Raw genomic sequence first — 41,161 nt, forward strand, 5'->3', positions numbered from 1 at the left:
TGCTAAAGAAGCTATAAAAGGTGGATATAATGTAGGTAAAGAAACATTAAACACTGGTAAAGCTGTAGGTAAAGTTGTAAAAGATACTATTAAAAAATAGTATAAATGGTCACAATCTTATATATCAAATAAAAGGTGCATGTATCAATAGTACATGCACCTTTTATTTGATAATTTATTTCATTGGCATAATAAGTTATGTTTTATATGTAAGTTGGTAATCAAGTTTAGTTGTTCCAACTATAAAATTTTTAGAGTAATATTCATCATCATGACCATAACTATTATTTAGAACATTTTTATTTATAAAAGAAATAAAAGAAATAAATAATATTATAATGAATAATATTATAATAGGTTTATATTTTTTTAAAAAAGGATGTAATCCTTCAAATTTATCAACCTGCTTGTTTATTTTTAAAGACTTAAGCTTACTCTTTTTCTTTCTTTTAGAATAAGGAATGACCTTAGCGGAATTACCTAAGTTTTTATTATTAAGTGGATATTTTCTATTAGAATCATATCCAGAACTATCTTTTGGTTTAAATTCAATAGTATTATTAGTTTTGCTTTTCAACAGTATCCCCCTACCTTGTATAATATATTGTATATCTTTATCAAAATGGATATTTTAAATTTAAATAGATACTTCTTTAAGATAATAGTACTACTAATAAATAAAATATACAAGAAAAGGTATTATCTATAATATTACAAAAATTAGTATTTTTCTTGCATATTTTGATACTGAGTATCAAGAAATAAATTTTATGTAGAAAAAAATAAAAAAATGTAAAAGAAATATATTTTTTTATTGAAATCGAACGATTGTTTGATGTATAATAAGTTTGTAAGAACGATTGTTTGAAAATGGAAATTAAAAATAATTTATAAAATATCTTATAAAAAAGAATTAATTATAATTGGAATAAATTTAAAATATAAAAATATAATATAATATAACTAACTTAAAAGGAGTGGGAGCTTATGATAATCACATCTAGAAAAATACAAGATATAACTTTAGCAAACTTAAAAAATGGGGAAGTTACTCTAATGGAGTTAAATGAAATATATAAAAAGATGGGATTTGCATTTGTTGGTAGCCAAGGGAAGTTTACTAGAATAAAAAAGGAGATTAAACATTAATAAATGTGTAAATTAAATATAAAACTATTGATTAAAACCTAGCTTAGGTAAAATATAATACTAAGCTAGGTTTTTCTATTATAAATTAGTAATAGAGCCATTTTCAACATAAATATAGATTTTAATTATATAGTATAAAGTTAATAAAGTATATAAGGAGGACGTTATTATGAAGATAGTATCCTATAACATACATAAGGGGATGGATTCAAATAATAAAATAACTTTAGGCAAAATATCTAAGTATTTAAAAAATATAAATGCAGATGTTATTTGTTTGCAAGAAGTACTTTATCCTCAGTTTGCAAAATTAAAACTAGACCTAAAAATGGATGGTGTATTTGCTGCTAATGTAATTAGGCCTAGTATGATGTATGGTATATGTATATTTTCAAATAAAGAAATATATAATAATGAACACATTCTTCTAACTAGCAAAAACGAACAAAGAGGTTTTGTAAATGCAAACATACTTTCGGAATTTGGAAAGATGAATATTGTAAATACTCACTTAGGATTAGATAGATATGAAAGGCAAACACAAATAAATGAAATACTAAGTTATTTGTACAATAGAGAGGGTAAAAGTATTATATGCGGTGATTTTAATGAAAAAAATATAAGCTTAAGTAATTATAATGATATGGCTGTATTTACAGGTAAGTATGATATATGTACGTTCTTTAAAACTGAGGCTAGAATAGATTACATATTCATAGATAACTTAATAAAAATAGAAGATTATGTTATTGATAAGATTAAATTGTCAGATCATTATCCAATCATAGGGAAAATTTAAGGAAATTGTAACAATAAGGTTACATATGACACCAATATCTTGTTTAAAAAAAAATATTAAAATATAATCTACTTAGTCTTAAAAATGAGGTGGGGTAATGAGCAAAAAAGAAATTGAAAAAAAAGTGAGTAAAAAAACAAGCGATGAAAAGAGGAGGCCTAAAAAGGCAAAAAGATCAAAGAAAAATAATAAGTCAAAACATAAAAATTTGATAATATCATTAGCAGTAGTTGTTTTTATTTCAGGGTTTATGCTAGATCATTTTAACCAAACATATATATATAATAATAGTATAGCTAAAAATATTTCAATAGAAGGTGTGAACGTGTCAGAAATGACAAAAGAAGAAGCTATTGAAAGTGTTCATGAAAAAAATGCTCCTAAAAGTATAAATTTAGTGCATAATGGGCAAAAATATGAAATTTTAGCAAAAGATATAAATTTAAAATATAGTGTAGAAGAAGCTGTAGAAGAAGCTTTTAATTATACTAAAACGGACTCATATTTTGAAAATATAAAAAGATATTTTGATCTTAAGAAAAATAAAAAGAATTTAGAGATAAAGCCTTCTTATGATGAGGCACTTTTAAGCCAATCTATTGAAAAAATATCAAATAAAATAAACGTAGATATGATAAATGCAACGGTTAGCATATCTCATGGAGGAAGCATCAGTACTACTTCTTCTCAAACAGGAAAAGAACTGGATATAGCATCAACTAAAGAAAGTATTTATAATATGCTTGAAAGTAAAAAACATGGTGATATAGAGCTTAAAGTTAATACTAAGAAGCCACATGTTACAACTGAAGATGCAGAAAGTGTAAATGCATTACTTGGACAATACACTACTAAATTTGGTAATAGCCCAAATAGAGTTGCTAATATAAGTGTATCCGCTAGAAAAAGTAGTGATGTATTATTAATGCCAGGAGAAGAGTTTTCATACAATAATCTAACAGGAATGAGAACTAGATCAAATGGATATAAAGATGCACCAGTTATAGTAAATGGAGAGCTACAAGAAGGTCTTGGAGGAGGGGTTTGCCAAGTATCTACAACTTTATATAATGCAGTATTATACTCAGGGGTTAATATAACATCTGTTAGAAATCATTCATTATTATCAACATATGCACCAATAGGACAAGATGCCATGGTAAACGATGGTGGAACAGATTTTAGATTTAAAAATCCATATAAGCATCCTGTATATGTAAAAACTAGTGTGGGAAATGGAACAGTAACATCTAAAATATATGGAAATGTAAATGATAAGAAAAATATATCTATAAAAGTAGATGCATTTAAAGAAAACGGAAAAGATGCAGCTAAAACATACAGAGTATATAGAAATGGTGATGGTAAAGTTGTACAAACTGAATATATAGCAAAGAGCGTATATAAAAAGCCTAAGAAGTAATATATATTCAATTATTTACTATTTAAATATATATATAAAAGATATATAATAAATTCAAGTTTATTAAAAATATATAATAATTAAAGTAATTCTGACAAAAACCGTACATATAAAATATGTGCGGTTTTTTTATTAAACTAAGAAAATATAATATTGCAATATATGGAAAAAAATTACAATAATTGCTATAATTATTGTAGTGGAGTAAGAGGAAATGGGGGAGAACAAGTTGAATTTTATAGGCAATAGATATGAAATATTAAATTGTGCAGGAGAAATTGACCTTAACAAAATTTATAAAGCAAGAGATGCTTATGATAATAAAAAAGTACTTATAAAAGTAATAGAACATAATCCTAATATATGCGAAGATTTTGTATCGAATTTAATAGATGAAAGTACAATGATCAAGCAAATGCACTCACCCTATATATTAAAAATAATAGATGTTGGAATTCATTGTACAGAACTAACCACTTTATACTATATAGTTAGTGAATATAGTGAAGGAATCGGACTTGATAATTTAATATCTGGAAACTATCTACATTTAGAAGCAATTATAAATATATCAACACAAATATTAAAAGCGTTAGAGGTAACTAATACTAATAATGTATATCATGGGGATTTAAATCCAGGAAATATAATAGTAGATGAAATGTACAATGTTAAAATATTTGGATTTGGAACAACTAAAGCTAATAATGGAGTAAACTTAAGAGTGTGCAACGAAATTAGATATTTATGCCCTCATCAATTATGTGTAAATTATACAGATGAAGAAAGTGATTACTTTGCCTTAGGACTTATTTTATTTGAATCTATATTTAAAAAATTACCATTTGGAGAGGCTAATAATGATGAAAGTATGCTTAGACTTATAGATAAAGGTGTTGCATGGAATGAATTAAAAGCGATAAATGGAAACAATGAACTTATAGATGTTATAAAAAGACTTTTAAGTAGAGATAAAAAATACAATAATATTCAAGATATAATAATAGATTTAAGTTCTATAATGTATGAAAAGGCAGATATAGAAGAAGAAGTTAATGAAATAGAAGAGTTTAATGAAGTAGATACTAAAGATAAAAAAAGAAAAAGTACTAAATTATTATTAGCAGCTTCAATGGTTGCTCTTGTATCTGTAATGATACTTAGCGTTATATAAAAATATTAATAAAGAAAAATACTCATATTTCCATGAAATATGGGTATTTTAATATAAAGTTAAATTATGGTTGAAATATTTTTGTAAAAAAATTCTTGTATATTTTAAATTATAAAAATATAATAAAGAAGATTAAAATTATCAGCGAGGTGAGCTATATGAAAAATTTAAAAGAAGGACTAATTAGTTTAAAAGAAGAGCTATTAGGTCTATTAAACACAATGTTAGTATCAGAAAGAATAAATAGCCAAAGATGTGTTGCTAAAGATATTGATACAACAAAAACTATACTAAATCATAAAGATGAAAGTGAAGAATTCACTCAACAAGATTTAGACATAATAGGAAAAGAACTACAATCATTAACAAAAGAAATAAAAGGAATAGCAAATACAATATTAGTATCAGAGAGAATAAATAGCCAAAGATGTGTTGCTAAAGATATCGACACAACTAAGACAATACTAAATCATAAGAATGGAAGCGAAGAATTTACTGCAGAAGAAATTAAAGAACTAGCAGATGAAGCAAAAGGAATTATAAATACAATATTAGTATCAGAGAGAATAAATAGTCAAAGATGTGTTGCTAAAGATATTGACACAACTAAGACTATATTAAATCCTAAAGATGAAACTAAAGAAGTTAATAAAAAAGATATAGATAGTTTAATAAAAGAATTAAAAGATATAGTTAATATGATGTTAGTATCAGAAAGAGTTAACAGTCAAAGATGTGTTGCTAAAGATATAGATACAACAAAAACTATAATAGAAAATCATAAATAAAGACAAAAAGAGCTAATTTAAATTAAATTAGCTCTTTTTATATGTTGCTTTATGTAATTTTGTATACAAAAGAATGTTAAAAAATGGTATAATTTATAAGCAAATCAAATGAAATAAAGGGTGAAGTAATGAATAGAGGAATTAGGGGATTATTATTTATAATATTATTTACAACATTAATAACATTCCTAGGGGGTAAGGATGTATTAGCTATAAATAATGAAGAAAATAGAAATTTTGAAAGAATAACAATAGGAGATGGATTATCTCAAACCACTATAAAATCTATATTTCAAGACAGTAGAGGATATATGTGGCTTGGTACAAGTGATGGCTTAAATAAATATAATGGTCATAAATTCGAAGTATATAAATCTAAGAAAGATGAAGAAAATAGTCTTAGTGGAAACCAAATTACAGATATAGAAGAAGATTCAAAAGGAAATATTTGGGTTGCTACAACTAAGGGATTAAACAGAATAAACAATGACAAAAGTAGGAGCATAACTAATTACGTATACAAAAAAAATGGATGTAACATATCTGATAATCAAATAACAGATATATTAATATCTAAGAGTGGGGATATACTAGTAGCAACAGAAGATGGATTGAATAAATATGATGAAAAAAGTGATAATTTTATTAGATTGTATAGTTCTAATGATGAGAAAAATTCACTAAGTAACCAATTTATAAATTCTTTAGCCGAAGATGATAATGGATACTATTGGGTTGGAACTAAAAATGGCCTTAATAGAATAAATAAGGGCACTAATAAAGTAACTAAGTATTATGCAAATGATAAGGATGAAAACTCTATTAGTAGTAACTATATTTCGAAGGTTTATGTAGACGATTTGAATTTCTTATGGGTAGGTACTCACTATGGAGGATTAAATAAAATTGATTTAGATAGTAGTAAAGTAGAAAAATTCATTGCTACAGAAGAAAAAAACAGTATAGCAGGAAATTATATTAGAGATATACTAAGAGACCGTCGTGAAATGGTATGGATTGCAACTGATAATGGAATTAGTAGGCTTGATGAAAAAACTAATACTTTTACTACTTATAGATCAAAAGGATATGATAATAGTAGCTTATCTAGCAATGATGTTTTAAGTATATATGAATCTCAAGTAGGGACTATTTGGATTGGTACATGGTCAGGGGCAAGTTTATTTAACCCATATAATGAATTTAATCATTATAAAAATGACCCTCTTAATAAAAATTCTTTGAGTGAAAATATAATGTCTGGAATATACGAAGATAATGAAGGTTTATTATGGGTAGGAACAAATCATAGTGGTATTAATATACTTGATAGAAAAAATAATAAAGTAACTAGAATAAATGATAAGAGTGATATTTCTCTTAGTAATAATCTGATAAGAGAAATAACGGGTATAGATAATGAAGTTTGGATAGCAACTGAATATGGGTTAAATAAATTTGATAAAAATACAAATAAAATTACAGTGTATAAAGAGGAAGATGGATTATCTAATAATGATGTAAAAAGTTTATATATAGATAGCGAAGGTACCCTTTGGATTGGTACAGCTGATGGATTATGTACTTTTGATAGAAAAAATAAATTTACTGATTGCAGAGAATTATTAAAAAAAATCGGAATAAATAAAGTCTCAATTGTAGATATAATTGAAGATAAAGATAATAATATGTGGTTTGCAGGTGGTGTTAAGGGCGAATTAATAAAACTTAATAAGTCCACAGGAGAAATAAAAGATTATAATGTAACTAAAAGAATGAACCAAAGTAATGATACGGTATTGTCACTTAATATAGATAGTAAAGATAATATTTGGATAGGAACCGATTATGGGTTGATTAAATTTAACCACAAAAGTGAAAAATCTACTAGATATACAGAACTTAATGGGTTAGCTAATAATTTTGTGTATGGGATTATTTTAGATAAGTATGAAGATATATGGGTAAGTACTAATCATGGTATATCGAAATTTGATGTTTCTAAAGAAAAATTTATAAATTATGATAGAACTGATGGCCTTCAGTCTAATGAATTTAATCAATATTCATACTACAAAAATAAAGACGGTGAAATATTTTTCGGAGGAATAAATGGGCTGACAAGTTTTATACCAGAAATGCTAAGAGAAAAAAATTTTACACCAGATGTAACAATAGAAGATGTTATAAGTAAAGGTGAAAATTTATCAGTAGTAAAAGATATGAAGCTAAGCTATAAAAATAATCAATTGCAATTTAATTTCTTTGTGCCAGACTATAAAAATATAAATAAAATACAGTATGCATATAAGTTATCTGGATTAGATAAAGATTGGATATTTTCAGAAAATAGGAATATTGCAAGTTACACAAATTTAGACCCGGGTAAATATACTTTTGAAGTAGTTGGGAGAAATTCTAGTGGAAAATGGAGCAGTCCTTCGTCTATAAATATAGAAATAGAGAAACCATTATGGAGAACTCCTATTGCATATATGGGGTATATAGCTATTTCACTAGGTATAGTGTTTATAATCTGGAATAGAGTTAAAATATTAGATAGTTTGGTGAAACAAAGAACTATAGAGTTAAATAAAAAACTAGATGAGAATAAAGAACTTTATTCAAGATTATTAAAACAGGAAAAATATAAAAATAATTATTTTGTAAACTTATCCCATGAATTAAGAACGCCTTTGAATGTTATAGTTTCTATTCGAAACCTTATAGAAAATTTAAATAAAAAAGAAGAACATATACCAAAGGAAAAAATAAGTCATCATATGAAAATAATGGATAAGAACTGTAATAGGTTAATTAGTTTAATAGATAATATAATTTATGCATCTAAAATAGAATCAGGAAGTCATAAATTAAATATAAGACAACATGATATTGTTTACTTAGTAGAAGAGGTAGTTTTATCTATGAAAGATTATATTGAAGAAAAAGGAATAGAACTTATTATAGAACCAGAGGTAGAAGAACTTATTATAGAATGTGATGATTTAGAAATTGAAAGAACAATTATAAATCTTATATCAAATGCTGTTAAGTTTACAAAGTTTAATGGGAAAATAGAAGTTTATATATGGGATTTAGGAAAAAATGTGAGAATTTCAGTTAAAGATAATGGTATAGGTATAGACCCTAAATATCATAAATCAATTTTTGATAGATTTATGCAGGCTTATGAAGATACATCAGAAGAATATGGTGGAAATGGTCTAGGTTTAACTTTATCGAGACAAATAATAGAACTTCACAAGGGAAGAATATATGTAAAAAGTGAATTAGGGTTAGGTAGTGAATTTATAGTTATACTTCCTATAAAGCAGAGCAAAGAATTAAAATTAAAAATAGAAAATATATGAAAAATACTGTGAATTATTCACAGTATTTTTTTATTGCTTAATTTATTTATTTTAGGATAAAACGATAATTTTAAACATATAATGAAATAATTTAGTATACAGTATTAGGTATTTAGAAAAAAGAGGTGATTTATGAAAATAGAATGGATTAAAGAGTACAGCAATTGTTTAAATAGGTATATGGAATTTAAAGTATATGGTCATGCAGGTAAACCTATTTTAGTATTTCCTGCTCAAGATGGTAGGTACTATGATTTTGAAAATTTCAAGATGGTAGATTCTGTTTCTGATTTAATAGAAAAAGGAAGGGTTCAATTATTTTGTTGCGACAGTATAGATTTAGAATCATGGTCTGCAAGTGGAAAAGATCCACGTCATCGTATTTATATGCATGAACAATGGTTTTACTATATAGTAAATGAATTAGTACCAAGAATTTTTGAGATTAACCATTACTATAATGGATATTACTCAGATGGAATTATAACAACGGGATGTTCTCTAGGAGCTACACATGCAGTTAATTTTATGCTTAGAAGACCTGATATATTTAAAGGTACTATTGGCTTGAGTGGTTATTATGATTCTGATATTTTCTTTGGTGATTATTGTGATGATTTAGTTTATAATAATTCACCTATTAAGTACATTAATGGCATGAACCATAATCATAATTATATAGATATGTATAGAAAAAATAAGATGGTTTTATGCTGCGGTCAAGGGAATTGGGAAGAACCTATGATTTTAAGTATAAATAAAATGAAGCAGTTATTAGAAGATAAAAATATACCAGTATGGATTGATTTATGGGGAAGTGATGTTAATCATGATTGGAATTGGTGGAGAATTCAATTTAAATATTTTTTAAAACATATGATTTAATATCTTAAGCAAAGGATGTAAACTTTTTATTTAGGGGGAATTTAATATGAGTACTATAACTATTTCAAGGTCTATTGAAAATCTATTAAAAAATGAAAACAAATCGAAAAATTTAAATGTTGTATTTATATCACCTCATTTTCCGCTATACTTTCATAACTTTTGTAGACATTTAAAAGAAAAGGGAGCTAATGTGTTAGGAATTGGAGATGCTGATTATAATTCATTGGATAAAAGTACAAAAGATTCTTTAACAGAATATTATAAAGTCGGAAATTTAGAGAATTTTGAGGAAGTAAATAAAGCTTGTGAGTTTTTTAATTCAAAATATGGTGATATTGGGTGGATTGAATCTCAAAATGAATACTGGCTTGAAACTGAAGCTACCTTAAGAAGTAAATTTAATGTAGATACAGGCACTAAAATCGAGAAAATGGCTCCAATGAAATACAAATCAAAAATGAAGGAAGTATATAAAAAAGTAGGTATACCTGTTGCAAGGTATGAATTTGTTACAGAGTATGATAAAGCAATAGCTTTTACTAAGGATGTAGGATATCCAATTGTAGTAAAACCAGATAATGGTGTTGGTGCTACATCTACTTATAAGCTTAAAAATGATGAAGAGTTAGCATATTTTTTTGAAACTAAAGATAATAGTATTTTATATATTATGGAGGAATTTATTTGCGGTCATGTAGAAACTTTTGATGGTATAACTGACTCTGATAAAAATATTTTAATAGCTTCAAGTCATATTATGCTAAATTCTATTATGGACTGTGTAAATGAATTAAGCGATACAGCCTTTTATAGTCAACCCATTAAAGGGAGTGATATTGAAGAAATAGGAAAAAAAATAGTCAAAGGATTTGATACAAGAAGTCGTTTTTTTCACTTTGAATTTTTTAGGTTAGACGAAGATAAAAAAGGATTAGGTAAAAAAGGAGATTTAATTGGGCTAGAAGTTAATATGAGAGCCCCAGGAGCATATATGCCTGATATGATTAATTATACTTATGATGTAGATGTTTATTCGATTTGGGCAGATATGTTGGTAAATGATAAAACTTCAGTAGATATAGATAGAAAATACTTTGTAGGATATGCAAGCAGAAGAAATAGTATTAATTATAATTATTCGTTTGAAGATATTATAAATAAATATAAAGATGAAATATTATTAAATGTAGAAGTCCCAAAAGTTTTATCAGCTGCAATGGGAAATTATATTTTTTTATTTAGAAGCAAAGAGGAAAAGAGGCTAAAGGAAATTATGAAATTTATTCTAAGACGTAGCAATGGAGAAAGTTGGATATAATTTAAAGTAAGGTTCAGAATTTACTAGATTGATAAATCTAATTTGTTCTGAACTATTTTTTTAGTAAATATCAACAAAAATAATAAGCTTCATACTATATAGAAAGAAAGTGTAAGAAAAAGTATTTATTAGAAAATGGATTATTAAATAATTTTAAAGGTAAAGGATGTGTCATAATGGTAAATATTTTACTTAGTTTATATAATTTTGATGAAGATTGGTGTTTTGATACATTTAAGGAATTAATTAAGCCTAAACATAAAGTTTTAATAGTTCCATTTTCATATCATGAAGATTGGTTAAAAAATGAAAATGACTGGAATAATGCTTTTAATCCTAAAACCGGAACCCATTATAGAGAAATTATTTCACCTTTTTTATCGTATAAGATACCAGAAGATAATATAACTTGGGTAAATCAATTTATAGATGATAAAAATTGTGCAAAGGATAAGGTAAAAAATAGTGACATAATATTTTTTACTGGTGGATATCCTGACAAAATGATGAAGAGGTTAAAAGAATTTGATTTAATCGATGTTTTAGAAGATTATAAGGGAATTATGATTGGAAGTAGTGCTGGTGCTATGATTCAAATAAAAGAGTATCATATTACCAAAGATAATTATTATGAGGGATTTTCTTATAATAAAGGATTGAATATAATAAAAGACTTTGATATTGAAGTTCATTATGAAAATTCAGATATACAAAATATGAGTATAAGTAAGTGCTTAAACGAAAAACAAAAACGATTTATTCTATAGAGAATCAAGGTGGTATAATGGTTTCAAGTGGGACTGTAACTATGTTAGGTAAAGTTAAAAAATGGTCTTTAAATTAATTTTAAGCTTAAAATATATTAAAAATATATGAGTGTAACATAAATTATAAAAGATGAATAATTATATCTAAAAACACCTATTTTATGGTAAAAAAATAACAATAGGTGTTTTAAATTGTCTAAATATTAATTAATATAAATAAAAAACAATTAATATGTTGCACTAAATAAATTAATATGATACTCTATATAAAGTAATTAAATAATAACGATAAAAATATTTTAAAAAATAATATAGATAGTGTATTTGTTAGGAGGTAGACATGAAAAAAATATGTGTAATAGGTAGCCTTAATATGGATTTAGTAGTTAAAGTAGATACTATGCCTAAAGGTGGACAAACATTAATAGGAAGTAACTTCAAGGAAGTGCCTGGCGGAAAAGGTGCTAACCAAGCAGTTGCTATGGCAAGATTAGGAGCTAACGTATCTATGATAGGAAAAGTTGGAGATGATAGTTTCGGTCAAACAATGATAAATGCACTTAAAAACGATAATGTAGATACAAGATACATAAATATAGAAAAAGGACCTACTGGTGTAGCTCTTATAACGGTAGATAAAAATGCAGAGAACTCTATAGTGGTGGCTCCGGGATCTAACTATATGGTAGATGAGTCTTATATAGATGAAAATTTAGATGCTATTAAAAATAGTGATATAGTGGTTACTCAACTTGAAACACCACTTGAAACTATAAAGTATGCACTAAAAAAAGCAAAAGAACTTAATAAGTATACAATACTTAATCCAGCACCTGCTGTTAAATTAGAAGATGAATTAATAGAAAATGTTGATTTATTAACTCCTAATGAAACTGAACTCGAAATAATAAGTGGTATAGAAATAAACTCAGAAGATGATATATTAAAAGCTGCTAAGGTAATGATTGAAAAAGGTGTTAAAGAACTTATAGTAACACTAGGTTCAAAAGGAAGCTTATATATAAACAAAGAAAAATCAATATTTAAAAATGCATACAAAGTAGAAGCAGTAGATACAACTGCAGCAGGAGATAGTTACACAGGAGCGTTGTCAGTAGCATTTGCAAATGGTAAAAATGTTGAAGAAGCAATGGATTTTGCATCAAAAGTTGGAGCACTTAGTGTTATGAAAGAAGGAGCTCAAAGTTCACTTCCAACACTTAATGATGTATTAAACTTTAGGGGGTAGGAATATGAAGAGAACAAAACTTATAAATAGTGAATTATCATATACAATATCAAAAATGGGACACACTGACAGTTTAACAATAGGAGACTGTGGGCTTCCAATACCCGATAGTGTAAATAGAATAGATTTAGCATTAACACATGGGCTCCCATCATTTTTAGATACATTAGATGTAGTACTTGAAGAACTATGCGTTGAAGAAATAGTAATAGCTAGTGAAATAGAAGATAAAAACAATGCTATATACGAAGAAATACTAAAAAGATTTGAAAATATAAAAATAACTAAAGTAAGTCATGAAGAATTTAAAAATATGACAAAAGAGAGTAAGGCAGTAGTAAGAACTGGAGAATGTTCTCCGTATGCAAATATAATATTAAAATCAGGTGTAGTATTCTAGACAAAATTATTATGAACATTAAGAGGTAATAAAATGAATAAACCGATTCTGAAAATGAACAATATAGTTAAAGAGTTCCCAGGTGTAAAAGCTTTAGATGGTGTAAATTTAGAGTTATATGAAGGTCGTGTAATGGCACTTATGGGAGAAAATGGAGCAGGTAAATCTACACTTATGAAAATATTAAGTGGAGTTTACAAAAAAGATGGTGGACAAATATTCTATAAAGGAATAGAGACTGATATAAAAGGACCAAAAGATGCAGGTGAAAAAGGTATAGCTATAATACATCAAGAGCTTAACTTAGTCAAAGATTTAAGCATAGGTGAAAATATATTCTTAGGACGTGAACCTAAAAAAGGATTTAGAATAGATTTTAACAAGCTTCATGCTGATTCTGATAAATTACTTAAAAAGTTAAATGTAGAAATAAGCTCAAAAGAATTAGTAGAAAACTTAAGTATAGCACAAATGCAAATGATAGAAATAGCAAAGGCATTATCACTAGATGCAAAGATAATAATAATGGATGAGCCAACAGATGCTCTTACTGATAAAGAAACGAAGAGCTTATTTAATGTAATAAACGAGCTTAAAAATGAAGGTAAGGCAATAGTTTATATATCTCATAGATTAAAAGAAATATTTGAAATATGTGATGCTATAACTGTACTTAGAGATGGTAAGTACGTTGGATATGAAGAAGTATCAAATTTAGATGAAGATAAAATGATAGAGATGATGGTAGGAAGAAAACTTACAGATCAATTCCCAAGAGTAACGACAAAAATGGGAGAGACAGTACTAGAAGTTAAAAATCTTACTAATGAATATATAAACGATATAAGCTTTGAAGTTAAAGCTGGAGAGATTTTAGGAATATCAGGTTTAATGGGGGCAGGAAGAACGGAACTTGCTAAAACTATATATGGTCACTTTAAAAAGACTAGTGGTCAAATATATAAGTATGGAAAATTAATAGATAATAAAAGTGCTAAAGATGCACTTAAAAATAGAATAGCATATGTTTCTGAAGATAGAAAAGGAGACGGACTAATACTTGATTTATCAGTTAAAGAAAATATGTCTATATCATCATTAGATAGAGTATCATCTTTATTTAAAATAGATAAAAGTAAAGAACTTGAAAGAGTAAAAAGTTATATAGATAGAATGAGAATAAAAACTCCAAGCGAAAATCAATTAATAAGAAACTTAAGTGGAGGGAATCAACAAAAGATTGCAATAGCAAAAGCATTAATGACTCATCCCGATGTATTAATACTTGATGAACCTACTCGTGGGGTAGATGTTGGAGCTAAAAAAGAAATATATGATCTTATAAATGAATTTAAAGATAGTGGTAAAGCAGTAATCATGATAAGCTCTGAAATGCCAGAAATACTTGGACTTAGTGATAGAATAATGGTTTTAAGTCAAGGGGTAGTAACAGGAGAGTTTGATATAAAGACAGCGACTCAAGAATCAATATTAAAGTGTGCAGTAGAAGCTAAGGAGGCATAAAATTGACAGCTAAAGTAGAAAACCAAAAGAAAAAGAATGTAGATATGAAAGAAGTTTTAGTGAAATATAAAAGTTTAATAGGACTAGTACTATTAATAACAATAGTATCAATACTAAGTCCATCATTTTTAAGCAGTAAAAATATATTTAATATACTTAGACAAACTTCCGTAAATGCAATAATAGCAGCAGGTATGACATTTGTTATATTAACTGGAGGAATAGATCTTTCAGTAGGATCAATTCTTGCAATAAGTGGAGCGGTATGTGCAAGTCTACTTGCTTCAGGACAAAGTATAGTAGTAGCAACAATAGTAGCAATATTAGTAGGAGCTTTCGTTGGATTTTTAAATGGATTTGTAATAGCAAAAGGAAAATTACAACCTTTCATAGCAACATTAGCAACAATGACAATTTTAAGAGGTTTAACATTAGTATTTACAGATGGTAAACCAATAACTTTAGGAAGTAATGATTTAGCTATTAAATTTGGAAATATAGGTGGAGGTATGATATTTGGCATACCAACTCCAGCAATAATAATGTTAGTAGTATTTGCAGTTTGTGCATATGTCCTTAAAAGTACTAAAATGGGAAGATACACTTATGCATTAGGTTCAAATGAAGAAGCAACAAAGTTATCAGGACTTAATACTGATAAAATAAAAATATGGGTATACACTGTAAGTGGAATACTTGCTTCAATAGCTGGTATCATAATAACGTCAAGGTTATATTCAGCACAACCAACGGCAGGAACAGGATATGAATTAGATGCAATAGCAGCAGTAGTTCTTGGAGGAACAAAGTTAGCTGGTGGTAAAGGTAAAATAAGTGGAACTATAATAGGGGCATTAATAATCGGAGTATTAAGTAATGCACTTAACATATTAGACGTATCATCATATTATCAAATGATGGTTAAAGGTATAGTTATATTAATAGCAGTACTTTTAGACAGAAAAAATAACTAGGAGGAAATGAAAATGAAAAAGTTTCTTTCTATAATAATGGCACTAGTGTTAAGTTGTTTTGCATTAGTAGGGTGTAGGCAAGTAGATAATGGGGCTAAAAAAATTGGACTTATAGTATCAACATTAAATAATCCGTTTTTCGTAGATTTAAGAGATGGAGTTATAAAAAAAGCTAAAGAGTTAGGGTATGAGGTAGTAGTACTTGATTCACAAAATGACCCAGCTAAAGAAGTATCTAACATGGAAGATATAAGCGTTAAAAACGTAGATGTAGTACTTTTAAATCCTGTTGATTCAGATTCAGCAGTAGCATCAGTTATGATTGCAAATAATTCAGATTTACCAGTTGTAACAGTAGATAGAGCAGCAAATGGTGGTGAAGTAGTATCTCATATAGCATCAGATAACGTGGCTGGTGGAGATATGGCAGCTAAGTTCTTAATAGAAAAACTTGGTGGACAAGGCAACATAGTTGAACTTGAAGGTATAGCAGGATCTTCTGCAACTAGAGATAGAGGTAAGGGATTTGAAGATGGTATTAAGGAAAGTAAATTTAATTTAGTAGCAAAACAAAGCGCAGACTTTGATAGAACTAAAGGACTTTCAGTTATGGAAAATATTATACAATCGAAATCAGATATATCTGCAGTATTTGCACAAAATGATGAAATGGCATTAGGTGCTCAAAAAGCATTAGAAGGTGCAGGTATGAAAGATGTATTAGTAGTTGGATTTGATGCAACAGAGGATGCTGTTGATGCAGTTAAAAAAGGTAAAATGGCAGCGACAGTAGCACAGCAGCCAATCTTAATCGGTGAAACAGCAGTTGAAGCAGTTCATAAATTATTATCTGGAGAAGGTATAAGTAAGGATATTCCAGTAGAGCTTAAACTAATAACTAAATAATGAATTTAAATTCTATATAAATAGTAAAGTGTAATTAAAAAATAACGACTGTTGTAAAATGACAGTCGTTATTTTTTAATTACAAGGAGATTGTGTGAATTAAAAAAAACTAGATAACACAACAAGTTAAGTAATTTTGGCATAGATTGAAATTATTGTGATAAACATAAAAATAATATATAATTAAAGTGTGAAAATGTTTTATTTTATAATAAATATCGAAAATTAATAAATTCATAGGTTAAATTGGGTTTTATATTTTGAAAATTTGAAGAGAAAATAAGCTTATTGGAATTAGATTAAATAATATAAATTAATAGCTATATTTATGACAACTAATTAAATGTGTTTTAGTTGATTGTAAAGTAAATTTACTAGACTTATTTATATAGGAGGTGAAATATGAGGTGGTTTAATGAATTTGATATATTAATAGAGTATATAGGGATGTTTGTATTTTGGTATCCGTTTTTAATGTCTTTATTTTGGATTGCAGGAGCTTTAATGTTTTATTTATTTAGAGAAAGAAATTATGAAAATGATTTTACTGAATATAATTGGCCTAAAATTAGCATTTTGGTACCTTGTTATAATGAAGAAGAAACGATAGAAGAGACGGTTGATTGCTTATCTCAGCTTTCATATCCAGAATTTGAAATAATTGCAGTAAATGATGGAAGTAATGATAGTACAGGTGAGATCCTTATGGAGTTAGTAGAGGAATATAGTATGCTTAGAGTAATTAATTGTCATGAGAATAGGGGGAAGGCAAATGCACTTCATATGGCAGCTCATGCATCAACATCAGAGTATCTTATTTGTATTGACTCAGATGCTATTTTAAGTGATGAGGCTCCATATTATTTAATACACCATTTCCTAAAAAAAGGAGAACGTTTAGGTGCAGTTACAGGGAACCCGAGAATTCGTAATCGTGATACACTTTTATCTAAAATGCAAATTGTAGAATATTCGTCTATAATAGGTTCGATTAAAAGAACTCAAAGAATAATAGGTAAGGTTATGACAGTGTCAGGTGTTATTGTGGCTTTTCGTAAGAAAGCTTTAATGGACGTAGGATTATGGGATAGAGATATGATAACAGAAGATATTGCCGTTTCTTGGAAATTGCAAAAAAGATTTTGGGATATTCGCTATGAGCCACGTGCATTATGTTGGATGCTTGTTCCGGAAACTATATCTGGCATTTGGAAGCAACGTGTTCGTTGGGCGCAAGGGTCTCAAGAAGTTCTTATTAGACACTGGGATATATTTACGGATTGGAGACAAAGAAGAATTTGGATTATTTATATAGAACAAATTATAAGTATAATTTGGGCAATTGCATGGATACTTGTTACTTTATATTTAATATTTACTGCTAACAGTATAAATGAGTTATTTATATGGGCTACATTTAATTCATTTGCATTAATAATGTTAAGTCATATTCAATTAATAATTTCTTTATGGAATGATTCACGATATGATGATATAAAGAAATATTATTTATGGGCTTCTTGGTATCCTGCAATTTATTGGGTATTAAATACTTTTGTGGTTGTATCTGCAATTCCAAAGGCAATTAGTTCAAGAATAAGAGGGGGGTATGCTACATGGAGTTCTCCAGACCGAGGGAATCGAAGAAGTTTATAGTAGGTGAAGATGATTTTATTATAAAATCTCATCAAAGTTTTATTAAAAAGATAGTATGTACTGTATTTACATCTTTAATGTGGGTATATTCATTTGTTATATTTTATTTTTTTATAAGTGCTTTATTTGATGAGAACAATCATTTTATTGGAGTTGTAAAAACTGCTTTAAAAGTTACTAATTATGATATTATTAAATTCATAAAAACGTCGATAATAATCTTTATAATTTCTTTTTTTATTTTATTTTGCTGGAGGTTATACAATAAGATTAGATTTGGAAAGTTAAATAGAAGAAGTGCACCAAGTACAACATCAGATGAAGAAATGCTGAATTTAAACTTAATTGATTTAGAAACTTATGAAATACTTCAACGTGAAGAAATTATTGTATTTGAGAAAAACCCAATTAAGGAATTAGAAGGAGGCGAGATATATCTGGAGAAAAATAATTAGTAAACTATTAATTATATTGGTAATGTTACTTATTTTTTAAAAGTTTTAAATTTATTATTTGCAGAAGATGAAAAAGATATAATTGGAGAAATTAAAGGTGATAATATGTGTGTAGCACTAAATTATCATCGTATTAGACCTAAAACTATGTGGAATAAAATAGTAGAGAATACAACTAAATCGCAGGAACTTACAACTTACAATGTATATGAAGATGACTTTGAAAAACAGATGATGCAACTTATAGATGCAGGAGCATACTTTGCAACTCCACAAGATTTAGTTAGATTTAGAGATACTGGTAATTACCCAGATAAATGTGTATGGATATCATTTGATGATGTAGATGAAACAGTATTTAATGTGGCATTTCCAATATTAAAAGAAAAACAAATTCCATTTACTTTATTTGTTATTTCAGGACAAGTGGGAAATGATAATTTTAATAATTTAAAGATGGCAAATTGGAATGAGTTGCGAGAAATGCGTGATAGTGGATTGGCTTCATTTGGATCACATACACATGATATGCATTACCTTGAAGATGATAAAGCAGAGTTTCTTCATAGTGATAAATATGATGAACTCAAAAAAGATATCAATCTGAGCAAAAAAACTATGGAAAAAGAATTAGGTATTCCGATAAATAGTATAGCATATCCTTTTGGAGAAGCTTCAGAAGATATTATAGATATTATAAGAGAAGAAGGATTTACGGAGGCTTATATACTAAGCCCTTATCCAATAGATAAAGATAATGATCCATACTATCAAAACAGATATCTTATTAATAAAAAGAATTTTGATAAAGGTGTTTTACCATGGATTGACGATAAAACGAAAGGAGCTGTCGCAAAATGATTAAAATTAATCGTGAGCGAGAGCTTCTTTAATTTTTTAGTATGAATTTTATTGAAGTGAATTTTAATTGTTATTATTTGAACCTCAAAATTTTCATTTTATACAATAGACTACACGTATTAATAAATTTTTAATAATAAATAATTATACTCTATTTATGCTTTAAAAAATGTATAAAAATTAAGATAAAAATTATATTAAAATATTTTGGAAAAAAGGTTTACAAATTAGTTACAGTTAGACTACTATTATAAATATAAAAATTACAAAATAGTAACAAAAACTGAAAATTATAATGTTGGTATAAAAAAAGATAATTAGGAGGATTTTATGATAAAGAAAACAATATTTATTTGTATGCTTCTTTGCTCATTCATATTCGCTTTTAATACGGTAGACTCATATGCAGATAGTACAGGTGTGGTAACGACGTCAAAGCTTAATGTAAGAAGTGGTCCATCGACTAAATATAAAATAATAGGGTCTTTATCTAGAAACAATTCGGTAACAATACTAAGTAGTAGTAATGGTTGGCACAAAGTAAGACTATCAAATAATGAAGAAGGATGGTCAAGTGGTCAATATATAAAAATAGGATCAAACTCAAATGCTACTAATACAAATACAAGTAATACATCAACATCAAATCAAGATAAATATAATATGAACGTAGTAGCAACAGCTTACACAGGATACAGTACAACTTCAACAGGTCAAAAACCTGTGTGGGGAACTATTGCAGTTGACCCTAGAATAATACCTTATGGTACAAAGGTTTATATTCCTTATTTTGACCAAGTATTTGTAGCGAATAATACCGGTGGAGCTATAAAAGGTAATAAAATAGATATATTTATGAATACAAGAAAAGAGTGTTATAACTGGGGAAGAAGAAGTATAGAAATACAGGTACTTAAATAGATTAAATTATATAAACAAATATAAGGAGGGATTACTCCCTCCTTATATTATTCTTTAGATTTAGTAAGGTATTTTTTATTATTTACTATAAGCATAAATGAGCTTAAAAGTATTCCGAAAGATGATAATATTACAAATACTAACTGATTTGATTTTATAAAAACATCAAATGAAAACATGCAAATACCCATAGCAATTATTAATAAAATATCCCAGATCCTGTCCATGGAAATATATATTCCTCCCTTTAATTTACTCTATTTAAGTTTTTATAATAAGCTTAAATAGTATATATGAGATACATTGAGATTATATACTAATTATATGTTTATTGTTCTTTTTGGGATACTAAGTTTTATAGTTTTTTCAATTTCATCTAGCATCCTTTCATTCTTTGGATCTATAAATAAGCAAGTGTATCCTTTTTCTCCAGCTCTACCACATCTACCTATACGATGCACATAAGATTCAACACTTTCAGGTATATCATAGTTATAAATATGACTAACACCACTAACATCAAGACCTCTCGCTGCAACATCAGTAGCTATTAAATATTGAATATCAGCGTTTCTAAATGATTTCATTATTCTTTCACGTTTAGATTGTTGTATATCACTGTGTAATTTAGCACAATTAAATCCTCTTTGGTGAAGTCCTTCTTCTAACTTATCAACTCTTACCTTTGTTCTACAGAATATTATAGCCATAAATGGATTATCTTCATTTAGCACACTACATAATGCATCTTGCTTATGTCTATCAGTAGTTTCAACTACTTCTTGAACTATATTATCAAGAGTAACATCTGCTTTAGCTACAGTAACTACTGAAGGGTCCTTCATATATCTATAAGCAAGTTTTTTTACCTGTGAATCCATAGTAGCAGAAAAACATAACATTTGACGCTTTTTAGGTATAACGCTCATTATAGATTCTATATCATTTTTAAAGCCCATAAAAAGCATTTCATCAGCTTCATCAAGGACTAAAGTTTTTAATTTACTAAGATCAATAGTTTTTCTCATTATATGATCTATAAGTCTTCCTGGAGTAGCTATTATTAAATGGAGATTACCTTTTAATTTTTTTAGCTGTGAACTTATATCTTTCCCACCATAAGCAGCTAAAATATTTACATCTTTACCTTCTTTAAGTTTCATAGCTTCCTCAGTTATTTGGATAGCAAGTTCTCTAGTTGGTGATATAATTAAAGCTTGTATATTATTATTGTTTAAATCAATATTTTCAAATATAGGAAGTAAAAATGCTAAAGTTTTACCAGTACCAGTTTGAGCTTGAGCAATAACATCATTTCCAGTTTTAATAAGTTCAATACTTTGTTCTTGTACTGGTGTTGGAGTCTTAATTCCATTTCTATTTAAAATATTTACTATATCTTCATTAATTCCTAAGTTCTTAAAATTCATTTCTTTTACCTTTCATATGTGTTTATTTAATTAAATTATAAGATTTTAATCTATTAATAATATCACATTATTTAAATTAATACTAATATAATTAGATAGAGATTGTAATCTCTATCTAATTATATCCGATAATTCTATATTAACATTAGAAAGAGTATCTCCAGATGCGGTGTCATCAGTATTAATAATTTTAATAGGAATACTTACTTTAAATGTAGTTCCTTCATTTATCTTAGAATGCACAGTTATAGTTCCATCATGTAAATCTACAAATGATTTTACAATAGATAAACCGATACCGCTTCCTTCATTATATCTAGTAAAACTATCATCTATTTGAGTAAACTTATCAAATATTTTAGATAAATTTTTTTCATCTATTCCAATTCCAAAGTCTTTAACAATAAATTTAAGTTCTTTATTCTTGACAACTATATTAGCCAGTATTTTTGAATTATTTCTAGAAAATTTAATAGAATTAGAAAGCAAGTTTAGAACTATTCTTTCTATTTTTTCTGAGTCAACGGCCATTATTAGTTCTTCAACATTAGTATCAAATACTATTTCTAACTCTTTAGACATAGCATAAGGTATAACTGATAGTACAGTATCTTCTATTAAAGTTATTACATCTACATTTTTTAAATTTAAATCACCAAAACCAGAATCTATCTTTGCAATATCAATTATATTGTTAATAAGCCTAATAAGCCTATTAGCGTTTTGGTCAATAATATCTAATGTATTATCTATATTACTATTAGCGTTATAATTTAATTTCCTTAAAAGTTGATTAGAGGAAGATATAACGGCAACCGGAGTTCTAAGTTCATGGCTTATATTTGATATAAAATTACTTTTAGCATTGTTTGCATCTTCAGCAAGCTGCTTTGCACGCCTTAATTCTTCATGATATTTTTTATGTCTCATAGATCTAATTAAAAGAGCTATAATTATTAATATAAATCCTAGTATAGTAAAGCTAACAGGAAGTATTAAACCTTTATACTTTACCCAAAATGGAATTGGTTTGTTTATTATTATAGATTCTTTTGGAATCGAATTTAAGGAGATATTATTTTCCTTTAAATTATTGTAATTAAACATCCATATATTAGCTTCATCATTATTTATAAATTTTGGTGATGATATTTTATTATTTAAAATATCATTAATTAATTTAGCGGCTTCTTTACCCTGTTCATAATGGTTAATAACCTTACCGCCTATCATATTTTCGTAAATATCATAACTTAAATTCGTAAAAATAGGAGTTTTAATATTTTCGTTGATTATATTAATAGATTCTTTAACACTTATAGATTTTCCAGCTCCATCACGATAAGGATATAAAAAAAATACAATATCCTTATTAGGGTCTAATTTTGATAAATCATTTAAAAAGTAATTATTAACCTCTGATGGCATCGGTAAATATTTAAAATTAAACTGTTTATATGAATCTTTGAAACTATAAAACTCATCTATTTCCTTTTTATACTTTTTTGAATTTCCTGTAATTAAAACTAAGTTTCTTTTTTCTTTACTGTTTTTAGGATAAAGCCTATTTATTAAACTTAAATTCTCAGATATAGAAGGGTGTTCAATAACACCACCATTAATATTTAATTCTTTAGCTTTTTTTATATTATCTTCTTCACTTACACCAAAGAAAACAATTGGTATATCATAAAATAAAGAATTTTTATATTTCAAACCAAAATTTAAGGCCATATCGTCACCTAAAATTATTGCATCAAATTTTTTATAATTTTTAATCTTAAACTTCAGTAAATTATAAAATGTTTCTTCACTCTGTTCAGATTTAAATTTTTTACCATCCATATATTCAATTTGTAAATCATATTTAGGATTAAGTTCATCGGTCAAAGCTTTTACTTGGTCGTTAAAGCTAGTAAAACCGGGAGAATATGAACTAATAAATAATATACTTTTATCTTGAGCATTTATTTTTATAGGATAAAGAAATATATTACTAGCTAAAAATATGAACGTAATAATTTTTATAAACTTATTTTTCATTATGATTATCCTTTGTAGTTTTATTTATTAAATATTATTATAACAAATATCATGAAACCTATGATGAAACTTCAACATGGTAAATAATGTAAAAAAACTTTTAAAAATATAAGAATAGAAATAAAAATAATATTAAAACTATAAATAAAAGTTATAGCATTGTAAATTTGGAGGACGTAATGACTTGTAAATGGAAATCAGATACATGTGAAAATATATGCTGTGAAAATAAAGCGGATGAAAGTGGTTATTGCATATTCCATAAACATAATAAAAATAATGAAGAAAAAAAAGCTTTTATAGATAAAATTAAAAAAGATAAAATAAGCAATTTTAGAGGATTCGTATTTGAAGATAAGTTTAATATAAATGAAATAATAGATTATGAATATGATGAACTAAAATTTATAGAAATTAAATTTTTAAAAGAAGCTATTTTTAGCAATTACGAGTTTAATGGGAATGTATATTTTGAAAATATATATTTTGAAGAAAAAGTATATTTTGAAGAAGCTATATTTAATAAGAACTGCGTTTTTTATAAGGTTGTATTTAATAAAAAGTATATAAATGAAAAAAATATTTGAAAAGGTTAAATTCAGAGGGCAAAATCTTACTATAAATAAAGCTAAAAATCTTTCGAGAATGGATGGGATAAGATTTAATGGATGTACAAAATTTATACTTAAAAATATTGACTATAAAAAAGAATTCTATTTAAATGGTAAGATTAATTATAAAATAGCTAGAAATCAAGCACATAAAATAGGTGATCATGAAAGAATAGGTCATTATTATTATAAAGAAAGAGCTTATGGATCAAAAACTATGAAGGCATCGGATTATCCAAGCTATAGACACTATATGTCTGAAAAGTTCTTTGATATTTTATCAAGATATACTATAGGCTATGGAGAGAGACCGTGGAATATATTTATAATAGCTTTTTTTATAATAAGCATATTTGCATTTTTATATATGTTTACAGGGATAGAAAGTATAAATAGTAATGTAGTTGCAATAAATATATCTAATCTAAATCAATATAGCTTTTTTGAAATTATAAAAATATACGTAGATTTATGGTATTTTAGCATGGTTACATTTAGTACTGTTGGATATGGTGATATGATTGTAAGTAGTGTATTGGGAAAAATACTAGTTAGCATTGAAGTTTTTTTTGGAGTAACAATTGGTGCAACATGGGCATCTGTGGTGATAAAAAGAATGATAAGGTAAGTTAGTAAATTATTACACATATATTATCAACCTAAAAAGGAAAAAACTAATATATACTTATTAATTCAAGAAGGTGACAACTGTGAAAAAGAAAATTCAACAACTATTGATACTTTTCATAATCTTAGCATGTACAAGCCCTACATTAATATATGCTAAAGATAAAAACATTGATAAGTACTCAAAATCATCAATACTTATTGACCAAGATACAAGTAGAGTTTTATATGAAAAAAATCCAGATGCAAAACTACCTTTAGCTAGCTTAAGTAAAATGATGACATTTTTACTAGCAATAGAAGCTATAGAAAATAATGAAGTTAAAAAGACAGATATAATAACAGTAGATGCATCAATTGCTAAAGTTAGAGGATCAAGCTATCATTTAAAGGTAGGAGAAAAAGTACCATTATATGAACTTATGAAAGGGCTTATGATAGTATCTGGAAATGACGCAGCAGTGGCAATAGCGAAGCACGTAGGTAAGGATGACAAAGCATTTGTAGAAAGAATGAATAAAAAAGCAAGTGAAATAGGAATGACAAATACACACTTTGTAAACTGTAACGGTCTTCCTATATATGATTTAAGTGATCCTAAAAAGCCACCTAAAGAAAATATATCAACTGCAAGAGATATAGCTACTCTTGGAAAGTACATGTTTGATAATTATGAAAAAGAAGTAACGGCTATAACTGATATGGCCACTTATTCATATCCTGAAAGAGGATTTGTAAAAAATAATACAAATGCACTACTTAGAATATTACCAGAAGTAGATGGTATTAAAACTGGATATACAGGAAATGCAGGATATTGTTTATCTTTTTCAATGAAAGTAAATGAAACTGATAAAAATGAAAAAGAAAGAAGATTAATTGGTGTAAGCCTTGGTGCAAATCACAAAGATAAAAGATTATCAGCATCGCTTGCTATGTTAAACTATGGAAGAGACAACTTTAATACTAAAAAAGTAGTTGAAAAAAATCAATTAATAGGTAAGAAATATATAAAAGGCTTACAAGAATTAGAAGTATCATTAAAAGCAGACAACGAACTTTATACTATTATAGGTAACGAAGAAAATTTAAATTGTCAGGTTACATTTAAGGAAGTAAGTTATCCTGTTAAAAAAGGAGACGTCCTTGGAGTAATAAAATATTATACTGATGATGGAGAAATTTTAGGTAGTGTAAATATAGTAAGTGAAAACGATGTAGACCACGCATCTTTCAAAACAAAAATTAAAATGATATTTGCTGATTAGATAAAAAGAAAAATGTATATAATTTAGATAAAAAGAGTAAAAAATAAAAGAAATAAAAAATATTGTAATTTATAAATCTCTATGATATACTACTAGAGGTGAAAAAATTAAATAATCACACACGACAATGGGATCCTGAAAAGGTGCCTAAAATGGTTTTTTTGGGAGATGATCATGTCGGAGGTATAAAACCAAGGAGGTAGCAACATGTCAGTAATATCAATGAAACAATTATTAGAAGCTGGTGTTCACTTTGGACATCAAACTAGAAGATGGAACCCTAAAATGGCTAAATACATCTTCACAGAAAGAAACGGAATATACATCATAGACTTACAAAAAACTGTAAAGAAAGCTGAAGAAGCTTACAAGGCTATGAAAGAAGTAGCTGAAACTGGAAAGCCAGTTTTATTCGTAGGAACTAAGAAGCAAGCTCAAGATGCTATAAAAGACGAAGCTGAAAGATGTGGAATGTTCTACGTAAACGAAAGATGGTTAGGTGGAATGTTAACAAACCACAATACTATACAAACAAGAATAAAGAAATTAAGAGAATTAGAAAAAATGGAAAACGAAGGTGTATTCAACGTTTTACCTAAAAAAGAAGTTATAAAATTAAGAGCTGAAAAAGAAAAATTAGAAAAATACTTAAACGGTATGAAGGATATGCCTGAATTACCAGGAGCTATGTTCGTAGTTGACCCAAGAAAAGAAAGCATAGCTATACAAGAAGCTCACAGATTAGGAATACAAGTATTCGGAATAGTTGATACTAACTGTGATCCAGAAGAATTAGATTACGCTATACCTGGAAATGACGATGCTATAAGAGCTGTTAAATTAATAACTGCTGCTATGGCAAATGCTATAATAGAAGGAAGACAAGGTGCTGAAGAAGAAGTATCTGAAGAAGAACAAGCATAATCAAAAAATTACAACTAAATGGTAAGGGTCTAGCCCTTACCATTAATAATATGTAGGAGGATACCAAAATGGCTATAACTGCACAAATGGTTAAAGAGTTAAGAGAAAGTACTGGCGCTGGAATGATGGACTGTAAAAAAGCTTTACAAGAAGCTGAAGGAAACATGGAAAGAGCCGTAGATATATTAAGAGAAAAAGGTTTATCTAAAGCTGCGAAAAAAGCTGATAGAGTTGCTGCAGAAGGTTTAGTTTGTATAGAACTAAACGCTGACAATACTGTTGCTTCTATGGTAGAAGTAAACTCAGAAACAGATTTCGTTGCTAAAAACGAAGATTTCAAAACTTTCGTTAAAGATGCTGCTGTAATGGCTTTAGCTACATCTAATGAAGATGTTGCTGGATTATTAGCTGAAACTCATGCAGAAGGAATATCTTTACAAGAAGTTTTAAACAACAGAACTGCTAAAATCGGAGAAAAGTTAGACTTAAGAAGATTCGTTAAGTTAACTACTGAAGGGCAAGTTGCTGGATACATACATGGTGGTGGAAAAATAGGTGTCTTAGTTGAAATGGCAACTACTGCAAGAGATACAGAAGTTATAGCTATGGGAAGAGATATAGCAATGCAAGTTGCAGCTATGAATCCTAAGTACGTTTCAAGAAACGATGTAGATGCTGAATACATAGCTCACGAAACAGAAATATTAACTCAACAAGCTTTAAACGAAGGAAAGCCAGCTAACATAGTTGAAAAAATGATAAAAGGTAGATTAGAAAAGCAATTAAAAGAAGTTTGCTTATTAGAACAACCTTTCGTTAAAAATGGAGATTTAACAATAAAGCAATTAGTTGCAGAAACTGCTAAAAAAGTAGGAGCTGAAATAGAAGTTGTTAGAGTTGTTAGATTCGAAGTTGGAGAAGGTATAGAAAAGAAAGAAGAAAACTTTGCAGAAGAAGTTGCTAAGCAACTTAAGTAATTGTTAAAAGAGAACACTTAAGTGTTCTCTTTTTTTTGAAAAATCAGGAAAAAAGATTAAGTAGGAGGATTTCTAATGAGTAAACCAGCATACAAAAGAGTATTATTAAAAATAAGTGGGGAAGCATTAGCAGGCGAAAAAGGATTTGGAATAAATAATGAGGTTGTTAATGAAATAGCTTTAGGAATAAAAGAGATACAAGAAAAAGGCGTTGAAGTAGCGATAGTTATAGGCGGAGGAAACTTCTGGAGAGGAAGAACTTCTGAAGGAATGGATAGAACTACTGCAGATTACATAGGAATGTTAGCTACAGTAATGAATTCTATGGCTATGCAAGACGCACTTGATAATATGGAAGTACCAAGTAGGGTACAAACTGCTATAGAAATGAGACAAATAGCAGAACCATATATAAGAAGAAGAGCTGTAAGACACTTAGAAAAAGAAAGAGTTGTTATATTTGGTGCAGGAACTGGAAATCCATACTTCTCAACTGATACAGCGGCAGCACTTAGAGCTGCTGAAATGGAAGCTGAAGTAATATTACTTGCTAAAAATGTAGATGCAGTATACGATAAAGATCCAAAAGTGCATGCAGATGCAGTTAAATTTGAAGAATTATCATATATGGAAGTTCTACAAAAAGAATTAAAAGTTATGGATACAACTGCTACATCTCTATGTATGGATAACCAAATTCCAATAAAGGTATTTGAATTATCTACAGAGAATATAATAAAGGCAGTAATGGGTGAAAAAATAGGTACAACAGTAAAATAAATTAACCAAATTTAGGCATATATAGGGCTTGTCTAATTATATGAAAAACAGTTATTATATAAATATATATTAAATATAGGAGGGTATTAAAATGAAAGAAGTACAAAAGCAATTACAAGATAAAATGGCTAAAACTATAGAAGCTTTAAAATATGATTACACAAGTATAAGAGCGGGAAGAGCTAGTGCTCAGATGTTAGATAAAATAAGAGTTGATTACTATGGAACACCAACTCCAGTTAACCAAATAGGTGCTGTATCTGTTCCAGAACCTAGAACTATAATGATAAGCCCATGGGATAAGACTGCTATGTCTGAAATAGAAAAAGCTATAAGAAACTCTGATTTAGGACTTAACCCAACTAATGATGGTAATGTTATAAGATTATCAGTTCCAGCTTTAACAGAAGAAAGAAGAAAAGAATTAGCTAAGCAAGTTAATAAAGTTGCTGAAGAATTTAAAGTTAGATTAAGAAATGAAAGAAGAGATGCTAACGATAAGTTAAAGAAAATGGAAAAAGACGGAGAAATAAGTGAAGATGAATTAAAGAAGGCTCAAGACGAAGTTCAAAAGATTACAGATAAATTCATCAAAGATATAGATGCAGTAGCTAAGGCAAAAGAAGCAGATATAATGGAGGTATAATATTGGAAAAATATTATAACCTTTTAGGCCTTCATGTAAATGATGTAGAAAGTCACTTTAAAAATAAAAATATAAAATACACTATTAGAACTATTCAAGGTAAAAAAGACAAGGATAAACTAGTTATACCTAAAGTCATAAAGATATCAGAATTAGATGATAGTGTAGAACTATTAATCACATATTTTTCTAACTCCTTAATTTAAGGAGTTAGAATTAATATTGGAGGCAAATATGAATAAAAACAGTACATATGACATAGACTTAAATAAAGTACCTACTCATATAGCTATTATAATGGATGGAAATGGAAGATGGGCTAAATCTAAATTTCTTCCAAGAACAGCAGGACATAAAGCTGGGGTAGAAACTATAAGAGAAGTTGTAAAAGAATGTTCAAGATTAGGTGTAAAGCATTTAACACTTTACGCTTTTTCAACAGAAAATTGGAAAAGACCTAAGATTGAAGTAGATACACTGATGAGTTTATTATCAACATATCTAAAAAATGAAATAAGAGAACTTCACAGTAATGATGTGAAGGTAACAGCAATAGGTGATGTAAGTCAATTACCAAAGAGTTGTATAGAAGAATTAGAAAGAGCTTATGAACTAACAAAGTATAATACTGGAGTTAACTTAAACTTGGCATTAAACTATGGAAGTAGATATGATATAAAAAATGCTATGGTAAATATAGCAAAAGATGTAAAATGTGGTAAAATAGATATAATAGATATAGAAGAAGATACTATAAAAAACTATTTGAGCACAAAGTCTATTCCAGACCCAGATTTAATCATTAGAACTAGTGGAGAAGAAAGATTAAGTAATTTCCTACTTTGGGAAGCTGCATATTCGGAATTCTATTTTACAGATATACACTGGCCAGCATTTAATGCTAGTGAACTTCAAAAGGCTATCTACGTATATCAAACTAGAGACAGAAGGTTTGGAGGACTAAAGTAAGGAGAATATTTTATGCTTACAAGGATTATTGGTGGATTGACCCTAATACCGTTATTTTTATTTATTATAGTTGGAGGGATACCTTTATACATCGCGGAAGTAGCAATAGTTTGCATTGGACTTAATGAATTTTATAAAGCATTCAAAAGTAAAAATATAAATCCATTATTTATTATAGGGTATATATTTGCAGTATATTTAGGTATAAAAAATACATTTAATTTACATATAGAATATACTTATGTAATAGTATTTATACTTTTCTTAATAGGTATAGGATATCTTTTAAAATGTAAAAATAATATAATAGATATTGCAATTACATTTTTAGGGATTTTTTATGTAGCAATATTTTTAGATTTTATAATACTTACAACAAATGATTTTGAATTTGGGCAGATTTATGTATGGCTTATATTTATAATATCCTTTGCGACAGATACATTTGCATACTTCACTGGATATTTATTTGGAAGACGCAAACTAATACCTAAAGTAAGCCCTAAAAAAACCGTTGAAGGAAGTATTGGTGGTATACTAGGAAGTGCATGCCTTTGTATTTTATTTGGATATATATTTAATATAAATTTATTTACTATGGCTGTAATAGGTAGTTTGGGAAGTATAGTTGCACAATGTGGGGACTTATTTGCATCTTCAATAAAGAGATATGTAGGTATAAAAGATTATGGAAAATTAATACCAGGTCATGGCGGTATATTAGATAGATTTGATAGTGTTATATTAGTAGCACCGTATGTATATTATGCAATCGACTTTTTTATTAAGTAGCTTCAGTTTAACTGAAGCTTTAATTATATTCAAAACTATTAAATTTGAGCAAAATAATCTTCTACACTTTATTTAAATAGAATTTTTGTAGAATTTTTGTTAAAATGAAAAAAACTTCATATAATATGAAAAGATAAATATTAGTGGTATAATATAACAGTAAATCAAAGCTTATATTTAAAGAAAGGAATATGGAACAATTAAGTAGAAATAATGTCTATTTATTGGGAAATAAGATAAGTGAATTTTATGAAGAAAATATCTATTTTAGGATCTACAGGATCTGTTGGAAAGCAAACTCTAGATGTAGTAAGAGCAAACAAAGATAAATTTGAAGTTGTTGCTATTTCTGCTAATAGTAGCGTAGATTTATTATTAGAACAAATAAAAGAATTTAGACCTAAATATGTTGCAGTATATGACGAAGTAAGCTGTATGAAATTAAAATCTATGATACCAAGCGATATAAATATAGAAGTATTAAGTGGTATGGAAGGATTAAAAGCTATATCATCATTAGATGAAATAGATGTATTATTAACTGCTATAGTTGGAATGATAGGATTACTTCCTACACTTTGTGCTATAAGAAATGGTAAGGACATAGCTCTTGCTAATAAAGAAACATTAGTATGTGCAGGTAGCTTAGTTATGAATGAAGCTAAAAAGTATAATGTTAACATATTGCCAGTAGATAGTGAACATAGTGCAATATTCCAATGCTTAAATGGAGAAAAAAATAAGGAAATAGAAAAAATTATACTTACAGCATCAGGTGGCCCTTTTAGAGGGAAGAAAAAACAAGATTTATTACATATAACTAAAAATGAAGCGCTAAAACATCCTAATTGGAGTATGGGAAGAAAAATAAGCATAGATTCATCTACACTTATGAATAAAGGACTAGAAGTTATAGAAGCTAAATGGCTATTTGGAGTAGATTACAATGATATAGATGTAGTAGTACATCCTCAGAGTATAATACATTCAATGGTTCAATTTATAGATAGTTCGGTTATGGCTCAACTTGGATGCCCTGATATGAGACTTCCAATACAATATGCATTAACTTATCCAGATAGATCTGTAAATGATTTTGAAAGATTAGACCTAGCAAAGCTAGCTACACTTACATTTGAAAATCCAGATTTAGATACATTCCCATGTTTAAAGCTTGCATATGATACATTAAAAATGGGAGGAACATACTCAGCTGCATTAAATAGTGCTAATGAAGTATTAGTAAGTGAATTTTTAGAGGATAAAATTGGCTTCTATGACATACCATATTACATAGAGAAGACTTTAGAAGCTCATAATAGTATAGAGAATCCTACATTAGAAGAAATATTAGAAGTAGATAAATGGAGTAGAAACTTCGTGAAAAATTCTATAGGTTAATAATATAAAAGGTAGGTTTGAAAATTTTATATAAAAGGACGGTGAAATTATGACTATAATAATAGCATTGTTATTATTTAGTTTAATTGTATTTATTCATGAATTAGGACATTTCCTTCTTGCAAAAAGAGCTGGAGTAACAATACATGAATTTGCAATAGGTATGGGACCTAAGATATTTAGTATAAAAAAGGATGTAGAATATTCAATAAGATTATTACCATTAGGTGGATTTGTAAGTATGGAAGGTGAAGATGGAGAATCTAATGACCCTAATTCATTTGGAAAAAAAAGTATGCTTCAAAGGGCAAGTATATTATTTGCAGGACCATTTTTTAATATAATACTTACAGTGATATTATTAGTACCAGTAATAATATACATAGGGACACCAATGCCAACTTTTGATAAAGTAATGCCTAATAGCCCTGCTCAAAAGGCTGGTATCGTAGTAGGTGATACAGTAAAAAGTGTAAACGGTGAAGAGGTAAAATCTTGGGAGCAACTAGTAAATACTGTACATAGTTCTAATGGAAAAGAATTAAAACTAGAAATAGATAGAGAAGGAAAAACTCAATCTGTAAACTTAACACCTGTTAAAAATGAAGAAGGAGCTTATCAAATAGGTATAGTACCAGTTAAAGAAAGAGATTACCTAGGTGCAATACCAAAAGCATTTAAAATGACTGGCGATATGACAGTACAAATGATAACATTCTTTGGACAATTAATAACAGGAACAGTTCCTGGAGGAGTAGGAAATTCAGTAGCAGGACCAATAGGCGTTCTTGGTATTGTTTCAGATGCTGCAAAAATGGGTATTTTTAACCTTATAAATATAGCAGCAGTAATAAGTTTAAACTTAGGTATATTAAACTTACTTCCAATACCAGCACTTGATGGTGGAAGGCTTGCTATGATAGGACTTGAAGCCATAAGAGGTGGAAAGAAATTAGATCCTAACAAAGAAGGAATGATACATTTAGCAGGATTTGCGCTATTAATGGCATTTATGTTATTTGTAACGTATAAAGATATAACTAGATTATTCTAAAAAAGAAATAAAAAGTAGGTGACGACGTGAGTTACGAGAGAAGAAAAAGTAGAGAAGTTAGTGTAGGAAGTTTAAAAATAGGAGGAGATAATCCTATAAGTATACAATCTATGACTAATACTGATACAAGAGATGCTAAGGCAACAATAGCTCAAATAAAAGCATTAGAAGAAGTTGGATGTGATGTTGTAAGAGTTGCAGTTCCAGATATGGAAGCAGCTAAAAATATAGGCGAAATTAAGGCCAATGTAAATATACCAGTAATAGCAGATATCCATTTTGATTATAGACTAGCACTTGAAGCTATAGACCAAGGTATAGATGGAGTTAGAATAAATCCAGGAAATATCGGTAGTATAGATAAGGTTAAAATGGTAGTTGAAAAGTGTAAAGAAAAAAATCTAAAAATCAGAATAGGTGTAAATGGTGGATCATTAGAAAAGGAACTACTTCAAAAATATGGTTCAGCGACACCAGAAGCTTTAGTTGAAAGTGCATTAGGTCATGTTAAAATATTAGAAGATTTAGATTTTAGAAATATAGTAATATCTCTTAAATCATCAGATATATATAAGACGTTAGATGCTTATGAGCTTATATCTAAAAAAGTAGATTATCCACTTCATATTGGTATAACTGAATCAGGAAGTGTTAAAAAAGGAACTATAAAATCTTCAATAGGAGTAGGAGCGTTACTTCTTAAAGGTATAGGAGATACTATAAGAATATCTCTTACAGGAGATCCTTGTGAAGAAGTAATAGTAGGAAAAGAAATACTAAGAAGTCTAGGATTACTAAATGATAAGATAAAAGTAGTATCTTGTCCTACTTGTGGAAGATGTAATATAGATTTAATAAGTGTAGTAAATGAAGTTGAGAAGAAAATAAATCATATGGATAAAAATATAACTGTTGCTATAATGGGATGTGCAGTTAATGGACCAGGAGAAGCTAGAGAAGCCGATATTGGTATAGCAGGTGGAAAAGGTGAAGGTTTATTATTTAAAAAAGGTGAAATAGTTAGAAAAATAAAAGGAAATTCATTAGTAGATGAGTTATTAGAAGAAATAGATAAATATTAGAGAGAAAGAAGCTATCTAAAAAAGATAGCTTCTTTTTTTATAAAGAATATTGAGTATGCTCCAGTTTGCATATCGGAAAAATAAAAAATAATGTTAAATTATAAAAATTATTTTAAAATATACAAAATGAATAAATTTAATGAAAAAAGTAATTATTTCCATAAGCAAAAAACAGAATTAAAATAATAAATAAAAAAACATTAAAAAAAATAAAAAAATACCAAAAAAAGTAATTTTAATCTAAAAATGTCGAATTATGTCGAACGAAAAAGTAACAATTTAAGAATATATATAAAAAAAATAAAAAACATGGTATATTATTATTTGTTGATAAAATTAATATGAAAGATTATTAATACTTCGTATTATAAAAAATATGCAAATGAAGGGAGAAAAATATTCAATGGAAGAAACTATAGACTTAAGAGAGTATTTTGCAATTATAAAAAAGAGATTTTGGGTAATCTCTCTTATAACTATAATAGCTATAGTAGTCAGTGCAGGAATAAGCTTTTTTGTATTAAAACCAGTATATCAAGCAAACTCAACATTAATTGTAAACACCGAAAAAAATGAAGAAACTCAAATGATAACAGGGGATCAATTTAGTGTTACACAAAAACTTGCAGTAACCTATGGAGAAATAATCAAATCTAGAGCAGTTATAAATCCAGTGATAAAGAATTTAAATTTAGATGAAACATATGATGAATTAGTCGAAAAAATAACTATATCACCAGTTAAAGATACTCAAATCATAAGCATAAATGTACAAGATACAAATAGAGAGAAAGCTAGAGATATAGTTAATGAAATACCAAAAGTATTTACTAAAGAAGCAAAAAGAATAACAAAGGCAAATAGTGTAGAAGTAATAGATAAGGCCATACTTCCAAAAGAACCAGTAAAACCAAACAAAAAAATGAATATAGCAATAGCTGCTGTGCTTGGTTTAATGATAGGGTTATTTGTAGTATGTTTAATAGAATATCTTGATAATAAAATAAAAACACCACAAGATGTAGAAAAACAATTAGGACTTCCGATACTAGGTGTTATACCTAATGAAGCAATAGAAAGATAGGAGTATACGAATGAAAAGAAGAATAATAAGTATAGATAATCCGAAATCTCCTATAGCAGAAGCTTATAGAGGGATAAGAACTAGTATAGAATTTTCTGATGTAGATAAAAAACTAAAAACTATATGTATAACAAGTTCACACCAAGGGGAAGGTAAATCAACTGTAATAGCAAATCTAGCGGTATCATTTGCTAATCTTGATAAGAAGGTCTTGCTTTTAGAAGGAGATTTAAGAAATCCAAGTGTACATAGGATGTTTAATATAAGTAATATACATGGACTTACAGATGTACTATTTGGAAAGCAGTCATTTTTAGAATGTGTTCATCCTACCAAAATTAAAAACTTAAATGTACTAACATGTGGGGCAACTCCAATAAACCCATCAGAAATGTTATCATCTAAAAAAATGAGAGAATTTATAGAATCATTAAAGGAAGCTTACGACTATATATTTATAGATGCACCACCAATAGGAATTGTTACTGATGCAGGAATAATATCTACATACAGTGATGGGGTAGTATTTGTAACTGGATCTAATGAAGTAGATACAAAATTGGCAAATTTATCAAAAGAAAGACTAGAAAAAGTTAATGCAAATATACTAGGTGTAGTACTTAATAAACTTGAAGTTAATAAAAATAGTGAATATCAGTACTATAACTACTACTACCAAGAACAAAGTGGTAGAAGTAATAAAAGTAAGAAATTTAAAATAGGCAAAAATTAAAAAAAGAAGTATAAACAAAAATAAGAACTTCTTTTGGCAGAAGAAGTTCTTATTTTTATCCCATGTATAAATGTATAAAGTTGAAATTTATTAATAATCAATCATAATTTATTTATACGAAACAATATAAAAAAACTTTATATGTTTTATTATAATATAAAATTAAAGTTTGACTTTATAATAATATAGTGGGATATGAGAAATTGATACTTGAAATTATATTATAGGGGGATTTATTAATGCAAGATAGGTTTGTATTTGAAGATGAAATTAATGAATCAGCTATAGCTATTGACGTAAAAAATGTAAAAGTAAATAATTCAAAATTATATCTATTTATAAAAAGAACAATAGATATAGTGGGAGCTTTAGCGGGACTTATATTATTATCACCATTATTTTTATTAGTAGCAATACTTATAAAATTAGAAGATCCAAAAGGAAAAGTATTCTTTGGTCAAGAAAGAAACGGACTTTATCCAAAGACGTTTAAGATGTACAAGTTTAGAAGTATGGTACATAATGCTGAAGAATTACTACATAAGTTACAAGAACAAAATGAACAAAGTGGTCCTGTATTTAAAATAAAAGATGACCCAAGGATAACTAGAGTAGGTAAGTTTATAAGAAAAACTAGTATAGATGAGCTTCCTCAGCTTATAAATGTGCTTAAAGGAGATATGAGTTTAGTGGGACCTAGACCTCCGATACCTCATGAGGTAGAGCAATATACACCATATCAGATGCAAAGGCTACTTGTTAAGCCAGGACTTACTTGCATATGGCAGGTAAGTGGTAGAAATAATATTGGCTTTGATGAGTGGGTTGATATGGACATAGAATATATAAAAACTAGAAACTTATGGTTAGATATAAAGCTAATATTTAAAACCGTGTTTGTTTTATTTGGAGACGATAACGCATCATAGGAGGCATAAATATACAGTAAGAAGAGCTACATTTGGACTTGCTAACTACATAATAAATAAGTGCGGCGAAGAAGGCAAAGAAAAAGGAGTAGTTATAGCATATGACTCTAGATACAAAAGTGAAGAATTTTGTATAGAAGCAGCTAAAACACTAGCGGCATGTGGAATAAAAACATATATATATGATTCTCTTAGATCTACTCCACAATTATCTTTTTCAGTTAGACACTTAGGATGTGTAGCGGGAATAGTAATAACAGCAAGTCATAATCCACCAGAGTACAACGGATATAAAGTATATTGGACTGATGGAGGACAAGTTTGTCCAAATATTGCCAAAGAAATAATAACAGAAGTTAATAAGATAGAAGATTATAGTACTATCCCAACTACTAATGAAGATAACAAACTAATAGAAGTATTAGATGAAAAAATAGATATAGCATTTATAGATGCAGTGAAAGAACAAATAATAAGACAAGACATAATAGATAAAGTTGGTAAAGATATAAAAATAATTTTTACACCAATACATGGTACAGGAAATATACCAATAAGAAATGTACTAGATGAAGTTGGATTTAAAAATGTAGAAGTAGTAAAAGAACAAGAAAGGCCAGATAGCAACTTCTCAACCGTAGAATATCCAAATCCAGAAGAAAAGGCTGTATTTAATATAGCTATAGAAATGGCTAAAGAAAATGAAGCGGATATAATAATAGGAACTGATCCAGATTGTGATAGAGTTGGGGTAGTAGTTAAAGACAACAATGGAGAATATGTAGTACTTAACGGAAATCAAGTAGGAGCATTATTGGTTGAATATGTTCTAAGCAATAAAGTAGAAGAAATAAAAGGAATGAAAAACCCTACGATAGTTAAGACAATAGTAACATCAGAACTTGGATCAACAATAGCTAAAGCTTACAATGTTGACTCAATAGATACATTAACAGGATTTAAATTTATAGGCGAAAAGATACAACAGTTTGAAATGAGCCAAGAAGCTACATTTATAATGGGTTATGAAGAAAGTTATGGATACCTAGTAGGAACTCATGCAAGAGATAAAGATGGAGTAGTAGCAGCACTTTTGATATCAGAAATGGCAGCTTATTACTATGATAAAGGAATGACTTTGTATGAAGGACTTCAAGAAGTATACAAAAAATATGGATACTTTAAAGAAGAGCTAAAATCTGTAACTTTAAAAGGTATAGATGGGATGAAACAAATTAAAGAAATAATGAATTACTTTAGAAAATCCAATGTAGATACTATAGCAGATATTAAAGTAGCTAAACTTAAAGACTATAAAGAAGGCATATATAACTTACCTAAATCTGATGTACTTAAGTTTATATTAGAAGATAATTCTTGGATAGCGGTTAGACCATCAGGAACAGAACCAAAGATAAAGTTTTACTTTGGATGTAGTGGAAATGAAAAAGTCGAAGTTGATAATAAATTAGAACATATGACTAAGCAAATAGTTAACATCGTTGACTCTATATAGTATGGAGGATATAATATGAAAATATATAACATGATAATGGCAGGAGGCGGGGGAACTCGTTTCTGGCCTTTAAGTAGGCAAGAACATCCAAAACAACTACTTAATTTAAGTGGAGAAGATGCTCTTATAAATGAAACTATAAAAAGAATAAATACTTTATCAGATAAGGAAAACTTATTTATAGTTGCTAATGAAAAGCAGATAGATTTATTAAAACAAACAGTAGGCGATATGTGTGAGCATACTAATATATTACCAGAACCAAGTGCTAGAAATACTGCTGCTGCAATAGGGTATGCTGCATTTAATATAATGAAAAAACATGGAGATGGTATTATGTGTGTTTATCCGGCAGATCATTATATAAAGAATGAAGTTGAGTTTACTAACGTATTAAATAAGGCTATAAAAGTAGCAGATAAAAATGAAAAGTTAGTTACTGTAGGAATAGCTCCTACATTTCCATCAACAGGATATGGATATATAAACTTTAATAAAGAGATTGAATATAACAATGCAGCTTATGATGTAGTAGAGTTTGTTGAAAAGCCAAATCATGAAACTGCTAAGGCGTATATTGAATGTGGTAAGTATGTATGGAATAGCGGAATGTTTGTATGGAAGGTATCTAAGATACTTGAAGATTTCAAGAGATATTTACCGAAAATATATGACAAGTTGGAAAAATTATCACAGTTTATAGGAACTGACAAAGAAGAAGAAATGCTACGAGAGATATATCCTACTATACCATCTATATCAATAGACTATGGAATAATGGAGAGAAGTAATGATGTAATAGTTGTTCCTGGTGATTTTGGTTGGAATGATGTTGGAAGTTGGGATGTATTAGGCGCTATATATCCATCTGATAAAGAAGGAAATATAAAAAGAGGAGAAACTATAGCAATTGATAGTAAAGATTGTATAGTTTATTCAGAAGATAAGCTTATAGCTACTGTAGGAATAAAAAACTTAATCGTGGTGTCTACAGATGATGCTGTTATGGTATGTAATAAAGATAAGGCTCAGGATGTTAAGAAAATAGTAGATGAGCTAATAAAAAATAATAATACAGGCTATATGTAAATAGTTTATATTAAACGAAGGTGAGAATATGAAGAAAGTATTGTTTAATGGATTACTATATTCTAAATTTGGAGCAGGGATATCGAATTATGCAAAAAATTTAGTAGACAATATGATTGATAAAGATAATATTACATTCATGCTGTCTAAAGAAGTAGAAGATAAATATAAAGATTATAAAAATATAAAGATTATAAATGGGATAAATAGTTCTAAAAATAGAATAATGTATGAACAAATAAAAGCATTAAATATATATAAGGAAAATGACATAGTTCACTTTCCAGATTATGCAACGCCAATTTTTTCTAAAAGTAAAAAAGTTGCGACTATACATGATATGGCATTTTTTACTGTGCAAGAGTGCTATACAAAAGGACAAGTAGCAACAAAAAAGCTTTTACTGGATAAAACTGTAAAAAATGCAGATAAACTAATATGTATTTCTAAATTTACTTATAATGAACTTAAAAACTATTATCCAAATTTAGATGATGATAAAGTGGAAATTATTTATAATGGATTCAATAGATCATTAAGGAAATATAATAATATTTCATTAAGCAAATTTAAAATAGAT

At 27.9% G+C, this 41,161-nt stretch carries 42 protein-coding genes (1 of these 42 running past the window's edge); 38 read left to right on the forward strand and 4 right to left on the reverse strand.

The features are described 5' to 3' along the window. Nucleotides 1-100: the final stretch of a hypothetical protein gene (locus BN899_RS19265; protein ID WP_042273536.1), read on the forward strand. It extends 107 nt beyond the left edge of the window; the window shows 100 of its 207 coding nt (coding positions 108-207); its start codon lies off the left edge, out of view; the stop codon is at nt 98-100. A gap of 96 nt (nt 101-196) precedes the next feature. Here the strand turns inward: BN899_RS19265 and BN899_RS05460 are convergent, their stop codons facing one another. Further along, nucleotides 197-577, reverse strand: a complete 381-nt coding sequence (locus BN899_RS05460; RefSeq protein ID WP_042273538.1) for a hypothetical protein — start codon at nt 575-577, stop codon at nt 197-199. Between the two features lie 410 nt (nt 578-987). Here BN899_RS05460 and BN899_RS19270 point away from each other — a divergent pair, with 410 nt between their 5' ends. The 18 genes from BN899_RS19270 to BN899_RS05545 all read left to right on the forward strand — a co-directional run bounded on the left by BN899_RS19270 (nt 988) and on the right by BN899_RS05545 (nt 20,626). Further along, a complete protein-coding gene (locus BN899_RS19270) occupies nt 988-1,149 on the forward strand; it encodes a hypothetical protein (RefSeq protein ID WP_147568499.1) in 162 nt (53 codons plus the stop codon). A 169-nt stretch (nt 1,150-1,318) separates the two neighbouring features. Beyond that, nucleotides 1,319-1,948 carry an endonuclease/exonuclease/phosphatase family protein gene (locus BN899_RS05465; protein ID WP_042273539.1) on the forward strand — a complete coding sequence of 210 codons (630 nt, stop codon included), beginning with the start codon at nt 1,319-1,321 and terminating at the stop codon, nt 1,946-1,948. A 97-nt stretch (nt 1,949-2,045) separates the two neighbouring features. After that, nucleotides 2,046-3,371 carry a VanW family protein gene (locus BN899_RS05470; protein WP_081712174.1) on the forward strand — a complete coding sequence of 442 codons (1,326 nt, stop codon included), beginning with the start codon at nt 2,046-2,048 and terminating at the stop codon, nt 3,369-3,371. Nucleotides 3,372-3,600: 229 nt separating this feature from the next. After that, nucleotides 3,601-4,545 carry a protein kinase domain-containing protein gene (locus BN899_RS05475; protein ID WP_042273541.1) on the forward strand — a complete coding sequence of 315 codons (945 nt, stop codon included), beginning with the start codon at nt 3,601-3,603 and terminating at the stop codon, nt 4,543-4,545. A gap of 158 nt (nt 4,546-4,703) precedes the next feature. Further along, the gene (locus BN899_RS05480; RefSeq protein ID WP_042273542.1) at nt 4,704-5,333 is read left to right on the forward strand and encodes a hypothetical protein; all 630 of its coding nucleotides are present in this window, start codon (nt 4,704-4,706) and stop codon (nt 5,331-5,333) included. 128 nt (nt 5,334-5,461) lie between these two features. Then, the gene (locus BN899_RS05485; protein WP_042273543.1) at nt 5,462-8,707 is read left to right on the forward strand and encodes a ligand-binding sensor domain-containing protein; all 3,246 of its coding nucleotides are present in this window, start codon (nt 5,462-5,464) and stop codon (nt 8,705-8,707) included. A 132-nt stretch (nt 8,708-8,839) separates the two neighbouring features. Next, nucleotides 8,840-9,592, forward strand: a complete 753-nt coding sequence (locus BN899_RS05490; protein WP_042273545.1) for an esterase family protein — start codon at nt 8,840-8,842, stop codon at nt 9,590-9,592. Nucleotides 9,593-9,638: 46 nt separating this feature from the next. Beyond that, on the forward strand, nt 9,639-10,913 hold the full coding sequence (locus BN899_RS05495) for an ATP-grasp domain-containing protein (RefSeq protein WP_147568500.1): 1,275 nt from the start codon (nt 9,639-9,641) through the stop codon (nt 10,911-10,913). A gap of 176 nt (nt 10,914-11,089) precedes the next feature. After that, on the forward strand, nt 11,090-11,680 hold the full coding sequence (locus tag BN899_RS05500; protein WP_242824092.1) for a Type 1 glutamine amidotransferase-like domain-containing protein: 591 nt from the start codon (nt 11,090-11,092) through the stop codon (nt 11,678-11,680). A 340-nt stretch (nt 11,681-12,020) separates the two neighbouring features. Further along, nucleotides 12,021-12,929, forward strand: a complete 909-nt coding sequence (gene rbsK / locus BN899_RS05505; protein ID WP_042273546.1) for a ribokinase — start codon at nt 12,021-12,023, stop codon at nt 12,927-12,929. 4 nt (nt 12,930-12,933) lie between these two features. Continuing rightward, nucleotides 12,934-13,329 (forward strand): D-ribose pyranase, encoded by a 396-nt coding sequence (gene rbsD / locus BN899_RS05510; protein WP_042273547.1) that lies wholly within the window; start codon nt 12,934-12,936, stop codon nt 13,327-13,329. Between the two features lie 33 nt (nt 13,330-13,362). Beyond that, the gene (gene rbsA, locus BN899_RS05515; RefSeq protein ID WP_042273548.1) at nt 13,363-14,853 is read left to right on the forward strand and encodes a ribose ABC transporter ATP-binding protein RbsA; all 1,491 of its coding nucleotides are present in this window, start codon (nt 13,363-13,365) and stop codon (nt 14,851-14,853) included. A 2-nt stretch (nt 14,854-14,855) separates the two neighbouring features. Then, nucleotides 14,856-15,827 carry a ribose ABC transporter permease gene (rbsC, locus tag BN899_RS05520; RefSeq protein ID WP_081712175.1) on the forward strand — a complete coding sequence of 324 codons (972 nt, stop codon included), beginning with the start codon at nt 14,856-14,858 and terminating at the stop codon, nt 15,825-15,827. 12 nt (nt 15,828-15,839) lie between these two features. After that, the gene (gene rbsB / locus BN899_RS05525) at nt 15,840-16,733 is read left to right on the forward strand and encodes a ribose ABC transporter substrate-binding protein RbsB (RefSeq protein WP_042273549.1); all 894 of its coding nucleotides are present in this window, start codon (nt 15,840-15,842) and stop codon (nt 16,731-16,733) included. Between the two features lie 402 nt (nt 16,734-17,135). After that, on the forward strand, nt 17,136-18,389 hold the full coding sequence (gene pgaC, locus BN899_RS05530) for a poly-beta-1,6-N-acetyl-D-glucosamine synthase (RefSeq protein WP_042273550.1): 1,254 nt from the start codon (nt 17,136-17,138) through the stop codon (nt 18,387-18,389). Beyond that, a complete protein-coding gene (pgaD, locus tag BN899_RS05535; RefSeq protein WP_042273551.1) occupies nt 18,350-18,844 on the forward strand; it encodes a poly-beta-1,6-N-acetyl-D-glucosamine biosynthesis protein PgaD in 495 nt (164 codons plus the stop codon). Before pgaC ends, pgaD begins: the two co-directional genes overlap by 40 nt. A gap of 147 nt (nt 18,845-18,991) precedes the next feature. Then, nucleotides 18,992-19,705, forward strand: a complete 714-nt coding sequence (locus tag BN899_RS05540) for a polysaccharide deacetylase family protein (RefSeq protein WP_161628737.1) — start codon at nt 18,992-18,994, stop codon at nt 19,703-19,705. A 330-nt stretch (nt 19,706-20,035) separates the two neighbouring features. Continuing rightward, the gene (locus tag BN899_RS05545) at nt 20,036-20,626 is read left to right on the forward strand and encodes a 3D domain-containing protein (protein WP_042273552.1); all 591 of its coding nucleotides are present in this window, start codon (nt 20,036-20,038) and stop codon (nt 20,624-20,626) included. Between the two features lie 47 nt (nt 20,627-20,673). On the opposite strand, the gene BN899_RS05550 is transcribed toward BN899_RS05545, so the two are convergent. The 3 genes from BN899_RS05550 to BN899_RS05560 form a co-directional block, all read right to left on the reverse strand. Then, nucleotides 20,674-20,853 carry a hypothetical protein gene (locus BN899_RS05550; RefSeq protein WP_042273553.1) on the reverse strand — a complete coding sequence of 60 codons (180 nt, stop codon included), beginning with the start codon at nt 20,851-20,853 and terminating at the stop codon, nt 20,674-20,676. A gap of 93 nt (nt 20,854-20,946) precedes the next feature. Next, nucleotides 20,947-22,056 carry a DEAD/DEAH box helicase gene (locus tag BN899_RS05555; RefSeq protein ID WP_042273555.1) on the reverse strand — a complete coding sequence of 370 codons (1,110 nt, stop codon included), beginning with the start codon at nt 22,054-22,056 and terminating at the stop codon, nt 20,947-20,949. A 111-nt stretch (nt 22,057-22,167) separates the two neighbouring features. Then, the gene (locus BN899_RS05560) at nt 22,168-24,099 is read right to left on the reverse strand and encodes a sensor histidine kinase (protein WP_052356647.1); all 1,932 of its coding nucleotides are present in this window, start codon (nt 24,097-24,099) and stop codon (nt 22,168-22,170) included. Nucleotides 24,100-24,278: 179 nt separating this feature from the next. Between BN899_RS05560 and BN899_RS19625 the strand changes: the two genes are divergently transcribed. The 19 genes from BN899_RS19625 to BN899_RS05650 all read left to right on the forward strand — a co-directional run. Next, on the forward strand, nt 24,279-24,686 hold the full coding sequence (locus BN899_RS19625; RefSeq protein ID WP_242824093.1) for a hypothetical protein: 408 nt from the start codon (nt 24,279-24,281) through the stop codon (nt 24,684-24,686). Further along, nucleotides 24,670-25,338: a potassium channel family protein gene (locus tag BN899_RS19630; protein ID WP_242824094.1), complete on the forward strand. Its 669-nt coding sequence runs from the start codon at nt 24,670-24,672 to the stop codon at nt 25,336-25,338. The genes BN899_RS19625 and BN899_RS19630 overlap by 17 nt, the downstream gene beginning before the upstream one ends. 94 nt (nt 25,339-25,432) lie before the next feature. Then, nucleotides 25,433-26,605 (forward strand): D-alanyl-D-alanine carboxypeptidase family protein, encoded by a 1,173-nt coding sequence (locus BN899_RS05570; RefSeq protein WP_370659291.1) that lies wholly within the window; start codon nt 25,433-25,435, stop codon nt 26,603-26,605. A gap of 207 nt (nt 26,606-26,812) precedes the next feature. After that, complete coding sequence (rpsB, locus tag BN899_RS05575) at nt 26,813-27,529, forward strand: 30S ribosomal protein S2 (RefSeq protein WP_042273559.1); 717 nt, start codon at nt 26,813-26,815, stop codon at nt 27,527-27,529. Nucleotides 27,530-27,597: 68 nt separating this feature from the next. After that, nucleotides 27,598-28,506 (forward strand): translation elongation factor Ts, encoded by a 909-nt coding sequence (tsf, locus tag BN899_RS05580; RefSeq protein ID WP_042273560.1) that lies wholly within the window; start codon nt 27,598-27,600, stop codon nt 28,504-28,506. Nucleotides 28,507-28,581: 75 nt separating this feature from the next. Next, nucleotides 28,582-29,286: a UMP kinase gene (gene pyrH / locus BN899_RS05585; protein ID WP_042273561.1), complete on the forward strand. Its 705-nt coding sequence runs from the start codon at nt 28,582-28,584 to the stop codon at nt 29,284-29,286. A 91-nt stretch (nt 29,287-29,377) separates the two neighbouring features. Next, nucleotides 29,378-29,932, forward strand: a complete 555-nt coding sequence (frr, locus tag BN899_RS05590; RefSeq protein ID WP_042273564.1) for a ribosome recycling factor — start codon at nt 29,378-29,380, stop codon at nt 29,930-29,932. A gap of 2 nt (nt 29,933-29,934) precedes the next feature. After that, nucleotides 29,935-30,138, forward strand: coding sequence for a hypothetical protein (locus BN899_RS05595; protein ID WP_042273565.1), 204 nt, complete (start codon nt 29,935-29,937; stop codon nt 30,136-30,138). Nucleotides 30,139-30,166: 28 nt separating this feature from the next. Then, a complete protein-coding gene (locus BN899_RS05600) occupies nt 30,167-30,901 on the forward strand; it encodes an isoprenyl transferase (protein WP_042273567.1) in 735 nt (244 codons plus the stop codon). A gap of 12 nt (nt 30,902-30,913) precedes the next feature. After that, a complete protein-coding gene (locus BN899_RS05605; RefSeq protein ID WP_042273568.1) occupies nt 30,914-31,693 on the forward strand; it encodes a phosphatidate cytidylyltransferase in 780 nt (259 codons plus the stop codon). 249 nt (nt 31,694-31,942) lie between these two features. Next, entirely contained in the window at nt 31,943-33,094 is a 1,152-nt protein-coding gene (locus BN899_RS05610; RefSeq protein WP_042273570.1) for a 1-deoxy-D-xylulose-5-phosphate reductoisomerase, read from the forward strand. Nucleotides 33,095-33,143: 49 nt separating this feature from the next. Next, nucleotides 33,144-34,148, forward strand: a complete 1,005-nt coding sequence (gene rseP / locus BN899_RS05615; RefSeq protein WP_042273571.1) for an RIP metalloprotease RseP — start codon at nt 33,144-33,146, stop codon at nt 34,146-34,148. 26 nt (nt 34,149-34,174) lie between these two features. Next, on the forward strand, nt 34,175-35,230 hold the full coding sequence (gene ispG, locus BN899_RS05620) for a flavodoxin-dependent (E)-4-hydroxy-3-methylbut-2-enyl-diphosphate synthase (protein WP_042273573.1): 1,056 nt from the start codon (nt 34,175-34,177) through the stop codon (nt 35,228-35,230). Nucleotides 35,231-35,633: 403 nt separating this feature from the next. Next, nucleotides 35,634-36,314 (forward strand): YveK family protein, encoded by a 681-nt coding sequence (locus BN899_RS05625; RefSeq protein ID WP_042273575.1) that lies wholly within the window; start codon nt 35,634-35,636, stop codon nt 36,312-36,314. Nucleotides 36,315-36,324: 10 nt separating this feature from the next. Then, nucleotides 36,325-37,047, forward strand: coding sequence for a CpsD/CapB family tyrosine-protein kinase (locus BN899_RS05630; RefSeq protein ID WP_042273576.1), 723 nt, complete (start codon nt 36,325-36,327; stop codon nt 37,045-37,047). Nucleotides 37,048-37,286: 239 nt separating this feature from the next. Continuing rightward, nucleotides 37,287-37,976, forward strand: coding sequence for a sugar transferase (locus BN899_RS05635; RefSeq protein ID WP_081712177.1), 690 nt, complete (start codon nt 37,287-37,289; stop codon nt 37,974-37,976). After that, the gene (locus BN899_RS05640; protein ID WP_052356649.1) at nt 37,954-39,492 is read left to right on the forward strand and encodes a phospho-sugar mutase; all 1,539 of its coding nucleotides are present in this window, start codon (nt 37,954-37,956) and stop codon (nt 39,490-39,492) included. Before BN899_RS05635 ends, BN899_RS05640 begins: the two co-directional genes overlap by 23 nt. Before the next feature lie 15 nt (nt 39,493-39,507). Continuing rightward, nucleotides 39,508-40,581, forward strand: coding sequence for a mannose-1-phosphate guanylyltransferase (locus BN899_RS05645; RefSeq protein ID WP_042273577.1), 1,074 nt, complete (start codon nt 39,508-39,510; stop codon nt 40,579-40,581). A gap of 28 nt (nt 40,582-40,609) precedes the next feature. Continuing rightward, nucleotides 40,610-41,161 (forward strand): glycosyltransferase (locus BN899_RS05650; protein WP_042273579.1); only part of this gene is annotated, 552 nt, incomplete at its 3' end.

The organism is Faecalimicrobium dakarense, from assembly GCF_000499525.1.
Lineage (GTDB): Bacteria > Bacillota > Clostridia > Peptostreptococcales > Peptostreptococcaceae > Faecalimicrobium > Faecalimicrobium dakarense.

Coding starts and splice junctions, on each gene's coding strand:
- BN899_RS19270 (WP_147568499.1), top strand. CDS start 988: ATGATAATCACATCTAGAAAAATACAAGATATAACTTTAGCAAACTTA.
- BN899_RS05465 (WP_042273539.1), top strand. CDS start 1,319: ATGAAGATAGTATCCTATAACATACATAAGGGGATGGATTCAAATAAT.
- BN899_RS05470 (WP_081712174.1), top strand. CDS start 2,046: ATGAGCAAAAAAGAAATTGAAAAAAAAGTGAGTAAAAAAACAAGCGAT.
- BN899_RS05480 (WP_042273542.1), top strand. CDS start 4,704: ATGAAAAATTTAAAAGAAGGACTAATTAGTTTAAAAGAAGAGCTATTA.
- BN899_RS05485 (WP_042273543.1), top strand. CDS start 5,462: ATGAATAGAGGAATTAGGGGATTATTATTTATAATATTATTTACAACA.
- BN899_RS05490 (WP_042273545.1), top strand. CDS start 8,840: ATGAAAATAGAATGGATTAAAGAGTACAGCAATTGTTTAAATAGGTAT.
- BN899_RS05495 (WP_147568500.1), top strand. CDS start 9,639: ATGAGTACTATAACTATTTCAAGGTCTATTGAAAATCTATTAAAAAAT.
- BN899_RS05500 (WP_242824092.1), top strand. CDS start 11,090: ATGGTAAATATTTTACTTAGTTTATATAATTTTGATGAAGATTGGTGT.
- rbsK (WP_042273546.1), top strand. CDS start 12,021: ATGAAAAAAATATGTGTAATAGGTAGCCTTAATATGGATTTAGTAGTT.
- rbsD (WP_042273547.1), top strand. CDS start 12,934: ATGAAGAGAACAAAACTTATAAATAGTGAATTATCATATACAATATCA.
- rbsA (WP_042273548.1), top strand. CDS start 13,363: ATGAATAAACCGATTCTGAAAATGAACAATATAGTTAAAGAGTTCCCA.
- rbsB (WP_042273549.1), top strand. CDS start 15,840: ATGAAAAAGTTTCTTTCTATAATAATGGCACTAGTGTTAAGTTGTTTT.
- pgaC (WP_042273550.1), top strand. CDS start 17,136: ATGAGGTGGTTTAATGAATTTGATATATTAATAGAGTATATAGGGATG.
- pgaD (WP_042273551.1), top strand. CDS start 18,350: ATGGAGTTCTCCAGACCGAGGGAATCGAAGAAGTTTATAGTAGGTGAA.
- BN899_RS05540 (WP_161628737.1), top strand. CDS start 18,992: ATGTGGAATAAAATAGTAGAGAATACAACTAAATCGCAGGAACTTACA.
- BN899_RS05545 (WP_042273552.1), top strand. CDS start 20,036: ATGATAAAGAAAACAATATTTATTTGTATGCTTCTTTGCTCATTCATA.
- BN899_RS05550 (WP_042273553.1), bottom strand. CDS start 20,853: ATGGACAGGATCTGGGATATTTTATTAATAATTGCTATGGGTATTTGC.
- BN899_RS05555 (WP_042273555.1), bottom strand. CDS start 22,056: ATGAATTTTAAGAACTTAGGAATTAATGAAGATATAGTAAATATTTTA.
- BN899_RS05560 (WP_052356647.1), bottom strand. CDS start 24,099: ATGAAAAATAAGTTTATAAAAATTATTACGTTCATATTTTTAGCTAGT.
- BN899_RS19625 (WP_242824093.1), top strand. CDS start 24,279: ATGACTTGTAAATGGAAATCAGATACATGTGAAAATATATGCTGTGAA.
- BN899_RS19630 (WP_242824094.1), top strand. CDS start 24,670: ATGAAAAAAATATTTGAAAAGGTTAAATTCAGAGGGCAAAATCTTACT.
- rpsB (WP_042273559.1), top strand. CDS start 26,813: ATGTCAGTAATATCAATGAAACAATTATTAGAAGCTGGTGTTCACTTT.
- tsf (WP_042273560.1), top strand. CDS start 27,598: ATGGCTATAACTGCACAAATGGTTAAAGAGTTAAGAGAAAGTACTGGC.
- pyrH (WP_042273561.1), top strand. CDS start 28,582: ATGAGTAAACCAGCATACAAAAGAGTATTATTAAAAATAAGTGGGGAA.
- frr (WP_042273564.1), top strand. CDS start 29,378: ATGAAAGAAGTACAAAAGCAATTACAAGATAAAATGGCTAAAACTATA.
- BN899_RS05600 (WP_042273567.1), top strand. CDS start 30,167: ATGAATAAAAACAGTACATATGACATAGACTTAAATAAAGTACCTACT.
- BN899_RS05605 (WP_042273568.1), top strand. CDS start 30,914: ATGCTTACAAGGATTATTGGTGGATTGACCCTAATACCGTTATTTTTA.
- BN899_RS05610 (WP_042273570.1), top strand. CDS start 31,943: ATGAAGAAAATATCTATTTTAGGATCTACAGGATCTGTTGGAAAGCAA.
- rseP (WP_042273571.1), top strand. CDS start 33,144: ATGACTATAATAATAGCATTGTTATTATTTAGTTTAATTGTATTTATT.
- BN899_RS05625 (WP_042273575.1), top strand. CDS start 35,634: ATGGAAGAAACTATAGACTTAAGAGAGTATTTTGCAATTATAAAAAAG.
- BN899_RS05630 (WP_042273576.1), top strand. CDS start 36,325: ATGAAAAGAAGAATAATAAGTATAGATAATCCGAAATCTCCTATAGCA.
- BN899_RS05635 (WP_081712177.1), top strand. CDS start 37,287: ATGCAAGATAGGTTTGTATTTGAAGATGAAATTAATGAATCAGCTATA.
- BN899_RS05645 (WP_042273577.1), top strand. CDS start 39,508: ATGAAAATATATAACATGATAATGGCAGGAGGCGGGGGAACTCGTTTC.